58 protein-coding genes (2 of these 58 running past the window's edge) are annotated in these 57,671 nt (G+C 43.0%); 50 read left to right on the plus strand and 8 right to left on the minus strand.

The window, feature by feature from the left end; all coding sequences use genetic code 11:
* The 3 genes from alaS to cls form a co-directional block, all read left to right on the plus strand.
* Positions 1 to 1,275, plus strand: the 3' end of a protein-coding gene (alaS, locus tag IGJ15_RS07740) for an alanine--tRNA ligase (protein ID WP_074535779.1). It extends 1,368 nt beyond the left edge of the window; the window shows 1,275 of its 2,643 coding nt (coding positions 1,369-2,643); its start codon lies off the left edge, out of view; its stop codon occupies positions 1,273 to 1,275.
* Positions 1,276 to 1,551: 276 nt separating this feature from the next.
* Complete coding sequence (locus tag IGJ15_RS07745) at positions 1,552 to 2,694, plus strand: cation diffusion facilitator family transporter (protein WP_333719174.1); 1,143 nt, start codon at positions 1,552 to 1,554, stop codon at positions 2,692 to 2,694.
* 24 nt (positions 2,695 to 2,718) lie between these two features.
* Entirely contained in the window at positions 2,719 to 4,185 is a 1,467-nt protein-coding gene (gene cls / locus IGJ15_RS07750; RefSeq protein WP_015509734.1) for a cardiolipin synthase, read from the plus strand.
* Here the strand turns inward: cls and IGJ15_RS07755 are convergent.
* Entirely contained in the window at positions 4,165 to 4,581 is a 417-nt protein-coding gene (locus IGJ15_RS07755) for a ribonuclease HI family protein (RefSeq protein ID WP_201689140.1), read from the minus strand. The two genes, cls and IGJ15_RS07755, sit on opposite strands and share 21 nt — an antisense overlap.
* 65 nt (positions 4,582 to 4,646) lie before the next feature.
* On the opposite strand from IGJ15_RS07755, the gene IGJ15_RS07760 reads away from it, so the two are divergent.
* From IGJ15_RS07760 to IGJ15_RS07840, 17 genes are all read left to right on the plus strand, one after another.
* On the plus strand, positions 4,647 to 5,057 hold the full coding sequence (locus tag IGJ15_RS07760; RefSeq protein WP_005231379.1) for an EbsA family protein: 411 nt from the start codon (positions 4,647 to 4,649) through the stop codon (positions 5,055 to 5,057).
* 209 nt (positions 5,058 to 5,266) lie between these two features.
* Entirely contained in the window at positions 5,267 to 6,937 is a 1,671-nt protein-coding gene (locus tag IGJ15_RS07765; protein WP_333719173.1) for a formate--tetrahydrofolate ligase, read from the plus strand.
* A 228-nt stretch (positions 6,938 to 7,165) separates the two neighbouring features.
* Positions 7,166 to 7,573, plus strand: a complete 408-nt coding sequence (locus tag IGJ15_RS07770; protein WP_074535785.1) for a hypothetical protein — start codon at positions 7,166 to 7,168, stop codon at positions 7,571 to 7,573.
* Positions 7,566 to 8,273: a CBS domain-containing protein gene (locus IGJ15_RS07775; protein WP_005226123.1), complete on the plus strand. Its 708-nt coding sequence runs from the start codon at positions 7,566 to 7,568 to the stop codon at positions 8,271 to 8,273. The genes IGJ15_RS07770 and IGJ15_RS07775 overlap by 8 nt, the downstream gene beginning before the upstream one ends.
* The gene (gene lspA, locus IGJ15_RS07780; RefSeq protein WP_005226122.1) at positions 8,270 to 8,755 is read left to right on the plus strand and encodes a signal peptidase II; all 486 of its coding nucleotides are present in this window, start codon (positions 8,270 to 8,272) and stop codon (positions 8,753 to 8,755) included. The genes IGJ15_RS07775 and lspA overlap by 4 nt, the downstream gene beginning before the upstream one ends.
* Positions 8,739 to 9,647 carry an RluA family pseudouridine synthase gene (locus IGJ15_RS07785; RefSeq protein WP_074535788.1) on the plus strand — a complete coding sequence of 303 codons (909 nt, stop codon included), beginning with the start codon at positions 8,739 to 8,741 and terminating at the stop codon, positions 9,645 to 9,647. The genes lspA and IGJ15_RS07785 overlap by 17 nt, the downstream gene beginning before the upstream one ends.
* Positions 9,648 to 9,890: 243 nt before the next feature.
* The gene (gene pyrR / locus IGJ15_RS07790; protein WP_005231374.1) at positions 9,891 to 10,427 is read left to right on the plus strand and encodes a bifunctional pyr operon transcriptional regulator/uracil phosphoribosyltransferase PyrR; all 537 of its coding nucleotides are present in this window, start codon (positions 9,891 to 9,893) and stop codon (positions 10,425 to 10,427) included.
* Between the two features lie 19 nt (positions 10,428 to 10,446).
* Complete coding sequence (locus tag IGJ15_RS07795; RefSeq protein WP_005235990.1) at positions 10,447 to 11,727, plus strand: solute carrier family 23 protein; 1,281 nt, start codon at positions 10,447 to 10,449, stop codon at positions 11,725 to 11,727.
* A 47-nt stretch (positions 11,728 to 11,774) separates the two neighbouring features.
* Entirely contained in the window at positions 11,775 to 12,701 is a 927-nt protein-coding gene (locus IGJ15_RS07800; protein WP_005235988.1) for an aspartate carbamoyltransferase catalytic subunit, read from the plus strand.
* 36 nt (positions 12,702 to 12,737) lie between these two features.
* A complete protein-coding gene (locus tag IGJ15_RS07805) occupies positions 12,738 to 14,021 on the plus strand; it encodes a dihydroorotase (RefSeq protein ID WP_074535789.1) in 1,284 nt (427 codons plus the stop codon).
* A gap of 1 nt (position 14,022) precedes the next feature.
* Positions 14,023 to 15,102, plus strand: coding sequence for a carbamoyl phosphate synthase small subunit (locus tag IGJ15_RS07810; RefSeq protein ID WP_005235984.1), 1,080 nt, complete (start codon positions 14,023 to 14,025; stop codon positions 15,100 to 15,102).
* Position 15,103: 1 nt separating this feature from the next.
* Positions 15,104 to 18,289 carry a carbamoyl-phosphate synthase large subunit gene (gene carB, locus IGJ15_RS07815; protein ID WP_333719171.1) on the plus strand — a complete coding sequence of 1,062 codons (3,186 nt, stop codon included), beginning with the start codon at positions 15,104 to 15,106 and terminating at the stop codon, positions 18,287 to 18,289.
* 21 nt (positions 18,290 to 18,310) lie between these two features.
* Positions 18,311 to 19,087, plus strand: coding sequence for a dihydroorotate dehydrogenase electron transfer subunit (locus IGJ15_RS07820; RefSeq protein ID WP_005226114.1), 777 nt, complete (start codon positions 18,311 to 18,313; stop codon positions 19,085 to 19,087).
* Positions 19,087 to 20,010, plus strand: a complete 924-nt coding sequence (locus IGJ15_RS07825) for a dihydroorotate dehydrogenase (protein WP_005226113.1) — start codon at positions 19,087 to 19,089, stop codon at positions 20,008 to 20,010. Before IGJ15_RS07820 ends, IGJ15_RS07825 begins: the two co-directional genes overlap by 1 nt.
* Positions 20,010 to 20,729 (plus strand): orotidine-5'-phosphate decarboxylase, encoded by a 720-nt coding sequence (gene pyrF / locus IGJ15_RS07830; protein ID WP_142968443.1) that lies wholly within the window; start codon positions 20,010 to 20,012, stop codon positions 20,727 to 20,729. Before IGJ15_RS07825 ends, pyrF begins: the two co-directional genes overlap by 1 nt.
* On the plus strand, positions 20,726 to 21,361 hold the full coding sequence (gene pyrE, locus IGJ15_RS07835) for an orotate phosphoribosyltransferase (RefSeq protein ID WP_074535794.1): 636 nt from the start codon (positions 20,726 to 20,728) through the stop codon (positions 21,359 to 21,361). Before pyrF ends, pyrE begins: the two co-directional genes overlap by 4 nt.
* 157 nt (positions 21,362 to 21,518) lie before the next feature.
* Entirely contained in the window at positions 21,519 to 22,196 is a 678-nt protein-coding gene (locus IGJ15_RS07840) for a carbonic anhydrase family protein (RefSeq protein ID WP_074535795.1), read from the plus strand.
* A 202-nt stretch (positions 22,197 to 22,398) separates the two neighbouring features.
* Here IGJ15_RS07840 and IGJ15_RS07845 read toward each other — a convergent pair whose 3' ends face one another.
* Entirely contained in the window at positions 22,399 to 23,286 is an 888-nt protein-coding gene (locus IGJ15_RS07845; RefSeq protein WP_317756472.1) for an IS3 family transposase, read from the minus strand.
* Positions 23,244 to 23,810: a transposase gene (locus IGJ15_RS07850; protein ID WP_430599436.1), complete on the minus strand. Its 567-nt coding sequence runs from the start codon at positions 23,808 to 23,810 to the stop codon at positions 23,244 to 23,246. Before IGJ15_RS07850 ends, IGJ15_RS07845 begins: the two co-directional genes overlap by 43 nt.
* Positions 23,811 to 24,049: 239 nt before the next feature.
* Here IGJ15_RS07850 and IGJ15_RS07855 point away from each other — a divergent pair, with 239 nt between their 5' ends.
* Together IGJ15_RS07855 and IGJ15_RS07860 are read left to right on the plus strand one after the other, a co-directional pair.
* The gene (locus IGJ15_RS07855) at positions 24,050 to 24,952 is read left to right on the plus strand and encodes an AraC family transcriptional regulator (protein WP_142968441.1); all 903 of its coding nucleotides are present in this window, start codon (positions 24,050 to 24,052) and stop codon (positions 24,950 to 24,952) included.
* 14 nt (positions 24,953 to 24,966) lie between these two features.
* Positions 24,967 to 25,455, plus strand: a complete 489-nt coding sequence (locus IGJ15_RS07860) for a pyridoxamine 5'-phosphate oxidase family protein (RefSeq protein WP_142968440.1) — start codon at positions 24,967 to 24,969, stop codon at positions 25,453 to 25,455.
* A gap of 254 nt (positions 25,456 to 25,709) precedes the next feature.
* On the opposite strand, the gene efbA is transcribed toward IGJ15_RS07860, so the two are convergent.
* Together efbA and IGJ15_RS07870 are read right to left on the minus strand one after the other, a co-directional pair.
* Positions 25,710 to 27,410 (minus strand): fibronectin-binding protein EfbA, encoded by a 1,701-nt coding sequence (gene efbA, locus IGJ15_RS07865; protein ID WP_156236187.1) that lies wholly within the window; start codon positions 27,408 to 27,410, stop codon positions 25,710 to 25,712.
* Positions 27,411 to 27,518: 108 nt separating this feature from the next.
* A complete protein-coding gene (locus IGJ15_RS07870; RefSeq protein WP_010748365.1) occupies positions 27,519 to 27,917 on the minus strand; it encodes a DUF1622 domain-containing protein in 399 nt (132 codons plus the stop codon).
* 126 nt (positions 27,918 to 28,043) lie between these two features.
* Between IGJ15_RS07870 and IGJ15_RS07875 the strand changes: the two genes are divergently transcribed.
* The 23 genes from IGJ15_RS07875 (at position 28,044) to IGJ15_RS07985 (ending at position 51,535) form a co-directional block, all read left to right on the plus strand.
* The gene (locus IGJ15_RS07875; RefSeq protein WP_142968438.1) at positions 28,044 to 28,622 is read left to right on the plus strand and encodes a hypothetical protein; all 579 of its coding nucleotides are present in this window, start codon (positions 28,044 to 28,046) and stop codon (positions 28,620 to 28,622) included.
* A 374-nt stretch (positions 28,623 to 28,996) separates the two neighbouring features.
* Entirely contained in the window at positions 28,997 to 30,049 is a 1,053-nt protein-coding gene (trpX, locus tag IGJ15_RS07880; RefSeq protein ID WP_010748363.1) for a tryptophan ABC transporter substrate-binding protein, read from the plus strand.
* Between the two features lie 78 nt (positions 30,050 to 30,127).
* Positions 30,128 to 31,012 (plus strand): ABC transporter permease, encoded by an 885-nt coding sequence (locus IGJ15_RS07885; protein ID WP_010748362.1) that lies wholly within the window; start codon positions 30,128 to 30,130, stop codon positions 31,010 to 31,012.
* Positions 31,012 to 31,770, plus strand: coding sequence for an ABC transporter ATP-binding protein (locus IGJ15_RS07890; protein ID WP_005226102.1), 759 nt, complete (start codon positions 31,012 to 31,014; stop codon positions 31,768 to 31,770). Before IGJ15_RS07885 ends, IGJ15_RS07890 begins: the two co-directional genes overlap by 1 nt.
* A 413-nt stretch (positions 31,771 to 32,183) precedes the next feature.
* Positions 32,184 to 33,053, plus strand: a complete 870-nt coding sequence (locus IGJ15_RS07895) for a shikimate dehydrogenase (RefSeq protein ID WP_430599437.1) — start codon at positions 32,184 to 32,186, stop codon at positions 33,051 to 33,053.
* A gap of 39 nt (positions 33,054 to 33,092) precedes the next feature.
* Positions 33,093 to 34,118, plus strand: a complete 1,026-nt coding sequence (gene aroF, locus IGJ15_RS07900; protein WP_005226100.1) for a 3-deoxy-7-phosphoheptulonate synthase — start codon at positions 33,093 to 33,095, stop codon at positions 34,116 to 34,118.
* 36 nt (positions 34,119 to 34,154) lie between these two features.
* On the plus strand, positions 34,155 to 35,210 hold the full coding sequence (aroB, locus tag IGJ15_RS07905; RefSeq protein ID WP_015509713.1) for a 3-dehydroquinate synthase: 1,056 nt from the start codon (positions 34,155 to 34,157) through the stop codon (positions 35,208 to 35,210).
* A 19-nt stretch (positions 35,211 to 35,229) separates the two neighbouring features.
* Positions 35,230 to 36,396, plus strand: a complete 1,167-nt coding sequence (gene aroC / locus IGJ15_RS07910) for a chorismate synthase (RefSeq protein ID WP_077453377.1) — start codon at positions 35,230 to 35,232, stop codon at positions 36,394 to 36,396.
* 44 nt (positions 36,397 to 36,440) lie between these two features.
* Positions 36,441 to 37,523 (plus strand): prephenate dehydrogenase, encoded by a 1,083-nt coding sequence (locus IGJ15_RS07915; protein WP_430599438.1) that lies wholly within the window; start codon positions 36,441 to 36,443, stop codon positions 37,521 to 37,523.
* A 9-nt stretch (positions 37,524 to 37,532) separates the two neighbouring features.
* Positions 37,533 to 38,822 (plus strand): 3-phosphoshikimate 1-carboxyvinyltransferase, encoded by a 1,290-nt coding sequence (gene aroA / locus IGJ15_RS07920; protein WP_086295405.1) that lies wholly within the window; start codon positions 37,533 to 37,535, stop codon positions 38,820 to 38,822.
* On the plus strand, positions 38,819 to 39,325 hold the full coding sequence (locus IGJ15_RS07925) for a shikimate kinase (RefSeq protein WP_008379901.1): 507 nt from the start codon (positions 38,819 to 38,821) through the stop codon (positions 39,323 to 39,325). Before aroA ends, IGJ15_RS07925 begins: the two co-directional genes overlap by 4 nt.
* 1 nt (position 39,326) lies before the next feature.
* Complete coding sequence (pheA, locus tag IGJ15_RS07930; protein WP_086295403.1) at positions 39,327 to 40,208, plus strand: prephenate dehydratase; 882 nt, start codon at positions 39,327 to 39,329, stop codon at positions 40,206 to 40,208.
* The gene (locus IGJ15_RS07935; protein WP_086295401.1) at positions 40,183 to 40,653 is read left to right on the plus strand and encodes a GNAT family N-acetyltransferase; all 471 of its coding nucleotides are present in this window, start codon (positions 40,183 to 40,185) and stop codon (positions 40,651 to 40,653) included. The genes pheA and IGJ15_RS07935 overlap by 26 nt, the downstream gene beginning before the upstream one ends.
* Before the next feature lie 116 nt (positions 40,654 to 40,769).
* Positions 40,770 to 42,044: an LCP family protein gene (locus IGJ15_RS07940; protein ID WP_086295399.1), complete on the plus strand. Its 1,275-nt coding sequence runs from the start codon at positions 40,770 to 40,772 to the stop codon at positions 42,042 to 42,044.
* Between the two features lie 93 nt (positions 42,045 to 42,137).
* The gene (locus IGJ15_RS07945) at positions 42,138 to 42,986 is read left to right on the plus strand and encodes a DegV family protein (protein WP_005235946.1); all 849 of its coding nucleotides are present in this window, start codon (positions 42,138 to 42,140) and stop codon (positions 42,984 to 42,986) included.
* A gap of 177 nt (positions 42,987 to 43,163) precedes the next feature.
* On the plus strand, positions 43,164 to 43,706 hold the full coding sequence (locus IGJ15_RS07950) for a GNAT family N-acetyltransferase (RefSeq protein WP_194192792.1): 543 nt from the start codon (positions 43,164 to 43,166) through the stop codon (positions 43,704 to 43,706).
* Complete coding sequence (locus IGJ15_RS07955) at positions 43,699 to 43,956, plus strand: TfoX/Sxy family DNA transformation protein (RefSeq protein WP_430599439.1); 258 nt, start codon at positions 43,699 to 43,701, stop codon at positions 43,954 to 43,956. The genes IGJ15_RS07950 and IGJ15_RS07955 overlap by 8 nt, the downstream gene beginning before the upstream one ends.
* A gap of 289 nt (positions 43,957 to 44,245) precedes the next feature.
* Positions 44,246 to 44,725 carry a DUF6530 family protein gene (locus IGJ15_RS07960; protein WP_005235941.1) on the plus strand — a complete coding sequence of 160 codons (480 nt, stop codon included), beginning with the start codon at positions 44,246 to 44,248 and terminating at the stop codon, positions 44,723 to 44,725.
* An 18-nt stretch (positions 44,726 to 44,743) separates the two neighbouring features.
* A complete protein-coding gene (locus IGJ15_RS07965) occupies positions 44,744 to 47,011 on the plus strand; it encodes an AAA family ATPase (RefSeq protein ID WP_430599440.1) in 2,268 nt (755 codons plus the stop codon).
* Between the two features lie 137 nt (positions 47,012 to 47,148).
* On the plus strand, positions 47,149 to 47,787 hold the full coding sequence (locus tag IGJ15_RS07970; protein ID WP_333719166.1) for a hypothetical protein: 639 nt from the start codon (positions 47,149 to 47,151) through the stop codon (positions 47,785 to 47,787).
* 87 nt (positions 47,788 to 47,874) lie between these two features.
* Positions 47,875 to 48,543 (plus strand): hypothetical protein, encoded by a 669-nt coding sequence (locus IGJ15_RS07975; RefSeq protein WP_159161339.1) that lies wholly within the window; start codon positions 47,875 to 47,877, stop codon positions 48,541 to 48,543.
* A gap of 15 nt (positions 48,544 to 48,558) precedes the next feature.
* Positions 48,559 to 49,407, plus strand: a complete 849-nt coding sequence (locus IGJ15_RS07980) for a sce7725 family protein (protein WP_333719165.1) — start codon at positions 48,559 to 48,561, stop codon at positions 49,405 to 49,407.
* A 1,717-nt stretch (positions 49,408 to 51,124) separates the two neighbouring features.
* The gene (locus IGJ15_RS07985) at positions 51,125 to 51,535 is read left to right on the plus strand and encodes a hypothetical protein (RefSeq protein ID WP_074535832.1); all 411 of its coding nucleotides are present in this window, start codon (positions 51,125 to 51,127) and stop codon (positions 51,533 to 51,535) included.
* A 159-nt stretch (positions 51,536 to 51,694) separates the two neighbouring features.
* On the opposite strand, the gene IGJ15_RS07990 is transcribed toward IGJ15_RS07985, so the two are convergent.
* On the minus strand, positions 51,695 to 52,081 hold the full coding sequence (locus tag IGJ15_RS07990) for a hypothetical protein (protein ID WP_074535834.1): 387 nt from the start codon (positions 52,079 to 52,081) through the stop codon (positions 51,695 to 51,697).
* 213 nt (positions 52,082 to 52,294) lie between these two features.
* Between IGJ15_RS07990 and IGJ15_RS07995 the strand changes: the two genes are divergently transcribed.
* The 4 genes from IGJ15_RS07995 (at position 52,295) to IGJ15_RS08010 (ending at position 53,711) form a co-directional block, all read left to right on the plus strand.
* Positions 52,295 to 52,663, plus strand: coding sequence for a hypothetical protein (locus IGJ15_RS07995; protein WP_074535836.1), 369 nt, complete (start codon positions 52,295 to 52,297; stop codon positions 52,661 to 52,663).
* 36 nt (positions 52,664 to 52,699) lie between these two features.
* A complete protein-coding gene (locus IGJ15_RS08000; protein ID WP_010748343.1) occupies positions 52,700 to 52,978 on the plus strand; it encodes a hypothetical protein in 279 nt (92 codons plus the stop codon).
* Positions 52,975 to 53,262: a hypothetical protein gene (locus IGJ15_RS08005; RefSeq protein WP_005226077.1), complete on the plus strand. Its 288-nt coding sequence runs from the start codon at positions 52,975 to 52,977 to the stop codon at positions 53,260 to 53,262. The genes IGJ15_RS08000 and IGJ15_RS08005 overlap by 4 nt, the downstream gene beginning before the upstream one ends.
* Positions 53,263 to 53,357: 95 nt before the next feature.
* Positions 53,358 to 53,711, plus strand: coding sequence for a DUF2200 domain-containing protein (locus IGJ15_RS08010; protein ID WP_015509694.1), 354 nt, complete (start codon positions 53,358 to 53,360; stop codon positions 53,709 to 53,711).
* Positions 53,712 to 54,026: 315 nt separating this feature from the next.
* On the opposite strand, the gene rsgA is transcribed toward IGJ15_RS08010, so the two are convergent.
* Both rsgA and mgtE read right to left on the minus strand, forming a co-directional pair.
* Entirely contained in the window at positions 54,027 to 54,968 is a 942-nt protein-coding gene (rsgA, locus tag IGJ15_RS08015; protein WP_128489699.1) for a ribosome small subunit-dependent GTPase A, read from the minus strand.
* A gap of 152 nt (positions 54,969 to 55,120) precedes the next feature.
* Entirely contained in the window at positions 55,121 to 56,485 is a 1,365-nt protein-coding gene (gene mgtE / locus IGJ15_RS08020; protein WP_074535841.1) for a magnesium transporter, read from the minus strand.
* Between the two features lie 410 nt (positions 56,486 to 56,895).
* On the opposite strand from mgtE, the gene IGJ15_RS08025 reads away from it, so the two are divergent.
* Positions 56,896 to 57,671, plus strand: the 5' portion of a protein-coding gene (locus IGJ15_RS08025) for a DNA/RNA non-specific endonuclease (protein ID WP_008379949.1). Its footprint extends 211 nt past the window's final position; the window shows 776 of its 987 coding nt (coding positions 1-776); the start codon lies at positions 56,896 to 56,898; the stop codon falls past the right edge of the window.

A 57,671-nucleotide genomic window follows, 5' to 3' on the forward strand; every position in this document is an offset into this window, starting at 1 on the left:
GTAGACAGCCGTTTCGTTGGCTATGATTCACTTGAAGCAAACAGCGAATTATTAGTGATCATCCAAGACGAAGCGTTACATGATTCTGTTTCGACAGGTGAAGCAAAACTGATTTTTGCCGAAACACCATTTTACGCAGAAATGGGTGGACAAGTTGCGGACACAGGCACGATCGTAGCAGAAGATGGTACGATCGTAGCGGAAGTGACGGATGTCAAAAAAGCACCGAACGGTCAGTTCTTGCATACTGCTACAATCAAAGCGCCACTACAAGAAGGCATGAACTATTTCTTACAAGTGGATCAGCATCGTCGCAATAAGATCATTAAAAATCATACAGCGACTCACTTATTGCATAAAGCCTTAAAAGAAGTATTGGGCAGCCATGCGAACCAAGCAGGTTCATTAGTTGCTCCAGGACATTTGCGCTTTGACTTTAGTCATTTTGGGCAAGTGACCAGCGAAGAGCTGAGCCAAATGGAACAAATCGTAAACCAGAAAATTTGGGAAGCTCTTCCTGTTGTGACGATCGAAACGGATATCGATACCGCAAAAGGCATGGGAGCGATGGCACTCTTTGGTGAAAAATATGGGCATGACGTTCGCGTCGTCAATGTTGCCGATTGGTCGATCGAATTATGTGGGGGAACCCATGTAGCAAATACGGAGGATATCGGTATTTTCAAAATCGTTTCTGAATCAGGGATCGGTGCTGGTGTTCGTCGGATTGAAGCAGTGACTAGTCAAGAAGCTTATACGTTATTGCATGAAGAAGAAGCGCAATTAAAAGCAATTGCAGGGATCGTTAAATCCGCCCAATTAAAAGAAGTCGTTGCCAAAACAGAACAACTGCAAGCGCAGCTGCGTGAATTGCAAAAAGAAAACGAAGCTCTTGCCAGCAAGTTAGCAAACCAGCAAGCAGGGGATGTTTTCAAGGATGTCAAAGAAGTAAATGGTCTGCGTCTGATCACAGCAAAAGTGACTGTAAAGGACATGAACCAATTACGTCAACTAGCTGACCAATGGAAACAAAAAGACCATTCTGATATTTTAGTGTTAGCTACCGCGAATGATGGCAAAGTGAATCTTTTAGCTGCCATGAAGAAAGCAGCCAACGAAAAAGGATTGAAAGCGGGCGATTTGATCAAAGAGATCGCACCTAAAGTTGGCGGCGGCGGTGGCGGCCGTCCTGATATGGCACAAGCCGGCGGGAAGAATCCAGAAGGAATCGCAGCAGCACTTGAGACAGCAGCAGCGTGGTTAGCTGCCAAGTAAGCACACTATGGTTGAATCTATACCCGCGAGTTCCTTTCCTTTAAGAAGATAGGTGAAAGAGGAGCGTAGGTCTTTAACACATTCCTTTTTTGAACGAAGATGACGGAGGGGGAGACCCTTCCGTTATCTTTTTCCTTTTTTCCTACGTGTTATCTGAAAATGCGTTTGATAATTGAAGGGAATTCGCTTTTTTTTCGAAAAAACGATACGAATAGTTGTTTAATTGAATTCCTTCGGGGTAAAATAAGAAAGATGGTTTTTTGAGAGGGTGATGATTTGCTAAACTTTTTTTTAGATCGTAGCAAAAAAAATGGTGTCTACGAACGTACAGCCATCGGGAAATTAGCAGGTAGCCTCGGGTTGCTTTCCAACCTACTATTATTTGCTGGGAAATTTATCATTGGCTTATCTGCCCAGTCTGTTTCGATTATGGCAGATGCCATCAACAGTCTTTCAGATACCGCTTCGTCTATTTTAACATTGATCGGTTTTCGGATCTCTGCGAAACCAGCCGACAGTGAACATCCATATGGTCATGAGCGATTTGAAGCCATCAGTGGGTTTGTAGTATCTTTGATCATCACGTTTGTTGGCGGCCAATTTCTCATCAGCTCTGTGCAACGCATCATGGAACCGACGAGTATCCGTCTTTCCCCACTATTGTTTATCGTTTTGGTCTTATCGATTTTGATCAAAATCTGGCAGGGAGCGATGTACCGCAAGCTGGCGAACCTGATCGGCTCTCAAACACTTAAAGCCAGCGGACAAGACAGTCTCAACGATGTGTATACAACGGGGGCAGTTTTGTTTTCAGCGACGATCGAGTGGCTGACTGGCCTACGTATCGATGGCTTTGTCGGCTGTCTGATTGCCTTGTATATTTTGATTAGCGGAATCAAAATGATTCGTTCCTTTATCAACGAATTATTAGGGGCACGCCCAACGCAAGAAGAAGTAGCTGCCATGGAGCAACGCTTGGATCACTATCCGACGATTCTCGGTTACCATGATTTACTGGTTCATAATTATGGACCGAAAAATCGCTTTGCCAGTGTGCATATCGAAGTGGATGAAACATGGACTTTACGAGAAGCGCATGAGGTGATTGATGCCATTGAACAAGATTTTCGCCAATCTTTAAAGGTCGACTTGGTCTGTCATCTTGATCCCGTACCAATTCAAGATCAGCAGTATCGGCATTTAAAAAAAGAAGTGTCAAAGATCATTCGCTTCGTTGACCCACAGTTACGGATGCATGATTTTCAGGTCAAAGGAGATCTGTTGGCTTTTGATTTAGTGATTCCCGCAAAACCGGCGTATAGTGATCATGAAATCGAAGAAATGCTGAAACAAAAAATCAAAGAAACACTAGGGGACTATGAATTGAAGCTTGCTTTCGATCACAGTTACCTATTATAGGGTTACAGGATATAGGAGGAAACTATGATAAAAATGGATATGAGCATGATTTCCACGGTCTTATTGGCACTTTTGTTTATAAATACGATTGCTGCTTTTATTACTGTTTTTCGGAAACCACGCTCGATTGCAAGTGTCTTTGCTTGGATGATGACATTGGTATTCATCCCCGGCATCGGGTTCTTGTTGTACTTGTTTTGTGGTCGGGGGATCGACGGAGAAATTATTTATAAATTTAGTGAGCACCACCAAAGTAGGATCAATGAGTTGAATCAAATCATCAAAGTGCACAATTATTCTTTTCCTGAACATCCTTACTCAGATGACAATCATCTATTAGAGCGCTATTTTAAGAACCTTGATGAATCTCCCTTGACGAAAGGAAACAAAGTAGAATTTTATACAGATGGAAAAGAAAAATTTGCAGCATTGTTTGAGGACATGAAGCAAGCAGAAGATAATCTGCATGTGGAGTATTATTCGTTTTTTAATGATGAGATCGGTGGCCAATTCTTGTCAATCTTGATCGATAAAGCCCGTGAAGGTGTTGAAGTGCGTTTGGTCTATGATCCATGGGGGTCACCGAAGGCCAATCGGAAATTCTTTCAACCGTTGATTGATGCCGGTGGAAAAGTCGTGCCTTTCATCACTTCGAAGAACCTAATCCGCAACACACGATTGAACTACCATCTACATCGAAAAATCGTTGTGATCGACGGTCAAATCGGATGGACTGGCGGCTTTAATGTCGGCGATCAATATTTAGGGAAAAAGGCCAAATTTGGCTATTGGCGAGACACCCATGCGAGAATCGTAGGTACTGCCAGTTTTACACTACAAGAGATTTTTATTCGTGACTGGAACGCATCTGTAAAAAGAGAAGAGGATCAGCTGGAATACGAGGATCGCTACTTTATTCTACCGCCGAAAGAGCGCTCTGGAAATGTTGATTTGCAGATCGTCGCTGATGGGCCTGAAAGTGAGACCCAAATTCTCAAAGGCGGCTTTGTGAAAATGATTTTGGCTGCCAAAGAATCGATTTGGATCCAAACGCCTTATTTGATTCCCGATGACAGTATGATGAATGCATTAGAAATTGCGATTCACTCAGGTGTAGACGTCCGAATCATGATTCCATGTATGCCGGATCACCCATTTATTTACCGGGCAACGCAGCATTATGCCAATTACTTGCATCGTCGTGGTGCAAAAATCTACATCTATAACAACGGTTTCCTCCATGCGAAGACGGTCATGATGGATGATACCATTAGTTCCTTTGGGACGACGAATCAAGACATTCGGAGTTATGCCTTGAATTTTGAAGTCAATGCCTTCGCCTACGATCACGATGTCACGCAAACGTTGAAAGGCTTCTTTGAAGAGGATATGGCACAATCAACATTACTGACGGATGAAATTTTGGCGAAGCAATCTTACTGGTTGCGCTTCAAACAAAACTTCTCTCGGTTATTGTCTCCGATCCTTTAATTTCATCGCTTTTGCTAATCCTTGGCGTGCCAAATGGTCGGCACCTTTGTTTTGACTCTCAGGGACCCATTGGATGATTGCTAAAGAGAACTGTTTCAACAAGTATTGAATTTCTGTTAAATAATCAGAAAAAGCAGGGTTTTTGGTATAATTCTTGTCGATGGTCTGCGCAACGACTTTGCTGTCGGTATAGAGCATAATTGTCTGTTCCTGTAAACCTTTGTCAATCAGCAGCTGCAACGCGTTGACCATCACAGCGAACTCTGCTTGGTGGTTGGTTGAATCAGGTAGCGGAAACGCAATTTGTTCATGCAGATCAGTACCGACAATGACGATTCCACCGCCACTAGGGCCGGGGTTGCCTTTCGTGGAAGCATCAAGATAAACTTTTAACATTGTCTCACCCTTTTTTGATATGATAAAGATAGTATACTAGAAATTTTATGTTGTGAGGAACTTTTATGAAGCGTAAATTGTATTGGCAACCGGAAGCTGCTACAGCGATCATTTATTGGTCGTTTACTATGATGATATTATTTATCAGTTTGATTCTTTCGTTAGAAAATACCAGACCTTATTGGAAAAGCAACCTCGTATTAGCCGTCTTTTTCTTTTTTGTATGGTTAGGGATTCACCGAAGCATGCTCATCAGGAATGATTTGCTCCTGATTCGCTATGCGCGCTTATGGAAGAAAAGCCTTATTTCTTTACCTGAGATAGAAAAATGGCAAATTATAAACCGTTTAATAAGCATTACCGATCATCAAAAAACGTATACCTTCACGTTGCGTAAAAAAGATGTGGCATGGTTAGAAACTTTTTTTCAAGAAAAAATCCCTGAAAAAAGGGTGCAGGTCAAAACCAACGAGTAATTCATAGAAATCTAGAAAGCAGCGATCACTCCTTTTGGCGTTACAGCCTTAGGAGGGACGTTGTTTTTTGTTTACATAAAGGATTCGTGAAACTTCTTGTAAAAGTGTGAAAAATCACTCTTTCTTTCTGAATAAAATCAAGTATAATAAGAGCATAGCAAACAAAATACATTTTAAAGTGCTAAATAGTTCGTGAATTGAGGGTAAAAATGAAATCAGATATCGAAATTGCACAAGAATCAATGCCTAAACCGATTATTGAAATTGCTGAACCACTTGGTTTGACAGGCGATGACCTGGAACTTTATGGCAAATATAAAGCAAAAATCGAATGGTCGGCAATCAACGAAAAAGCAAACAATCCGCTGGGTAAACTCATTTTAGTCACAGCGATCAGTCCGACACCCGCTGGAGAAGGCAAGTCAACCGTGACCATTGGACTTGCAGATGCGTTAAATCAAATCGGCAAGCAAACCGTCATCGCCTTACGTGAGCCATCTTTAGGACCAGTAATGGGCATCAAAGGCGGCGCCACCGGCGGCGGCAAAGCACAAGTGTTGCCGATGGAGGACATCAACTTACACTTCACTGGCGATATGCATGCGATCACAGCAGCAAACAATGCCTTGTCTGCATTGATCGACAATCATATCCAGCAAGGCAATGAGCTGGGGATCGACGGACGTCGGGTCACATGGAAACGGGTTGTCGATTTGAATGATCGAGCGTTACGACAAGTGATCGTCGGTCTAGGGGGACCGTTACAAGGCGTTCCCCGAGAAGACGGTTTTGACATCACCGTTGCTAGTGAAATCATGGCGATTTTGTGCTTGGCAACAAGCATTGATAATTTAAAAGAGCGATTAGGAAAGATTTTAATTGGTTATTCTTTTGAGAAACAACCGATTTACGTAAAAGATCTGGCGGTCAAAGGTGCTTTAGCCTTACTTTTAAAAGATGCCCTCAAACCGAATCTTGTTCAAACGATTGAAGGAACCCCTGCGCTGATCCATGGCGGACCTTTTGCAAATATCGCTCATGGGTGTAATAGTGTCATCGCAACCGAGACGGCTTTGCACTTAGGCGAATACACGGTGACCGAAGCTGGGTTTGGTGCTGACTTAGGGGCAGAGAAATTTCTTGATATCAAAACACCGAACTTATCAAAGGCACCAGATGCGATCGTAGTAGTAGCGACGATCAGAGCACTGAAGATGCATGGTGGGGTCGCTGTGGCTGATTTAGGGACAGAAAACTTAAAAGCATTAGAGTTAGGCTTCAGTAATTTAAAGCGACATGTTGAAAACATGCGTAAATACGGGATTCCAGTTGTCGTTGCGCTTAATGAGTTCTCACAAGACACCGAAGCGGAGCGAACATTAGTCGAAACCATGTGCCAGAAAATCGACGTCACCATCGCACGGACAGCCGTTTGGGCAGACGGTGGTGCAGGTGGAACGGATTTAGCAAAAGCAGTGGTTCAAGTAATCGAGGAAAAACCTGCCAACTATCAACGCTTGTATACCGACGATTTGCCTTTAGCGGATAAAGCTTCTTTGATCGTGCGGGAAATCTATGGCGGGGCAGAGGTTGAGTTTGCGCCGAAAGCCAAGGCACAGTTGCAAAGCTTCAAAGAACAAGGCTGGGATCAGCTGCCGATCTGTATGGCAAAAACCCAGTATTCCTTTAGTGATGATCCAAAGCGATTGGGCGCACCAGATGACTTTACAGTAATGATTCGCGAATTCGTGCCAAAATTAGGGGCTGGCTTTATCGTAGCCTTGACTGGTGCCGTGATGACGATGCCAGGATTACCGAAGAAACCTGCCGCCATCAATATGGACGTGACTTCTGATGGCCAAGCGATCGGTCTTTTTTAAAAGAGCTATCACAAACAAAGAAGGCATTCGCGGCATTTGAAACGGAAAAACGGAAAGAGATGACTTGAAAGGACGGGTGCAAGCGGCATTCGTCTTTTTCTCGTTCATTAGACGTGATGGAAGATAAAAGTAGGGATTCTTGTTATAATAATCAAGGAAGCAAGCAAAAGTCTATTTTCTTTCTTTTGATAATCAAGTATACTTAACCAATTGAGGTGATCTTTGTCAATGGAGCTACAACTAACTAGGAGGACTGGTTTTTATGGAATGGGCAGTCCCTTGGAGGTCATGCAAGGAAAAAAAAGAATCGCTGCCATCAATCATCAGCAAACGATTTTTTTGGCGCTGGCTGAGCAGACGCCGATTCGTGTGCGCATGTTTTTTTTAGAAAGTCAGCCTTTTCATTTACCAAAAGACCAATCAGCGCTCAAGCTGGAGGTCGTGATGAATCCTGCGCTTAAAAGAATATATATCGGCTTTTATTTAAGCCTTTTTCTCATGATGGGGGTATTGGGCTTATTATCCATCTCCCTTTACTCGTTGCTTTTTGTCGGTGTGTATTTAGTGGCATATTTTGTCTTTGTTTTGATTTATTTAAAAAAAGCGTATCTTATCAAGGAGGTTCCTCATGGCTAGTGGTGCAGATCAATTTTTGAGCAGTTTTAATCGAATCGAAAAGCGGCTTCGTGACGAATTGGATAATCCGCGGAATATGGGTTTTTCTGAAATGGTTCGTCGCTTGTCAAAAAGCAAAAATATCAATGTCAGAAGAGCAGAAGATGATCTATTACAAATGGCTCAGCTGCGCAATGCCATCGTACATGAAAAAATCGGAGAAAACTTTGTCATTGCAGAACCGAATGAATGGGTTGTCAATCGCATCCAAGAAATTGAACGCTCCTTACTGGCACCTGAAAAAGTCATGCCGCGTTTTGCGAAACGAGTGACTGGTTTTGAAAAGCACCTGCCATTACCAGAGTTATTGAAAATCGTTGCCCAAAAGCGCTATTCACAATTTCCGATCTATGATAATGGTCGATTTTTGGGATTGATCACCTTGCGGATGCTGGGATACTGGTTAGCGAAAGAAAGCCTCCATGGTGAAATCAAGTTGGCAGGCAGAACGGCAGATGAATTATTAGCAGGAGATGGGAAACGATCGAATTATTGTTTCGTGTCGGCTGAAACGACCATCGTAGAAGTGGAAGAATTGTTTCAAAAAAATGCCCTGCTTGAGGCGGTTTTGATCACCAAGGATAAAAATCCGAATGGAAATCTCTTGGGCATCATCCGTCCGCGAGATATTTTTAAAGAAGAAAGAGTGGAAAATTTATGATCGCGTTGTTTTTTTTGTTAAGTGCTGTTGTCATTGGCTTGGATCAATGGCTGAAAATTTGGATCGTTGCCAATTATCAACTGGGTGAAACACATTCTCTGATCGACAATGTGTTGTCCCTGACCTATCTTCAGAATACGGGCGCAGCTTGGAGTATTCTAGAAGGAAAAATCACCTTTTTTGCGATCATCACCGTTATCGCGGTTGCTGTTGTTGTTTACCTATTGTTTCGCTACCAAAAAAGCAGTCTATGGTTTCGTTTCGGACTTGCGTTTGTTCTAGGTGGGGCGATCGGTAATTTTATCGATCGGTTGCAGCATGGCTTTGTGGTCGATATGTTCCAGCTTGATTTTATCAATTTCCCAATTTTCAATATCGCTGATATGTCATTAGTGTTCGGGGTGATCTTGATTTTTATTTATGCACTGGTAGATGACGAAGCAAAAGGGAAACAAGGAGAATCAAATGGAAAAGCAAATTGAAGTAATCATTAAAGAAGAAAAAGGGCGGGTCGACAAAGTGTTGGCTGAACGCTTGCCAAATCATAGTCGGTCACAAATCCAGCAGTGGCTAAAAGAAGATGCGGTCACATTGAAGGGCGAAACGGTTCGGGCAAATTATAAGGTAAAAGCAGGTGATCACTTGATCATCCAAGTACCAGAACCTGAAGTTGTAGACTTACAACCAGAAAATATTCCTTTGACGATCGTCTATCAAGATGCTGATGTGGCAGTCATCAACAAGCCGCAAGGGATGGTGGTTCATCCATCCGCTGGGCATCCCAATGGCACCTTGGTCAATGCGTTATTGTACCATATGGATGATTTATCCACGATCAATGATGTTGTTCGGCCAGGAATCGTTCATCGAATCGACAAAGATACGTCGGGTCTGTTAATGATCGCCAAAAATGATCAGGCACATGAGTCGTTAGCGAAACAATTGAAAGACAAAACATCGTTACGCAAGTACGTAGCATTGGTCCATGGCAATATCAGCCACGAAAAAGGCACCATCAATGCACCGATCGGCCGCTCGAAAGTTAATCGGAAAATGCAAGCCGTGATCGAGAATGGCAAACCCGCAGTGACTCATTTCACCGTGTTGGAACGCTTTGATCAATTTACCTTGGTGGAATTGCAATTGGAAACTGGAAGAACCCATCAAATAAGAGTCCACATGCAGTACATCGGTTTTCCGCTAGCTGGCGATCCGCTATATGGACCTAAGCGCACGCTAAAAGGCAATGGGCAGTTTTTACATGCCAAGCTTCTAGGCTTCACCCACCCAACAACAGGCGAGTCGCTGGTCTTTGAAGCGCCATTACCAGAGCTGTTCGCGGACACGTTAAAAAAATTGCGAAAAAATGATTGATTTTTTTGTGTGAGAACTGTATAGTAATTGTAACAACTAAATAGCTCCTTTAAATGTAGTCCCGTGAGGCTAAGAAGGAATGAGTAAGCAGACGACTCCCGCGTTGGAGATTCGAACCCTTACTAGATGATAACGTGTACCCAAAATCCACAGAATGGGATTTTAGGCAACGATCGGAAAACATGACTCCTACCTCAAGCAGGTAGGAGTTTTTTTATGTTCAAAATTAGGAGGGAATAACATATGGCAGCGAAAGAAGTAGTAGATGCAGTAACAATGAAACGAGCGTTAACGCGGATCACCTATGAAATTATTGAAAGAAATCGAGGCATTGATAACTTGGTGCTGGTAGGGATCAAAACCCGCGGCATCTATATCGCGCAACGAATAGCAGAACGTTTAAAACAACTAGAAGGCGTAGAAGTACCTGTCGGTGAATTGGACATCACCTTGTACCGAGATGACAAAAAGACAGAAGATGATCCAGAGATCCATTCATCAGACATCCCGACTGCCATTGATGGCAAAGAAGTCATCTTGATCGATGATGTCTTGTTTACAGGACGGACGATTCGGGCAGCTTTGGATGCCATCATGGATATTGGTCGACCAAAAAGAATCTCACTCGCCGTTTTAGTTGACCGCGGTCATCGTGAATTGCCGATTCGGGCAGATTTTGTTGGAAAAAATATTCCAACTGCTTTAAGTGAAGAAATTATCGTGGAGATGGAAGAATCCGATGGTTCTGACCGGATCATGATCAATAAAGAAAACGACTAGGAAGAAGAGTGACAGCAACATGCAGAAGCAAGAATTTCGTAATCCAGACGCAGTTTTAGACATCAAAGATCGGCCCAAAGCACTGCCTTGGTTAGGCCTAAGCTTACAACATCTTTTCACGATGTTTGGGGCAACCGTTTTAGTTCCGATCCTCGTTGGGATCAACCCCAGCATCGCTCTAGTTAGTTCAGGTATTGGAACATTGGTTTACTTGGTTACGACGAAAGGGAAGATTCCAGCGTATCTAGGCAGCAGCTTTGCGTTTATCGCAGCGATGCAGATGCTGATGAAATCTGACGGCTACCCAGCTATCGCACAAGGCGCCATCACGACTGGGTTGGTCTACGTGATCGTTTCGATGATCATTAAACGTGCGGGTGCTGCTTGGTTGGATAAGATCTTACCACCGATCATTGTCGGTCCTGTGATTATGGTGATTGGATTAGGGTTAGCCGCTAACGCAGCTCAGAATGCGATGTACAATGACTCAGTCTACGATTTCAAGTACATTCTGGTAGCCTTGGCTACCTTAGGATTAACGATTTTCTTCAATATGTTTCTGCGAGGGTTCTTAGGACTGATTCCGATCCTTCTGGGGATCGTGGGCGGATACTTGATCGCCTTAGCAGCGGGAATCGTCGATGTACAGCCCATCATTGACGCCAACTGGTTTGGCATGCCGAGCTTCGAGATTCCCTTCATTAACTATGAACCAAAACTGTATCTGAATGCAATCACTACGATGGCGCCGATCGCTTTTGTTACCATGACCGAACACATCGGTCATCTGATGGTCTTGAACAAATTAACGAAGCGGAACTTTTTTGAAGAGCCAGGCTTGAACCGAACACTATTGGGAGATGGGTTTGCTCAAATTGCAGCCGGTCTCGTTGGGGGCCCCCCAGTGACAAGTTACGGAGAAAACATTGGGGTTTTAGCAATTACACGCGTCCACAGTGTGTTCGTTATCGGTGGTGCAGCAGTTCTAGCCATCGTACTAGGCTTCGTTGGAAAACTAAGCGCATTGATCTTAAGTATTCCTGGTCCAGTCATCTCAGGGATCAGCTTCCTGCTCTTTGGCGTCATCGCTGCCAGCGGGTTGAAAATTTTGATCGACAACAAAATCGATTTTGATCGTAAGAAGAATTTGATCATTGCGTCAGTGATCCTTGTGGTAGGAATCGGCGGTCTTGTCTTCACGGTCGGTACCTTCACATTATCCGCAATGGCGTTAGCAACTGTCCTAGGGATCTTCTTGAATCTTATTTTACCTGACAGCTCTCGCAGCGAAGAAAAATAACTTGTGCCAACTCATCGTTTAAACAGAATCAAAGGAGGAATTCATTCATGATTATTCAATCCGAAAGAATCAGCTTAAAGCATCTTTTGACGGTAGAAGCATTGACGGACCGTGAAGTGATGGGACTCATCCGCAGAGGACAAGAATTCAAAAGAGGGGCGAAATGGATGCCCCAAAAAGAACAATATTTCGCAACAAATCTCTTTTTTGAGAACAGTACCAGAACCCACAAAAGCTTCGATGTTGCTGAGAAAAAACTAGGGATCGAAGTCATCGAATTTGAAGCCTCCACCAGTTCTGTTCAAAAAGGCGAGACCTTGTATGACACGGTCTTGACGATGTCGGCTTTAGGTGTAGACGTTGCGGTCATTCGCCACGGCGATGAAAATTACTACGACGCTTTGATCCAAAGCAAAACGATCCAGTGCAGTATCATCAATGGCGGGGACGGCAGCGGCCAACACCCAACTCAATGCTTGCTAGATCTGATGACGATCTATGAAGAGTTTGGGCATTTTGACGACTTGAAAGTCGCAATCGTAGGTGACATCACCCACTCACGGGTCGCAAAATCAAACATGCAAATGTTGAAGCGTCTCGGAGCGAAAGTCTTCTTCTCAGGTCCAAAGGAATGGTATGACGAAGAATTTGAAGTATACGGTCATTGGCTACCATTAGACGAATTGGTCGCAGAAGTCGATGTTATGATGATGCTTCGTGTCCAGCACGAGCGCCATGATGGAACGGAAAGCTTTTCAAAAGAAGAATACTTAAAAAATCACGGGTTGACCGTCGAACGCGCCGCAAGAATGAAAGAGCATGCGATCATAATGCACCCAGCGCCGGTCAATCGCGATGTGGAATTGGCTGATGCCTTAGTTGAAAGCTTACGCTCACGAATCATCACACAGATGTCCAATGGCGTCTTTGTTCGAATGGCGATTCTTGAAGCGGTGTTGAACGGTAAGGCCTAACAGGCAAAAAGGAAAGAATTAGAGGAGGAAGTTTACATGAAAACACTCATTAAAAACGGTAAAATCATCAAAAAAGACAATCACTGTGTTCCTGCAGCAATTTGGATCGAAGAAGGAATCATTCGCGGGATCGGTACAGCATTTCCCGAAACAGATTTTGACGAAGTCATCGATGCCAAAGAGCAATTGATCACGCCAGGTTTAGTGGATGTTCATGTACACTTCAGAGAACCAGGCTTTGAATACAAAGAAACAATTGAAACGGGCAGCATGGCAGCAGCTCGCGGTGGGTTCACGACAGTTTGCGCAATGCCAAACCTTGACCCAGTTCCCGATACACCGGAAAAATTAGCAGCTGTTTACGAAAAAATCAACGCAGATGCGTCAATCAATGTCTTACAATACGCCCCGATCACCGAAAACTTGCGCAGCGAAACGTTGACGGATGCAGCTGGAATGAAAGCCGCGGGGGCATTTGCCTTAACAAATGACGGTGTCGGGGTTCAGACTGCTGGCACAATGTATTTGGCAATGAAGCAAGCCGCCGAAAATGACTTGGCCTTGGTTGCCCATACAGAAGATGATTCCTTACTCTTTGGCGGCGTGATGCATGCTGGTAAAAAAGCAGAAGAACTTGGACTACCGGGGATCTTGAGTGTAACGGAAGCTTCTCAAATCGCTCGTGATGTACTTTTGGCGGAAGCAACGGGTGCTCATTACCATGTCTGCCATGTCTCGACCAAAGAAAGTGTTCGAGTGATCCGAGATGCCAAAAAAGCTGGTATCCATGTGACAGCCGAAGTTTCTCCTCATCATTTACTTCTAATCGATGAAGATATTCCTGCCGATGAAGGCTTTTGGAAAATGAACCCACCGTTACGTGGGCAAGAAGACCGTGAAGCGTTGATCGAAGGTCTGCTGGATGGCACGATCGATTGTATCGCGACGGATCATGCCCCACATGGCTATGAAGAAAAAATGCAAAGCTTTTTAAAAGCACCATTTGGCATCGTCGGATCAGAATATGCCTTCCAATTGTTGTACACTCATTTTGTCAAAACAGGACGCTTTACCTTGCAACAACTAGTGGATTGGATGACCGTGAAACCAGCATCAATCTTTGGTCTAAGCGCCGGAACGATGATGGTCGGAGACAAAGCCGATCTCGCGATTTTTGACTTAGAATCAGCTTATAACGTGGATCCTAAGCAATTTCTATCAAAAGGAGTCAATACGCCTTTCGGTGGATGGACGTTATATGGGGATACAAGTTATACATTTGTAAATGGAAAATTAGTATGGCAAAAAGGTGGGCAATAATATGAAACGTTGGCTTATTTTAGAAGATGGAACATACTTTGAAGGCGAAGGCTTTGGTGCCAGTATCAATGTTTTTGGTGAGATTGTTTTTACCACCAGCATGACGGGCTATCAAGAAGCCATTACGGATCAAAGCTTTAACGGACAAATCATTACGTTTACGTATCCGATGGTTGGAAATTACGGCGTCAACCGAGACGACTACGAATCAATTTCACCGACTTGTAAAGGGGTCGTTGTGAAAGAACACGCGCGTCTAGCGAGCAATTGGCGGAAACAGCTGACGTTAGATGAATTTTTAAAACGCAAAAATATTCCAGGGATCGCAGGAATCGATACACGCGCGCTGACAAGAAAGATCCGTCAACATGGGACCATGAAAGCGAGTATCGTTGATGCAGGAGATGTCTTTGACCATGCCTTTGATCAATTAAAAGCGGCGGTTTTACCAACCAATCAAGTGGCACAAGTTTCTACCTCAAAACCTTATCCAAGTCCTGGAACGGGTCGCAATATCGTGGTCATCGACTTCGGCTTGAAGCACAGTATTTTACGGGAGTTGTCACGCCGCAACTGCAATTTAACGATTTTGCCATACAATACGACAGCGCAAGAAATTTTAGACCTCGCACCAGATGGTGTAATGCTGACAAATGGACCGGGTGATCCTAAAAGCTTGCCAGAAGCAATTAAAATGATACAAGGGATTCAAGGCAAGGTACCGATCTTCGGGATTTGTTTAGGCCATCAGCTCTTCTCATTAGCGAATGGGGCAGATACCTATAAAATGAAATTCGGTCACCGCGGATTAAACCATCCGGTAAGAGAGATCGCCACTGGTCGGATCGATTTTACCTCACAAAACCATGGCTTTGCTGTGGATGAAGCATCCATCGATCCAGAAAAACTAATGGTAACCCACGTCGAAGTGAACGATGGCACGATCGAAGGGGTTCGTCATCGCCGCTACCCAGCATTCAGTGTCCAATACCACCCAGATGCGGCACCGGGCCCGCATGATGCAGTCCACTTATTTGACGAATTTTTAGAGATGATCGATGCATGGAAGGAGCAGAACTAATATGCCAAAACGTACAGATATCAAGAAAATCATGGTTATCGGTTCTGGACCGATTATTATAGGACAAGCGGCAGAGTTTGATTATGCTGGTACACAAGCTTGTTTAGCATTACGAGAAGAAGGCTACGAAGTGGTGTTAGTCAATTCGAATCCCGCAACGATCATGACGGACAAAGAAATTGCTGACAAAGTCTACATTGAACCAATCACATTTGAGTTTGTCTCACGGATTTTACGTAAAGAACAACCTGATGCAATTTTACCGACATTAGGTGGACAAACGGGCTTGAACATGGCGATGGAATTAGCCAACTCAGGTATTTTGGATGAATTAGGAATTGAGTTGCTAGGAACCAAATTAGCAGCAATCGACCAGGCAGAAGACAGAGATCTATTCAAACAATTAATGGAAGAATTGGATCAACCGATCCCAGAATCCGAAATCGTGTCAACGGTGGAAGCAGCAGTTGATTTTGCGAAAAAAATCGGCTTTCCAATCATTGTTCGTCCAGCATTTACGCTAGGGGGAACGGGCGGCGGCATGTGTAACAATGAAGAAGAACTTCGCCAAATCGCTGAAAACGGCTTGAAGCTCTCGCCAGTGACCCAATGCTTGATTGAACGGAGTATTGCTGGATATAAAGAGATCGAATATGAAGTGATGCGAGATTCTGCTGACAACGCGATCGTCGTTTGTAATATGGAAAACTTCGATCCAGTCGGTATCCACACCGGCGATTCCATCGTCTTTGCGCCGAGCCAAACTTTGTCAGACCATGAATACCAAATGTTACGGGATGCCTCATTAAAAATCATCCGCGCGTTAAAAATCGAAGGTGGCTGTAACGTTCAATTGGCGCTTGATCCTAATAGCTTCAACTACTATGTCATTGAAGTAAATCCACGGGTCTCACGTTCCTCTGCGTTAGCAAGTAAAGCTACAGGGTACCCGATTGCCAAACTGGCAGCGAAAATTGCCGTCGGTTTAACATTGGATGAAATGAAAAATCCAGTCACAGAAACGACGTATGCAGAATTTGAACCCGCCCTTGACTATGTCGTCGCAAAAATTCCTCGCTGGCCGTTTGACAAGTTTGAAACTGGGGAACGTCGATTAGGAACACAAATGAAAGCGACTGGTGAAGTGATGGCGATCGGTCGTAATATTGAAGAGTCATTATTAAAAGCCGTTCGTTCATTGGAGATCGGCACACACCATATCGAAATGAAAGAATTAGAAGCTCTTTCTGACAATGATCTGATGGAAAAAGTCATCAAGGCGCAGGATGATCGCCTATTCTACGTCATGGAAGCCATCCGAAGAGGGTACACCATCGAAGATTTGAACGAAATGACGAAAATCGACTTGTTCTTCTTGGATAAGATGCTTCACATCTTTGAGATCGAACGAGCATTAGCAAACGAACCACAATCCCTTGATGTGTTGAAAAAAGCCAAGCAAAATGGCTTTACGGATAAAAAGATTGCTGAGCTGTGGGAAACCACGGAAGCTGAGATCCGTACGCTGCGTCATGAGCAAAAGATTTTGCCCGTCTACAAAATGGTAGATACATGTGCCGCCGAATTTGAATCTGCAACACCTTATTTCTACAGCACCTATGAGTTTGAGAATGAAAGCAAGCGCAGTGAAAAAGAATCTGTTCTTGTCCTAGGTTCTGGACCGATCCGAATCGGACAAGGGGTGGAGTTCGATTATGCGACAGTGCACTCGGTGAAAGCGATCCAAGCTGCTGGCTATGAAGCGATCATCATGAACAGTAATCCTGAAACGGTTTCGACTGACTTTTCTATCTCCGACAAGCTGTACTTTGAACCATTGACCTTAGAGGATGTCTTACACGTCATCGATTTGGAACAACCCATTGGGGTCATCGTCCAATTTGGCGGGCAAACGGCGATCAACTTAGCAGAGCCTTTAGTAAAAGCTGGGGTCAAAATCTTAGGCACCAGCATTGAAGATCTTGATCGTGCCGAAAATCGTGATCTCTTTGAGCAAGCATTACAAGCGCTAGATATTCCGCAACCACCAGGGGATACAGCGACGAACGAACAAGAAGCGATCGCCATCGCTCAAGAAATCGGCTATCCTGTTTTAGTCCGCCCAAGTTATGTCTTAGGGGGACGTGCGATGGAAATCGTGGAAAACCAAGCCGATTTAGAAGATTATATGCGTCATGCAGTGAAAGCATCACCAGAACATCCTGTCTTGGTCGATCGTTACTTGGTCGGTAAAGAATGTGAAGTCGATGCTATCTGTGACGGCAAAACTGTTTTGATTCCTGGAATCATGGAACATATCGAGCGTGCAGGGGTCCATTCAGGAGATTCAATGGCGGTCTATCCACCGCAAAATCTTTCGGATGAATTAATTGCAACGATCGAAGAATATACCAAACGCTTGGCATTAGGTTTAAATTGTATCGGTATGATGAATATCCAATTTGTCATCCATGAGAACAAAGTGTATGTCATTGAAGTAAACCCTCGTGCTAGCCGAACCGTACCATTTTTAAGCAAGGTAACAGAGATCCCAATGGCACAAATTGCCACGAAGGCGATTCTCGGAGATGAGATCACAGCGTTAGGTTATCAAGACGGACTTGCGCCAACACCAAATGAAGTACACATCAAAGCACCTGTCTTCTCCTTTACAAAACTTTTAAAAGTCGATACTTACTTAGGCCCTGAAATGAAATCAACGGGTGAAGTAATGGGATCAGACAAAGATTTGGCAAAAGCACTTTATAAAGCTTTTGAGGCATCAGGCCTGCATATTCCTGAATTTGGAAAAGCACTTTTCACCGTTGCAGACGAAAGCAAAGAAGAGGCCGCAGCGCTGGCAGCGCGTTTCGTAGAGGTCGGCTTTACCTTATTGGCTACCAATGGAACCGCCGATTACTTTGAAGAAAAAGGACTACAAGTGACTCGGGTTGCCAAGATTTCCGAACAGCAAGCAGAAGAAACGGTTGTTGATTTGATCCGTAAAGGAACGACCCAAGTAGTAGTCAATACCATGGACAAAGATCGCCAAAATGCAACGGAAGACGGATTTATCATCCGCCGAGAAGCGGTGGAACATGGTGTACCGACCTTTACTTCTCTTGATACAGCGGATGCGATTCTAAAAGTGATGGAATCCCGCAGTTTTTCAACAAAAGCAATTTAACGCAGATAAAGGAGTTTTTTGATGAAGCAAGAAATCATGACCATCAGCAAACAGCGTCAACTGGCACCGCGGATTTTTGAAATGACATTGACGGGTGAATTAGTCAATGAGATGAGGACCCCAGGGCAATTTCTACACCTGCGGGTTCCTCAAAATGCCTTTCTTCTTCGCCGACCGATCAGTATCAATCATATTGATGCTGAGAAAAAAGAATGCCGAATCATTTATCGGGTCGAAGGAGATGGCACAAGAATTTTTTCAGAAATGACTGTTGGTGATCCAATCGATGTGATGGGGCCGTTAGGAAATGGGTTTCGCTATCATCATTTAAACCAGGGGGACACTGCATTTATCGTCGGTGGCGGGATCGGTGTACCGCCGCTCTATGAATTATCGAAACGCCTGACGCAACAAGGCGTCCACGTCATTCACTTTTTGGGCTTTGCCAGCAAAGACGTCATGTATTATGAAGAGGAATTTCGCGCACTGGGAGATACGAGGATCGCTACCGATGATGGCAGCGCGGGTTTACAAGGAAATGTTGGCAACCTGTTATTAGCTGCAGAGCAAACACCTGCGGCGGTCTTTGCTTGCGGAAATAACGGTCTTTTAAAAACCACCGCCCAGCTTTTCGAAGACCTTCCAGATGTTCAATTATCAATGGAGGCGCGAATGGCTTGCGGGATGGGTGCCTGTTATGCCTGTGTTTGCCATACGAAAGATGATGAACAAGGCACAAAAAGTGTCAAAGTTTGTGACGAAGGGCCTGTATTTCAGGCGAGAAAGGTGGTCATTTAATGTCGATCAATGTCGAGCTACCCGGATTGAGCCTGAAAAATCCGATCATGCCTGCCAGCGGCTGTTTTGGGTTTGGTGCAGAATATGATAAATATTATGACATCAGTCAATTAGGTGCGGTGATGATCAAAGCGACCACACCTGAACCGCGTTTCGGCAATCCGACCCCAAGGGTAGCAGAAACGCCTAGCGGTATGTTGAATGCCATCGGGTTGCAAAATCCTGGGTTAGAAGCGGTCATGAATCAAATTTTACCCGACTTAGCTCAAAAACACCCCGATTTGCCAATCATCGCGAATGTTGCTGGTTCGACCGTCGAAGATTATGTTCTTGTGTGTCAGGAAATCAGTCAGGCAGAAAATGTCAAAGCGATCGAATTGAATATCTCTTGCCCGAACGTCAAGCATGGCGGCATCACGTTCGGAACCGATCCTGCGGTTGCTGGTGCATTGACTGAAGCGGTCAAAAAAGTCTCGCAAGTGCCGATCTATGTCAAACTTTCGCCGAATGTGACGGATATCGTCCCAATTGCGCAAGCGATCGAAGCAGGCGGCGCCGACGGGTTTACGATGATCAATACACTTTTAGGCATGCGGATCGATCTAAAAACACGGAAACCAATTTTAGCTAACCAAACGGGGGGCTTGTCTGGTCCGTCAATCAAACCAGTGGCGATTCGCCTGATCAAACAAGTGGCGCAAGTTTCTCAATTACCAATTATTGGCATGGGGGGCGTGATGTCAGTGGATGATGTCCTTGAAATGTATCTGGCAGGTGCTAGTGCTGTTGCAGTCGGAACCGCAAACTTTACCGATCCTTACATTTGCCCAAAGTTGATTGAAGAATTGCCTATCCGAATGGCAGAATTAGGGATCCCTTCTTTGGAACAGCTGATAAAAGAAGTGAGAGAGGAGCACATGTGATGAGTGAACGGCCAATTATTGCCTTAGATTTTCCTAACAAACAGGCTATTGAAACTTTTTTAGCGCAATTTCCTATAGAGGAAAAGTTGTTTGTGAAAGTGGGAATGGAGATTTTCTACCAAGAAGGACCAGCGATCGTTACTTGGTTAAAAGACTGTGGCCATGATATCTTTTTAGATTTAAAACTACATGATATTCCCAATACAGTAGGACGAGCAATGGAACGCTTAGCTTCGTTAGGAGTTGCTTTGACGAATGTTCATGCAGCCGGCGGGATCGAAATGATGACTGCTGCAAAAATAGGCCTACAAAAAGGAACCCCCGCAGGACACAAAGTTCCTGATTTGATTGCAGTTACCCAATTGACCTCCACTAGTGAGGCACAAATGCATCATGATCAGCAGATCATGACGTCACTGCAAGAAAGTGTCATCCATTACGCCACTTGTGCCCAAAAAGCTGGGTTAGACGGTGTTGTTTGCTCCGCTCACGAAGCAAAGCAGATCAAACAAAGGACAACGGATGCCTTCATCCGCTTGACGCCTGGTATCCGACCAGCTGGCAGTGAAGTTGGTGATCAAAAACGGATCATGACACCTGCACAAGCTCGTAAAGCAGGGGCTACCATGATCGTTGTGGGACGTCCAATCACCCAATCTAAGGCACCGTATGAAAGTTATCTGCAAATAAAACAAGAATGGAAGGAAGCTAGCCAATGAAAGAACAATCCAATCAAATTGCCAAAGATCTTTTAGACATCGAGGCGATTTTCTTACGACCGAATGAACCATTTACTTGGGCAAGCGGCATCAAAAGCCCTATTTACTGCGACAATCGAATCACTATGAGTTATCCACATGTACGTCGCGCCATTGCGAAAGGCTTAGCTGCAGTCATCAAAACGACTTACCCAGAAGCAGAAGTGATTGCAGGGACCGCAACAGCTGGGATTCCCCATGCTGCATGGGTCGCTGAATTGTTAGATTTGCCAATGGTTTATATTCGCAGCAAAGCAAAAGAACACGGTAAAGGCAATCAAATTGAAGGGCGTATTAAACCAAATCAAAAAATGGTCGTCATTGAAGATTTATTGTCAACAGGTGGCAGTGTCTTAGAAGCTTGTGAAGCAGCCAAAAGAGAAGGAGCCGATGTATTAGGCGTCGCTGCGATCTTTACTTACGAGCTGCCTCAAGTCCAAGAAAATTTTGATCAAGCAGGTTTATCCTATGTGACTTTGACAAACTATACAGCGTTGATCGAGTCGGCTTTAGAAACGGGTGCTATTCAAGAGTCTGATGTTGCCCTGTTACAAGAGTGGCGTAAAGATCCTGCTGCCTGGTTGAGTGAATAAGGAATTGAAATAAGAAACGGATATGTGAGGGAATGACCAAGCATATTCGTTTTATTTTTACCTATTTTCTGATAGCATTGGGAGAAAGTTTTTTGATAGGAAGGGCTATACCTTGCTGTCAACTTGAATTAGGAGGCTGTTTTTTTTGAAAAGAAATATGGACGTTCCCTGGAGTTATTCTGGAGACAATGGACCTGAACATTGGCACACTTTGTGCGACTGGTATGCACAAGGTGCCGAATTTCCTTACCAATCCCCAATCGCTTTAGTCCACGATGAGACCGAAGAACCCATCGATCAGGACTTGGCTTTTCACTATAAACGAGAGCGGTTCACGGAAAAAGAATTCAAAAATACGATTCACTTCGTTCCTTATAACAAAGAAAGCTATGTCACATTTAAAGGGATCAACTACTATTTGACGGATATTCATTTTCACATGCCGTCTGAACACATTATCGATGACGAGCAGCAAGAGTTAGAGTTTCACCTCGTTCATATGAATGAGGACGGAGAAAACTTGGTGGTGGGTATCTTATTCAAACTGACGGATAAACTCAACTGGATCTGCAATCAGCAAGACGACAGCATCTGGGACTTTGAGAACCATACCCAATGGTTTGATCCGAGCATGTTCTTGCCAGAGCGCACTCATCATTTTCATTATGTGGGTTCCTTGACGACCCCGCCAACGAAAGGGCCAATCAACTGGTTTGTCTTTGACTGGATTGGTGAGATGAGTCGTCGCTTCATTTTAGAATTCCGCGAAGAAGTATTAGAAAATAATAATCGCCCATTACAAGACCGCAAAGATCGGCCTATTTATTTCTATTGATTTATAAAAATGGTCCCTTTTGCGTAGTTTTTCTCGGACTTCTCTTCTGATTATCCTATAAAACCCGACGTAGTGGGAACCTTCTAACAATACAATCGTTTAAAAACGAACGAAAAAAAGACGAAAATTGTAGTGACCCCAAAAAGTTAGACTTTTATGGAGTGGAGAAATCCACTCCTTTTTTGTACGATAAAATTAACAGTTAGACAGCTGTTTTTACAGCTTCTCGAAACTGAACCGGACTTCGCCAATTTAATTTCTTTTTGATGCGTTTATGGTTGTAATAATAGATATATTGGTCAATTTTTGTTTTCAATTCATCTAAACTCCGATAGACTTCTCCATGAAAAATCTCTTGCTTTAATAAACCAAAGAAGTTTTCCATAGGTGAGTTATCTAAACAATTCCCTTTACGAGACATACTCTGGAAGATTTTATGCTGCTTCAATTTATTCTTATAAGCATTCATTTGATAGGCCCATCCTTGATCTGAATGGAAGGTTCTACGAAATGGACAATCATTTGTCATCTGGATTGCTTCTTCTAATCCTTCCATTATGGCTAGTGCGTTTGGTTTTTCAGAAATCCGATAAGATAGAATTTCACTATTGTAGAAATCCATGAAAGGATCTAAATACAGCTTTTTCTGACGAACGACACCTGTGGTGTCTACTTCATAATACTTAAACTCTGTGGTATCAGTTGTAATTTTTTGGTGACAGATATTTGTATAAAACCGACGATGAATACGATTTTTGGCGACAGTGCCAACCTTCCCACGATAAGAATTGTACCGTCGAGATTTTCGAGTGTAAGACTTTACTTCGATACCTAGTTTTTTTATCAGACGTTGAATCTTCTTTTTATTGACATGAATCCCTTGATTCTCTAATTCTTTTTTTAGTCGCAGACAGCCATAATCTTTATGCTCTTTGCGAATTTCAAGCATTTTTTCTTCAATTTCTTGGTCTGGGTTTGGTCTGTCAAACCGTTTCTGCCAATACATATAGGTTGCTTTAGGAAATTTCAATGTTTCAAGAAGCTCAACTAGTTTGAATGATCCTCGGAGGCTGGCGATGATTCGTGCGATTGATTCTTGCGTCTTTGCTGGGCTTCCTGTTTTCGCAGCTTCCTCAACTCTTTTAAAAAGGCATTCTCAATTTGAAGGGATCGGACTTGCTTTTCTAATGCCTTGATACGCTCGCGTTCTTCAGTTGTTGTATTTTCTTTTTTGTTTTCTTTTTTTCTAGTCAAAGTAAGTGGTCGCCCTTTCTCTTTTGAGAGCCCCTCAATACCTGCTTCTCTGAAATTACGCATCCAATTGGCAATAAGCGCAGGGTTGTTCATTTCTAAAGTGCTAGCAACTTTTCGATAGGACATCTCACTTGTTTGATATAACTCTAGCGCATTTAACTTAAATTGAACAGAATATTTCTGATTTTGATGTTTTCTCAATAGACCTTCCTCTCCGTATTCACGATAGGCATTCACCCAATTACTTACTTGAGACTTGCTTGAAATACCGTATTTGTTGGCAAGATACCGATATCCGCCCACGCCACTAAGATATTCTTTAACGATTTTTAGTTTTAATTCAAAAGGATATTTTGCCATACAAATAACGACCCCCAAAAGTTAGATTTTCTGGTCTAACTTTTGGGGGTCGCTTCAAATCCTCGTCTTTTTTTATTTTCATAGCCATCGAGCACAAAGGCTATGCTAAACTAATCAATAAGCAGGTTCTAAGCATTCGTTTTCCTGTGAAATAAAACACAATTAAATCAATTGAAAAAGAGCAGACACGGTAAAGCTTTTTTAGCGAATTATTTTATAGTAAAAGAAAGGAAATTCATATGCATGCATGGGAGGCAATCCAAAAATCAATCGATTATATTGAAGACAATCTTACCGAGCCATTAGAGATCGATACGTTGGCGCAAGTTGCATCATTGTCCGTTTTTTATTATCAGCGCTTATTCACTCGTTTGGTTAAAATTTCTGTTAGGGAATATATAAAACTGCGTCGTTTGGCAAGAGGTGCGCTTTTATTGAAAAACCAAAAGAAGCGAGTCATTGATGTCGCTTTTGAAGTCGGCTTTAGCAGTCATGCCGTTTTTTCAAGAACGTTTAAAACGGTCTATAGAATTTCACCCTCACTTTATCAGAAAAAGCCCATTGGCTTACAAAACTTTGATAAGCCAGATCTTTCATTAGGCTATATTGTGACGGAAGAGGGTATCCCATTGATCAGTGAAGGGGTTGTTTTAGAAATCCAGAAAAAAAGCAATCCGCATCCGCTGGTCTTCTATGGGATCGTCGGTTACTACCCATTCAACTATGGGAAAATGCTAGGGCAACGAACAGGGATCGACCCGATTGAAGAAATTTGGCATGAATTTCTTCAAAAGATTGCCCATCAACCGGGAAAAGCCAACTACCAGATCGGTGTTTCGTTTCCAGGAGATGCGCCAGAAGGCTATTCGAGTTACTTTGTTGGCCAAGTAGGTGATGACTCACAGGGATCGACCTTCAGTGAATGGACGCTACCGGCTCGGGATTACGTTGTTTGCAGTTTTGATACGATTTCAGAGCAACTGATCATCAATATGGGGAAAGCGATGCGCTATACCCGTTTCTGGTTAAAGAAGAATGGGTGGATTGCTGAGGATTTTTTCCCTGAGCTTTATCAAAAAAAAGAAAATCAGGTCGTTCATGTTGAATTATGGATTCCTTTTAAAAAAAGAAGTGAGATGTAAGGAGGAACAGTACAATGACTCAGTTTGAAGAAGGAGTAAAGCTACTTGAAGAAAAATTCGGACATTTTAAAGACAATGTGATCGCCCTTGCCACGACTGCTTGTAACGAGAATGACAAGGGAGGAACACAGCCAGTCGTCCGAGAAGTAGATGCTTTTTATGAAGACGGCGTTTTTTACGTGTCAACTCATGAGCAATCAAACAAAATGAAGCAAATCAGTAAGAATTCAGCAGTTGCGATTGCTGTCAGTGGTGAATGGTTTACTGCGATCGGTCAAGGAGAGAATTTAGGGTGGGTGCTAGACCCTAAAAATGCAGAATTAAGAAGCAAAATTCGCAAAGCCTTTGTCTGGTACGACGAAGTTAACAATGAGGATGATAAAGGCTGTTGTTTTCTAGCGATCCGTTTGACCAAAGGAACGTTGAATATCAATCACTGGGAAAAGCTGTATCATTTTGATTTTGAGAAGAAAGTCACTATGGAGGATGGCGGGATTTATTAGCCAGCAGAACCTATTGGCTGCAGGAGATTTTCATTTGCCATTCTAGCGGATCTAGCAGATACGTCGATGGCTGAATTCTGAGAAGGCTTGCCTTTTGTGGTTCAAGCTAAGGAAAATTGTTGCTGAAAGAGCAGTAGATAGAACGAAAAAGCATAAAAACCGATCACAAGCGCGTGTAGCTTCGCTGCGCTTTTGTGGTCGGTTCTTTGATTGATTACTTTATGATTTTTTGATCCGAATAGACTTAGGAACAGCTAGGACTGTTTTAATCTCAAAATTCCCTCATCAGGTGTCACAAAAAGTGTTTTTTGATTCTCATAAATGACGAATCCAGGCTTGGCACCATTCGGTTTCCGAATATGTTTGACTTGCACGTAGTCCACTGGTACTTGGGCAGATTGACGATATTTTGAGAAATATGCGGCAAGCTCTGCAGCTTCCATTAAGGTTGTCTCACTAGGATCATCCGAACGAATGATGACATGAGAGCCAGGAATATTTTTGGTATGCAGCCAGATATCACTCTTACGAGCTGTTTTTAAGGTCAGTTGGTCATTTTGTAAATTGTTTTTTCCGACGAAAATTTCAGTTCCGTCTGAAGAAAGAAATCGTTCTGGTTGCGAAGGAGCAGCTTTTTTACGCTGTTTCGCCCGATTTTTGACATAGCCTTGTGCGATCAGTTCTTCCCGAATAACCGCCAGATCCATGGGAGAGGCAATTTCTAATTGGGCTAACACGGATTCGAGATACGCGATTTCTTCTTTCGTTTCGGCAATCTGCTGATGGATCAGTTTGACTGCATTTTTTAATTTCTGGTAACGTTGAAAATATTTCTGAGCATTTTGATTGGGAGAAAGAGCAGGATCGAGTTTGATCGTCAAAAGCCGATTCTCATCATAGTAATTTTCCAAATCAACTGATGCAGCACCACGGGGGACTTGATTCATAAAGGTCGTCAAAAGCTCACCTTTTTGACGGAATTCTTCGGCGTTTTCTGAATCGATCAACGTTTGTTGGCGTTTCTTTAACTTCAATTGGTTCCGTTTCAGTTCATTCTCAATCTTCTTTAGTAATTCGCCACCTTGTTGTTTGACCCGATCTCTTTCCGCCTTGTCGTGATAAAACGCATCTAAAAGCTCGCTCAGACTCTGATAATGGGTGACAGTGGTGGTCGCATCGATTAATGATGGATAGGGAATTGGTGTAAAATATTCCTTTTTCTCTGACTGGAGATAACTTGGTGCTAGCTCCTGGGTAAGCTCTGTAAAGAAAGCTTCCCACTGACGCAGTTTTTCATTGGGATTGGCATTGATTCGAGCGATCAATTCTTCTGCTGTATCGCGGCCTAAGCCTTGGAATCGTTGTTGAAGTTCTTTTGCCGTCAATGGATCAAGAGTAGATAATTCTTCAAAAATCTTGGTGCGAGAGGCTGTGAAAGGATTAAGCGTCGATTGCTTTGGTGGTGCAACATAGACAGCACCTGGCAATAAGGTACGATACGTATTTTGTGAATGACCAATGTGTTTGATCGTATCGACGATTTTTCCGCTCGTCTTATTCATTAATAAAATCGTACTGTGACGGCCCATTAGTTCGACGATCAAGACGAGGGCTTGCAAATCACCTAATTCATCTCGTCGCGTGAAATGAAAATGGATCACACGGTCATTGTCGATTTGTTCGATTGATTCTAAGATCGCCCCTTCTAAATATTTCCGTAGCATCATCAAGAAATTCGGTGGGGTTTCTGGATTGCTATAGGCGATCGTTGTGCATTGTACACGAGCATAGGTGGGGTGTGCGGATAGCAAAAGTTTGTGATTTTTCCCTTGGGAACGAATCACAAATACGACCTCATTTTCATAAGGTTGATGAATTTTGTTTACACGTCCACTGGTTAATTGATTTTGTAATTCTTGGACCATTAAATGGGTAAAGACACCATCAAAAGACATATTGTTTCCCTCTTTTCTTTTAAGAATAGTTTGACTGAGGGATTGATCCTTCCAATGTCAAATATTCCTATCTATTATACCGAAGAATCCAAAGAAAAGCCATGGCAGCTAGCTTTCCTTTTTCTTGGTAGGTTGGTGATCGGTGGTTTGCAGTGCACGCTCGATTTCCTTATTCAAGAAATAAGAGATGACTGTCCGAATAATAACGACGGCAGCTAGACGTACGATGTCTTCGAAAGTAGGGTGGATGATCGTCTCAATAATATCTGCTGCAATCAAGATCTCCAGACCTAATAAGACATAGCTCCCTAAATAATTGCGGATAAAATTATTCTCTCTGGCTGCCACCAATCGATCCTTTTCTGTTAATTCGTAGCGCACAAAGTCAATGCCTGCGATCAATACACCCCAAACGATGACAAAAATGGAGAGAAAGTTCAAACAGACAACGATGAAATCGAAGATGGGATTGGCTCCAGACATCAATGAATCAGCTAGATTATGCATAATGACTCCTTTACCGTTTTCTTTTATCTTACCGAATTATCGAAGAAATGTGAAGTTTCTTGACGTTCTAGGAGGGAATTGATAGTATGAATTAATAGTAGGATTTTTAAAAAAGGTGGGCAAATTATGGAACAAGTTAGGAACTTTGTTCATTACACGAAAGAAAAAATAGTTGAAAGCTGGCAAGCTTTTTTAGATGATCTTTATCGAGATCAGAAAAAAACGATTTTCACGCTGATCGGGGGAATTCTTTTCGCACTGGTCTTCGCAGGTTTGATCGTCTTTTCTCAAAATAGTATCAATGCTTCTTTAGTGGATCGGATCGCTTTTGACAAGCTGCCGTCAGAAAAAGTACAGCCATTGCCTTATCTGACTGCAGACAAGACGATTCGTGAAACACGAGCGATCTCAGTGATGTTTAGTAAGCCCAACGGACCTCAACTCGATCAAGTATTTGATCTGATCCAAGCGCAAGAAGATGAGCTGAATCGGACATTTTTTTATTATCCAATCGTCTATGATGCGGCTTTTTTCTCCAATGAATACAGCGTTGATCCTGATAAAGTGACGTTTATTTTTTATGAAGAAGGGATTGAGAAAAATCGCTTTACCTTTGATTCATTTGAGCAGCCAACGACGGAATTCATCCCAGAATTGAATCGTTTACCGATGTGGACGATTCGTTCTTCGGCCAATGATCGATAAAAAAATCTGACAATTTGACAGAAAATTGTTGACGTTTTTTTATCAATAAGCTAAACTGAATTCAATCAAGAAAGAAAACAAGTTGAGAAGGAGGAACAATCATGAAACTATTTATTCCATTGCAAGTGAAATCATGGCAAAACTGGCGTAGATAGTTGTATTGATGGGACCTCATTCCATAGATACAACTTTTTAGAGAACCTTCTAAAGTGCTGTATCTATGCTGGTAGTTGAATTTATCGCCGCATAGGACAAGCTTCTATGCGGCTTTTGCTTACTTGCAATTGCCGTCACATAGGCAGTTGCTTTTTTTGTTCTCAAAAACCATAAAATGAAAAACACGAAAAACGTAAGCAGAAAAAGGAGAATGAAAAATGAAAAACAAGGGATTAATTGCATCGGTTGCCGTTATTTTATTATTTTTAGGAGCGACATTTGTCTATCAGTTAGGAATGAGAAGTGGGACCAATCAAGCTAGTGAGACTTCGGAACCAGTAGAAAAAGCTGAAAAAACAGTCGGGATCCTACAATTTGTCAGTCATGAAGCACTGGATGCGATCACCGAGGGGATCAAAGAAGGCCTTAAAGAATCAGGCTATACCGAAGGGGACAACTTGACGATCGAATTCCAGAACGGTCAAGCGGATCAAAGCAAATTGGCAACGATGAGTCAGCAGCTGCTAAATAAAGATGCCGACGTTTTGGTTGGGGTAGCAACACCCGCAGCACAAGCGTTGGCGAATGTCACTCAGGATGTACCGATCGTTTTAGGAGCGGTCACTGATCCAGTTGGGGCAAATCTGGTGGCAGATATGGATCAACCCGGCGGCAATATCACTGGTGTTTCCGATAAAGCACCAGTTGCTGCACAAATCAAACTAGCAAAAGATTTGCTGCCAGAGGCAAAAACAGTCGGTATTTTGTATTCTTCGACCGAAGACAATTCGAAATACCAAGTGGCAGAAGCAGAAGCTGCTGCCGAAGAAAATGGCTTGACCAGCAAATCGTATGCCGTTCCTTCAAGTAATGAAATTGCGCAAATGGTCCAAGTGATGGCACGGGAAGTCGATTTTATCTATATTCCGTTAGACAATACGATCGCAAATGCTATGCAGACCGTAGTTCAAGAAGCCAATAAATCAAAAACACCAATCATTACTTCCGTAGACACGATGGTGGAACAAGGCGGTTTGGCAACGGTCGGACAAGATCAATTTACGATAGGCGTGGAAACTGGGAAGATGGTGGCAGCAATTCTTGATGGGACAGCAGAACCTGCGACAACACCGATCTATACATTCAGCGATGGCGAAACGATCATCAATGAAACTCAGGCGCAGTTATTGGGCATCACTATCCCAGAAAACCTCAAAGACGAGGCGAAACTGATTACAACGACGCCAGAAAGCGAAGCAAGTGACGAGTAACAACCAAGAACAGCGACCACCTGCGATCATCGAGAGGGTCTTGAAAGAGAAAACTTGTAAGAATATGGAGGAAGAATGATGATTGTTTCAGCAATAGGGCAAGGACTACTTTGGGGAATCCTGGGATTAGGGATTTTTATGACCTATCGAATTTTAAATTTCCCGGATATGACGACGGAAGGGTCCTTTCCGTTAGGCGGTGCTGTCTGTGTGACAGCGATCACCCATGGGGTGTCGCCCGTCTTAGCGACTTGTTTAGGAGTATTGGCTGGGATGTGTGCGGGCTGTGTGACAGGACTTCTTTATACAAAAGGCAAAATTCCCGTGATTTTAGCTGGAATCTTGGTGATGTCTTCATTGAACTCGGTCATGCTGTTTGTGATGCGCTCACCCAACCTCTCTTTATTAAACCAACCGAAAATTCAAGATTTTTTTACTAGAATGAATTTACCGAATTATTATGATACGGTGATCATTGGATTGATCATGGTCTTGTTGATCGGGGGCGTCTTGGTTTACTTTTTCCATACAAATTTGGGTCAAGCTTACATCGCTACAGGTGATAATGAGCATATGGCAAAATCGATGGGGATCAATACCGATCGAATGAAAATCATTGGATTGATCGTCTCCAATGGCGTGATCGCACTCTCAGGCGCATTGATTGCGCAAAATGACGGCTATGCCGACATAAGCAAAGGTATCGGTGTGATCGTTATCGGACTGGCGTCAATCATCATTGGTGAAGTGTTATACGGGGAACTGACCTTGCTGGAACGTTTGATCGCTATTGTGATTGGCAGCATTATTTACCAATTATTGATCCTATTTGTGATCAAAGCTGGATTTGATACGACCTACTTGAAGATCTTCTCTGCAATCGTCTTGACGATCTGCTTGTTGATCCCTCAATTTAAACAAGCCTTGCATCTACGCACTGGTTTTGAAACGGAGGACGAATAATGTTAGCCTTAAAAAAAGCCTTTAAAGTTGTCGGCAACGGACCAAATGAGAAAAAAGTACTCTTGAATAAAATCGATCTTTCTTTAAAGCCAGGAGAATTTGTCACGGTCGTTGGAGGAAACGGCGCCGGCAAAAGCACGTTATTCAACTGCATCTCAGGCACCATGCCCTTGACGAGTGGGCAAGTGATGATCGATGATCAAAATGTGACTACACTTTCGGAAGAAAAACGCGCACGCTTTTTGGCGCGGGTTTTCCAAGATCCGAAAATGGGCACTGCTCCCCGTATGACAGTGGCAGAAAATCTGCTGTTAGCCCAAAAAAGAGGGCAAAAACGGTCACTTGGTCTTCGACAACTCCAAGGACAAAGGGAAATGTTCTTTGCACTTTGTAAAGAAATCGGCAACGGGTTGGAAAATCATTTGGATACGCCAACGGGCAGTTTATCTGGTGGTCAACGACAGGCACTAAGTTTATTGATGGCAACGATCCAAACTCCAAAACTGTTGTTGCTAGATGAACATACGGCTGCGTTAGATCCAAAGACCTCCAAACAGCTGATGCAAATCACTGCAAAACGCGTGGAAGAACAAAACCTGACCTGTCTAATGATCACCCATCGGATGGAAGATGCATTAAAATACGGAGACCGCTTGATCCTGCTCAGAAAAGGGGAGATCGTCAAAGATCTTTCAGCAGAGGAAAAAGCGCAATTAAGCTTACCTGAACTATTATTGTTCTTTGAGGATGACTTATAAACCCTTGATAGAACAGTGTTTTCAAAAAAAACAATCAAATAAATGAAAAAAATAAGAAAAAATCATTGACATCTTTCAAAGTTAAACCTATACTTAGGTCAATCTTACATCAGTTTGGAGCGAACGACTATGCAAAAATTATTGCTAACGAACCCCACACAACTGAATAAATATTACTTTAGCTATTTTAGATAGGTTTGTATTCATGAAGGCATGGGTACAAACGCTAAGTTTGTATCTATGATGGCTAGAGCATTTCGTAATGAATTCGCAGCCACGTAGATCGTAAAATCTATAGTGGCTATTTTTTATATTCACATATCGGCTCTGTCGTTATGTAATGTTTGAAGGTGTTCACTGTAGATTCTTAAATTTACGGTGGACATCTTTTTTTGTTGAAAGGAATGAACCAGATGAAACAAATGATAACCGGACACACACGGTTGGCGGCACTATTTGCCAAACCAGCCAAACACAGCATCTCTCCAGCGATGCACAATCTTTCTTTTGAAGAACAAGGGATCGACGCCGTGTATCTGGCCTTTGATGTTGAGCCGGATGATTTAGCCGCTAGTATCCAAAGCATCCGTCAGTTGGACCTCTTAGGTGTCAATTTATCGATGCCTCATAAAATGGCGGCTGTAGCGCTGATGGATGAATGTTCACCAGCAGCCGAGTTGATCGGCGCAATCAATACGATCGTCAATCAAGAAGGACGCTTGATTGGGCACAATACAGACGGCATCGGCTTTATGCGAGCTCTTGAGGACATTCAAGTATCCATCCTTGGCGACACCATGACGGTGATTGGAGCTGGTGGAGCGGCGACAGCGATCAGTAGCCAAGCCGCACTAGACGGCGTCAAAACGATCCATGTCTTTAACCGCAAGGATGAGTTTTATCCAATCATCCAAGAAAAATTAACACAGATTGCACAAAAAACAGCTTGTGAAATTACCTTAACCGACTTAGAAGATCAGATGGCTTTAAAAACAGCCATCGATCAAAGCAGCTTATTGGTAAATGCCACGGGCGTGGGAATGAAACCAAATGATACCGAAAGTCCTCTGAAAGATAAAACACTCCTGCGGGAATCATTAGCTGTCTATGATGTCATCTATAATCCAAGAGAAACGCAGCTTTTGAAAGATGCGAAAGCAGTCGGCGCCAAAACTGCAAACGGCTTAAGCATGCTACTCTATCAAGGTGCAGCCGCATTTGAACTTTGGACTGGCAAAGCGATGCCTGTTGAAAAAGTCAAAGCACTCATCGAATCCATGTAAAAAATAAAAAACAGAAAAAAACGAAAGTAGGAAGAAAAAATGATCGTAATTATGAAACCAGGCGCTACGCCAGAACAAGTTGAAGTTGTTGTAACAAGAATCAAAAAAGAAGGCTTAGATGTTCAAGTCAACCAAGGAAAAGAACAGGTCGTTATCGGCTTAAAAGGGGATACCCGCCGCATCCAAGATGTTGCTTTTCGCAGCTACGAGGGTGTCGAAGATGCCATTCGGATCTCAAACACCTACAAATTGACCTCTCGTGAGTTCCATCCGCAAGATACGGTTGTGGATGTAGATGGCGTGAAAATCGGTGACGGCAACTTTGTTACGATGGCTGGTCCATGTTCGATTGAAGGCTTAGACCAAATTCGTGAATGTGCCCGAATCGCTAAAGCTGGTGGTGCACAAATCTTACGTGGTGGTGCCTTCAAACCACGCACGTCGCCATACGCATTCCAAGGGCTGGAAGAAGAAGGGCTAAAATACATTCGTCAAGCAGCGGATGAAACGGGCATGAAAGTCATCACAGAAGTCATGGACGAAGGACATATCGATATGGTTGCGGAATACAGTGACATTTTGCAGATTGGTGCTCGGAACATGCAAAACTTCAAATTGCTAGCTGCCGTTGGGAAAACTGGGAAACCAATTGGCCTTAAACGAGGCATCTCTGGCACGATCGACGAATGGTTGAATGCAGCGGAATACATCGCCGTTCAAGATAAAAGTGAAGTGATTTTCATTGAACGTGGGATCCGAACTTACGAAACAGCAACCCGTAATACCTTTGATCTAAGTGCGGTACCAATCATCAAAAAACTGAGCCACTTCCCAATCATCGTTGATCCTAGTCATGGAACAGGTATCTGGGATCTCGTACCGCCTATGGCTAGAGCGGGTGTTGCTGCTGGCGCCGATGGGATGATCGTTGAGATCCATCCAGATCCAGCCAATGCTTGGTCTGATGGTCCTCAATCACTTAATGAAAAAACGTACATGAACATGATGAAAGAAGTCCATATCATGGAAAAAGCGATGAAAGAAATCAAAGCGTTGCAAGACTAAGCGTCAAGACAACCAATAAAAGAGGTGCAAAAATCAATGTTACACATTCATTTAGAAGAACATTCCTATGATATCCTCATCAAACGAGGGGCGTTTCAAAAAGTCGGAACCTGGGTGCAACAGTTGTGGGACAAACAGCGTATTGCCGTCATTACAGACAGCAACGTCGCACCCCTGTATGGCGGACAAATCGTCGATTCCTTAACCGCTGCAGGGTTTGAGGCAACACTGTTAGTCGTACCAGCTGGCGAAAAAAGCAAATCACTAGAGCAAGCAGCTAATTTATATGATGGTCTTGCCCAACTCGGAATGACCAGAAGCGATGGGATCATTGCCCTTGGTGGCGGTGTGATTGGTGATCTTGGAGGATTTGTTGCTTCTACTTATATGCGCGGCATTGATTTCTTGCAGATTCCAACGACGTTATTGGCACAGGTCGATTCAAGTATCGGCGGAAAAACAGCTGTAAATACTGGCAGTGCCAAGAATCTCGTCGGGACATTTGCACAACCAGCCGGTGTGATGATCGATCCAGATTTACTTACAAGTTTGCCCCTCAAACGCGTCCAAGAAGGCATTGCTGAAATCATCAAGTCAGCCGCTATTGCAGATCCTGAGCTTTGGCAAACGTTAGCAGGTTTGAAAGATGAAGTCGATCTTTTGGCACATGCTGAGAAAGTAATCACTGCTTCTTTAAAGGTAAAACAAAAAGTAGTAGAAGAAGATCCTTTTGATCATGGCAGTCGTCTGACACTGAACTTCGGTCATACGATCGGGCATGGCTTAGAAAGAACAGCCGCGTTTGACACCAGTCATGGCGAAGGGGTTGCAATGGGGATGATCATGATCACCCGTCATGCAGAAGCCATCGGATTAACACCAAAAGGTACGACCCAGCAGCTTACAGAAATGGTTGAGAAGTTTCATTTGCCGATCACACCAAGTGAAATAGATAAAGAGCAATTATACCAAGCAATCACTCATGATAAAAAAGCCCGCGGGCAACAATTGAAGATTATTCTATTAGAAGCGATCGGACAGGCGAAAATCGTGACGATCCCGACTGAAAAAATCAAAGACTACCTATTATAAGAAAGGAAGGTAACGGATCATGCGTTATATTACAGCAGGCGAATCACATGGACCAGAGTTGACCGCCATTATCGAAGGTTTACCGGCAGGATTGCCATTAACAGCAGAAGACATTAATTTTGAATTAGCGAGACGACAAACCGGCTATGGCCGTGGGGGACGGATGCTGATTGAAAAAGACCAAGTCCGTATCACTTCGGGTATCCGTCATGGAAAAACACTAGGCTCTCCTGTGACTTTAGTGGTTGAGAACAAAGATTGGAAAAACTGGACCAAGGTCATGGCGATCGAAGAGGTACCAGAAAAAGACCGCAAACTAAGACGAGTGGCACGACCAAGACCTGGTCATGCTGACTTAGTCGGCGGCATGAAATACCATCATCAAGATTTACGAAACGTCTTGGAACGTTCATCTGCCCGGGAAACGACTATGCGGGTAGCCATCGGAGCAATCGCGAAGAAAATTTTAAAGGAGCTTGGCATCGATGTGGCAGGTCATGTAACAATGTTAGGCGGCATCAAAGCGGAAATTCCTGAAGGGTTGACCGTCAAAGAAATCGCAGAACGCTCTGAAGCTTCAGAAGTAAGGGTGTTAGATCCGTCAGTCGAAGAAGAAATCAAGCAGCTGATCGATCAAACGAAGAAAAATGGCGATACGATCGGCGGTGTAGTGGAAGTACTTGTTGGCGGCGTTCCTGCTGGTTTAGGTAGTTACGTGCAATGGGACAAAAAACTTGATGCGAAAATCGCCCAAGCCGTGGTCAGCATCAATGCCTTTAAAGGTGCTGAGTTCGGCGTTGGCTTTGAGGCTGGTGTTTTGCCAGGTTCCAAAGTCATGGATGAGATTTTATGGGACGAACAACGAGGCTATACCCGTCGCAGCAACAACCTTGGCGGGTTTGAAGGCGGCATGACGAACGGTGAACCAATCGTGGTTCGTGGTGTTATGAAGCCGATCCCGACCTTGTACAAGCCGTTGCAAAGTGTGGATATCGACAGCAAAGAACCGTATAAAGCAAGCGTCGAACGCTCAGATAGCACCGCTGTACCAGCAGCCAGTGTTGTTTGTGAGAGTGTGGTGGCGACAGTGGTGGCCAATGAACTATTAGAAAAGTTCCCAAGTGATTCATTCGAAGAATTGACTGCATCTGTTCAGGCGTATCGAGAATACTTGTTAACCTACTGATTAAAGAACCAGCAAAAATTCCAGTAGAAATGAGGATTCTTTTCATGAACCAAAATATCTTTGTCGCCGGTCTAGGATTGATCGGCGCTTCCTTAGCAAAATGTATCAAAAAGGCACATCCGCAAGTGCATTTGATGGGCTGGGATTGTCAGGAAACCAATGAGATCGCATTAGCGACAAGTTTAGTAGACGAAGTGCCCCCTTCATTTTCAGAAGGTGCTGTCCGTGCCGACGTGATTTTGTTGGCATTGCCGGTAGAGATCACCAAAAAATATCTTGCCGAACTGGGGACACTTTCATTAAAGTCTTCGGTGCTAGTAACAGACACCGGCAGTACCAAAGCGGAAATCACCCAATTCGCCGAGTCCTTTTCCTTTGATTTTATTGGGGGCCATCCGATGGCTGGCTCTCATAAATCAGGGATCACAGCAGCCGATGAGAACCTTTTCGAGAATGCTTACTATATCTTCACACCGACGAAAAGTCAGCGGATGGAAGAGCTGCAAGAGCTTTTTCGCGGCACTAGAGCCAAATATGTGGCGCTTGCGCCAAAAGAGCATGATCAAATCACAGGGATGTTGAGCCATTTGCCCCATATTATTGCTTCTGGATTAGTCAATCAGGCAGACGCTTTCAACCAAGCCCACCCCAGAGCGCAACAACTTGCAGCAGGCGGTTTTCGCGATATCACTCGCATCGCTTCTTCAGATCCTCGCATGTGGACCGATATCTTATTGAGTAATCGACAGGAACTGCTGCAGCTGATCGATGAGTGGCAAAAACAAATGACGACCATGGCTCACTGGTTGCAAGAAAAAGACGAACGGGCGATCTTTCGGTTCTTTGAATCCGCGAAGGAAACACGGGATCAATTGCCGGTTCATCAAAATGGCGCGATCCCGGCATTTTATGATCTATTCATCGATGTACCGGATCATCCTGGTGTTGTCGCTGAAGTGACGGGGCTATTGAGCGAACATCAGCTCTCTTTGATCAACTTAAAAATTCTTGAAACTCGAGAAGACATCATTGGTGTTTTACAGATTTCATTTAAAACGCAAAATGATTTGCTGCAAGCAGAGCAGCTGATCCAAAACAAGACGACCTATTCGTGTCGAAAAAAATAGGAGGCTGGGATGAAACTAAAAAAAGCAACACATTTAAAAGGGACGATAGCGGTCCCTGCTGACAAATCGATCTCGCATCGCAGTATCATGTTCGGGGCGTTAGCTGAAGGAACAACGACTGTCCGAAATTTCTTACGTGGAGAAGACTGCTATAGCACCCTTCATGCATTTCAATCATTAGGGGTTCCGATCCATGATGACGGTCAGACGATCACGATTGAAGGACAGGGCTTCAATGGCCTTAAGCCTGCCCACGAACCAATCGATATCGGTAATTCTGGTACAACGATTCGTCTAATGATGGGGATTTTGGCTGGACAGCCATTTACAACTACCTTATTCGGTGATGACTCATTGAATAGACGACCAATGAATCGCGTGATGCTGCCATTAAGAGAAATGGGTGCCAATGTGAGAGGGCATGAGCAGACGGAGTTCCCACCGATCACCGTTAATGGTACTGCTTCTTTACAGCCCATCAATTATCAGATGCCCGTAGCAAGTGCCCAAGTAAAATCGGCGCTGATTTTTGCGGCATTGCAAGCACAAGGTACCTCGACGATTATTGAAAAAGAGGCGAGCCGTAACCATACTGAAGAAATGATCCGTCAATTCGGTGGCGTCATCACAACACAAGGCAAAACGATCACTGTGACGGGACCTCAAACACTCCAAGGACAAGAAGTAATTGTTCCTGGTGATATTTCCTCCGCTGCTTTTTTCCTAACAGCCGGCGCGATTATGCCAGAAAGTGAGATCGTTTTAAAAAATGTCGGGATCAACCCCACTCGTACAGGAATTCTTGACGTGCTAGAGGAGATGGGTGCTTCGATTGCTTGTTCCAATCAAGACGATCAGAATCAATCAGCTGACCTTACCGTTCGAAGTTCTACCTTGCAGGCAGTAACCATCGCTGGCGATATTATCCCACGCTTGATCGATGAATTGCCGATCATTGCGTTGTTAGCCACGCAGGCTCATGGCAAAACGGTGATCAAAGATGCGGAAGAACTGAAAGTAAAAGAAACCAACCGAATTGATGCAACTGCCGAAGAGTTGACAAAACTTGGGGCGGACATCACTCCCACCGAGGACGGGTTGATCATCAACGGTCCAACCCCTTTGCATGGCGGACGTGTGTCAAGTCGGGGGGACCATCGCATCGGCATGATGCTGCAAATTGCCGCCTTATTGACAGATGAAGAGGTAGAATTAGAAAAAGCCGAAGCCGTAGCAGTTTCTTATCCTGATTTTTTTGAGGATGTCGCACGTTTGGCTAAAGGAGGAAACAGCGAGTGAAAAAAGTGATATTAATTGGATTTATGGGTGCTGGAAAAACCACGATTGGTCGTCTTTTGGCTGAAGAAACGAAACAGTCTCATGTGGATTTTGATGACTTGATCGTTGCTGAGATCGGCATGACCATTCAAGAATTTTTCGACCAACACGGTGAGGAAGCCTTTCGCAAAATCGAAACGGATATTTTAGCTAAAACTTTGGCAAAGGAACAAATTATTTCCACTGGTGGGGGCATCGTATTAAAAGAAGAAAATCGTCAACTTTTAAAAGAGATGCCGCTCGTCGTGTATTTAAAAACAGATCCCGAGGAGCTGATTCATCGCTTAAAGGCGGATAATGGCAGCATTCGTCCCTTAGTCGTCTCAAAATCACCAGAAGAAATATTGGCTGTTTACCGTCCTCGGATCCCTCTTTATGAAGAAACTGCTTCATTGATCGTTGAAACGACGAACAAAGCACCAGAAGAAATCGTACAGGAAATTTTGATCAAAGCGGGTGCATAAAATGAAGATTGGTTATTTAGGACCGAAAAGTTCCTTTACGCATTTAGCTGCGCAAGAAGCTTATCCGGAAAATACCTGTATCCCCTATGGATCGATTCCGCTTTGTATTCAAGCGCTAGCTAACGGCGTGATCGATCGCGCGGTCGTTCCGAACGAGAACTCATTAGAAGGATCTGTTCATGCCACGATTGATACGCTCTTTCGTCAAAATCAGTTGAGCATCGAACAGGAAGTTATTTTACCGATCAATCATCAATTGTTAGTTTCTCAGCAATCAGCAAAAGACAACCGTCCCATCACTAAGATAATTTCTCATCCGCAAGCCTTAGCGCAATGTGCCGACTTCATCGAAGCCCGATTTGCTGGAGCTACTGTTGAGGCGGTTGCTTCCACAACGACTGCAGCAGCCTACGTAGCAAAACATCCAGAAGAAGCAGTTGCGGCGATTGCTTCCAAAGAAGCGGCATTGGCCTATCAATTAACGATCAAAAAAACCAATATTCAAGATGTTGCCTTTAATCAAACCCGTTTTTGGGTTTTGACGAAGAAAGCAGCAAACACCCAATTACCAGAGCAGACTGCTGAGAAAGCAACGATTTTTGTGACGCTCCCAGCAAATCGACCGGGGATCTTGCACAAAATCTTAGCAACCTTTGGCTGGCGAGAAATTGATTTAAGCAAAATTGAATCGCGGCCTTCAAAAACCACCTTAGGGGAATACTTTTTCGTGATCGATCTGGTGATGGACAAGCCGTGGCAACTGATTGTAAATGCCTTTGAAGAGATTCAGTTGTTGGGTGGTCAAGTCCATCTTCTCGGCGTGTATTCCGTAAATGTTGTTGAGGAAGTGACAAAAAATGACTCAAGTCAAAATAAAATTTAGCCATGATGAAACCCTTTTAGCAACGTTTCATAAAGAGATCCAAACACAGCACCATCAATGGTACCCAACGATTTTTAAGCCCTTTGATCAGTCAAGATTTGAACAAGCAATCACACAGCAGCTGCAAGAGCCAAGCCACCACTTTTTTATCGCTTGGTTGGCGGACCAGCCTTGTGGCTTTGTGCATCTTCAAGAGGTCTGTTTGCCACAAAATGCGATGATGCATGAACGAAAGTGGCTGGAAATTGCAGCGATCGCTGTTGACCCTCGGTACCAAGGGATGCATATTGGAAAACAATTGTTGGTATTTGCTGAAAATGTTGCGCTGGAAAAAGGCTTCGATGATCTCTCACTAAACTTTTGGTCGGCAAACCAAGTGAAATCATTTTATGAGCAAGCAGGATTTGTGAGCTTACGACAAGGTGCATCAAAGCATCTAAGGTAAAATATGAAGAAATTTCCTAGAAAAAGGTTAAAATTTCAGAAAATAGCTTTCTTTCTATAAGGTCTAGGGTATCCTTATAGACAGAGAGCTATTTTTTAGTTGGAGGATCAGAAGCAATGAGCAGGATGGAAAAAAATAAAAAACTGCATGAACGGCTAGAAAAGGAATCCAGTCAGGCAGCCAAAGAAAGTATCTTTGCCCGTCGAGAAGCCAAAAGAAGAAACCAGCGCGTCAGACCGAGTGATTCTACTTCTTCTGCTGATGAGCGAGTAGGAGACATTCCTTATCAAAACACCGAGCATCCTAGGGCAAGCGACTCTCGTGCGGCTCAAAGTTCTCGAGAACAGTCACAAGTAGGAGCAATAAAATCTGAGGGACGAAAAAGCGCGATCCCTCCGCTATCTGCTCAGAGGCCTGCGATGCATCAAAGCCAGGAACAAAGCAAACAAAAACCGTCAAAGCTTAAGAAGACCAAGCAACCCAAACAAAAGAAAAAGCGGAAGCACCCAGTTCTGCGTATTGTGGTTCGGGTACTATTGGTGCTTTTTGCCTATTCATTGATTGCGTTTCTTGTCGGTCAGCAAGTCGCAAGAAGTGACGCTGCTTTTGCTACGACTGATGAAGAGTCCTTTAATGGTACGGCCGCTGCAAATGGTGCTCGGAATATATTGCTCATTGGTAGTGATAGTCGTGAAGGAGAAGCTGGACGAGCAGACACTATTATGGTTTTGCAATTAGATGGTCCCAGTAAGCAACCGAAGCTACTTTCCTTTATGCGGGATACTTTAGTTACGATTCCCGGTTATGGCGAAAACAAGATCAATGCGGCTTATGCTTTTGGTGGTGCTGATTTGGTTAGACAAACGTTAGCGGAGAACTTCGGGCTAGAAACCAACTATTATGCAAAAGTTGACTTTCGTTCCTTTGAAAAAGTGATCGACACATTGTTTCCCTCAGGCGTTGCTATCAACGCGGAAAAAGATATGAGTAAAAATCTTGAAGTTGCCATCAAGCAAGGGCAACAACAAATGAATGGGCTTGAGCTGTTGCAATACGCACGCTTTCGGATGGACGAAGAAGGTGACTTCGGTCGTGTAAGACGACAGCAGCAAGTAATGGATGCGATCTTTAGCGAAATGAAAAATCCTTTAGCTATTTTAAAATTGCCTTATGCAGCTGGAAAAGTCTTAGGCTATGCTTCCACCAACCTGCCAATGTCTTTCCTATTAAAAAATACCTTCTCGATTGCTCGAGGGGCGGGAGGAGTCGACAGCTTGACTGTCCCAGTCGCTGACTCTTGGCAATACGGTTCAAGTGCGAGTGCCGGAAGTGTGTTAGTCGTCAATCTTGAAACCAATCAACAAGCGATCAGGAATTTTCTTAATGAGTAAGCAGAATGAAAAGTTCTGAAAACCATTTGAAAGTAAGTAAATTTATGCTATATTATTAATGACGTTTGAAATTTGTTGAAACGAGGAAAAAGAATGAAATTAGCCGTTGTTACTGACAGTACAGCTTATCTGCCGGAACGGATCAAAAACCATGAAGATTTGTTTATCATACCGATTCCTGTTATTTTAGATGGAAAAGTCTACAATGAAGGTATCGACATTGAAGCTGATGAGTATTACGCTTTGCTGAAAAACAGCAAAGAATTCCCAACCACTTCTCAACCGGTATTAGGAGAAGTGTTAGCCTTATATGAGTCATTGAAAGATCGCGGTTACGACACGATCATTAGTATCCACTTATCAAGCGGGATCTCTGGATTTATCGGAACGCTTTATGGAATCACCGATGAAATCGAAGGCGTTCAAATCATTCCTTACGATTCGAAGATCACAAGTATGCCGATGGGCCACATGGTAGAAACCGCTCTTGATCTATCAAGTCAAGGCAAAACCGTAGAAGAGATCATTTCCCATCTGGACACTATCAGAGACAATACCTATGCCTATCTAATCGTGGACGACTTGAATAACTTGGTTCGCGGCGGTCGCTTAACCAATGGGGCAGCCTTGATTGGCGGATTATTAAAAATCAAACCGATCTTGACCTTTGATCAAGGTAAAATTGTGCTTTACGAGCGCATTCGTTCCAGTAAAAAAGCATTCAATCGCGCGGAGGATATCATTGGTCAACGGGAGCAAGAAATCGCATTGCCTGTTAAATTTTATGTAATCCACGCCAACAATTTAGAAGTAGCGAAAGAAGAAAAAGCGAAGCTACAAGCGAAATACCCAAATGCAGAAATTGAGATTGGTCACTTCGGACCAGTTATCGGCACGCATTTAGGAGAAAAAGCCATTGGGATCGCTATTTCAGCGCAATAATTATTATTTTTTCTATGTTCATTCACGCCTTTATCTTTTCAAGACATTGTATGTAAGAACCAATTAGACGTTTGTCTAGCTGGTTCTTTTTTCTGCTTTTTTGAGGTTCGCTTGTAAAAAATCACACAAACTCGTACAATAGGATCAAAATGAAGGACTGACAAAGGAGGAATTGCTATGAAGTGTTCCTTAAGAAGGTGGCAAATGAGCGATGCGCAAGATTTAGCCCATGCGTTAAATAATCAAACCATCCACGATTATTTACAAGATGGGTTGCCATTCCCCTATACGGTCGCAGATGCACAAGCCTATATTCGATCTGTGGAGGAAGCAGAATTTGCCTTTGCGATCACTGTGGATGACCGAGCAGTCGGCAGTATCCGTGCTGTTCGCAAAGAAAATATCCATTATAGAACGGCTGAGATTGGCTACTCTATTGCACAAGAGTATTGGGGAAAAGGCTTGATGACCCAAGCTGTTCAGCAACTATGTGACTATGTATTTACTACATCAACTATTGTTCGTATTTCTGCAGAATCTTTTGCGAAGAATCATTCCTCTTGTCGTGTATTGGAAAAGGCAGGTTTTACGTTAGAAGGCGTCTTGCGAAAGCATGCGGAGAAAAACCAGCAGCTGTTCGATATGAAGCTCTATGCGTTGATTCGTCAAGAGAAAGAGGGGCAGGATGACAACAATCAAAAAGGAGAAACCTATGAATGAACTGCAAAAGTTACCAAATGTAGGTCAGGTTTTAGCGGATCACCTGGTTCGTATCGGCATCAATACCTCTGAACAACTACGCACAAAAACGGCTGAAGAGGTTTTTCTAGCTATCCGCCAGCGATGCGATGCGGGCGCTTGCTTGCATATGTTCTACGGCATTGAAGGGGCGATCCAAGGCATTCCTAAAGCGCAGCTTACATATCAGAGAAAACAAGCGTTGCGCCTTTTTTTCAATCAATTGAGTTAGTGAAGTAATGCGTCATAAAAAAGCACTTTTTAAGAGCGTTTGTTTTTAGATGCTTCTTATCAAGTGCTTTTTTACGGCTTGTTTCCTCATTCAGCGAAGACACATTGGTCACATTGGTATTGGTTCCTGAAATCGCCGCAGTCATGGATAGAATCGTTTGCCACTGAAAATCAACTAGACATCTGTCCCTAGCTACTAGAAAAGACCTTTTGCTTGTTCCAAACCAGCTTCCTCATTATACTTACTCTATCTAGTAAATTACTAATTTACTAAACAAGGAGTGAGAATAATGAAAATACCAGAAAACTTGAAACATAAGCCCGTCATTAAAGTGGAAGACTATGATACTGTTGACGGAAAAAATGCATTACACACAGATGCAAAAGGCCTTTCCCTCGGATTAGCACAATGGAATGATCGCGGAAAAGTCGATATCTCAGGCAAGGTTTGGCGCCATACAGGTGAAAAATGGTCTCGTCAGTCAGAAGAACTACCCCTCACTAGAATCTTAGATTTAGCAATCTTAGTGGCGCAATCTAGTTTGTATTTTCAAGAGGCCTATCGCCATGAAAAGTTTTACGATCCTGAAAACCCGTTGATCGAGATCATTGGCTTACAAGGAAATCGAATGACCGTTGAAGTAGACACCGAAAATCCTAAAATCGATGAAGACATTTTGCTTTTTTATGATTCCTTGCAAAAAGATGGCGAGCTATACGGTGAACGCTTCAAAATCCTAAAGCGGCTTTTAGATGAGCTAGGTTATTAAGAAAAGGAGCAGATTGCCATGACACAACATCAACCGTCTTTTGTCGTAACGAAAGGACGCGCTTTTAGCAAATTAGAACAAACCATGATTTGGAAAAAACCACAAAGTCATCAGACCAGTGCCGAAGAACAGCGAATTGCTTCAGAGATCGCGTTGAATTGGACGGATCCAGAGATGAAGATCTTCAATGTGTTGCTGGAAGGCGATGCTGGGTCTGGTAAGACCCAGTTGGCAAAGGCACTTTCTGCTGACTTGCAACTGCCCTACACCAAAATCACCTGCTTTGCGGATATGGATAAGTCAGATGTATTTGGTGCTTTATTACCAGTGATCAACACCGACCAAGAAGAGGACAAGGACTTGCTGGATGCGATTTATCAAAGTGATTGTTTTGAAGATGTCTTAGGGTTGATCCAGCGGCATTTTTCCCTGACTCGTGAGCGGGCACGGGCGAAATTTGCGGAACTGATCGAACGGATCGAAACCAGTGATCAGCAACCGACGATTCAATACAAATTTTATCCCTCCGAAATCGTACGGGCGCTGGAAAAAGGCTACTTGCTTGAGATTCAAGAGCCAACGGTCATTCGTGATGCTTCGGTACTAGTGGCACTAAACTCGGCCCTTGAACAAAACGGGATGCTGAATATCCCGACTGGCTTTGTCCGACGACACCCTGACTGTGTGGTGATCATCACAACGAATCGGAATTACCAAGGCAACCGCCCCTTGAACGAATCCTTGCGAGATCGGATGCAGCATGCTGAAAAAATGGATTTACCTGAGCTAGCAGTCATGGTGCAGCGAGGCATTGCCAAAACCAATTATCCGGACAAAACGACTGCAGAGAAAATGGCTGAAATCATACGCTTACTAGACGTGACCGCCAAAGCCAACGCCATCAAAGGAGTGGCGGGCATGCGTTCCTATTTTTATTGGTTAAATGCAGTCAAACAAGGACAAGATCCCTTTACAGCAATTGATAGCAAAGTGCTCTACAAAATCACTACCGATCCAAATGAGCTTTCTCTGTTACAACAGGCGTTAGAAGCTTCAGGGTTATTGGCGCAATTGCGGCTTTTGTTTTCTGGACAACCGCTAAATGCCTTTAAAGAACAAATCAAAGGACGCAGAATCAGCAGCGAAGAGGCTGACCAACGCAATGTAGTGGAAGAAGGCACGCCCATCCTAAAAAATGAGCAAGTCCTTGAGACCGCCAATCAAGAAACTGAGGCGGGAACGATGGAAACCAGTGATTCTGACAAACAAGAAGCGAAAAGCGCAGCAACTGAGGCGACGTTTTCAGAAGAACTAGAACGCAATAGTCATGATGGCCAAGCAAAAGCTGGGAGTGAGACACAAGAGGCAACTCCTGCTTCTCATTCTTTGTCCATCGAAGCGTATGAAGCCCATGAGAAAGAAAAGAAAACCACGGCATCAAAGGCAGCACGACAAGCATTGAAAGAATCGATCCATGCCAAAGAAGGGCTGATCGTTCATCGACCACCCGTCGATTTAGAAAAAGCGACTGAAGCCCAACAGCGTTTGCAGCCGTTGCTGCCAATCGTAGAGTCATTGATCAAGCAAACCCAAGAAGTATTGGAAAACGAACAAGCTTCGGCATACAGTAGAGGTAAATACAGTGGTACACGCTTTGATGCCAGCAAGGTTGCGTATCAGGATTTTCGGACCTTTGACAAGAAGAATCCACCTCAAGAACAGCCTTCCTTAGCTCTTGCTTTGCGCATCGATGAATCAGGTTCGATGATTCGAGAAGATCGGATATTGTATGCCCAACAGACGGTCTTAGCGGTGAATGCTTTTGCCGAACGTTTATCTTTGCCATTGATGATCTATGGCGATACAGCGGACGTGACCGCTCGTGAAAAAACCTCGCTTTTTGCATACAAAGAATTCAATGAAGGCTTTGAATTTGTGCCAGAGAAACTCATGACAATGAAGCCTCGGCAAAATAACCGTGATGGAGCTGTCTTGCGCGTGCTAGCTGAAAAGCTCGCTCATCAGCCGGCAACCACTAAATTACTCTTGAATATCAGTGATGGCCAGCCAAAAGCTCTTCCTGATTATACAGGGGTAAAAGCCAAAGAAGATATTCAGCAGGTGATCGCTGACTATGAACGACAAGGGGTGCTGTTTCTTGCAGCTGCTATTGGGCAAGACAAAGAGGTGATCAAAGCGATTTATGGGGAAGAACGCTTTATTGATCTTTCCAATCTAACAGAATTTCCGCAGCGTTTGTTGCAGCTGCTGACAAGGTATTTGTAAACGTCGATAGCTAAAGGGAAAAGAGTGTGGGCTGTGTGCCGCACTCTTTTTTTGATTATAATTATATTATGTAAACAAGATGATGTTTGTCTAAATTTGGAAAGTTCTGTAAAATAGACGCCAAAAGGAGGGATATCATGAACAAATGGCGGTACTTCTACTATCCTTGCCAATTCGGCTGGCACGCAGCACTTCGTAGGCGCAATTTGCTGATGAGTGGTGTATTGGCGATTCTTCTACTGATCATCGCCATCTTTGCAGAGCATTGGCTAGTGCTTTTTCATCGATGGCTACAATATGAAACAAATAGCAGTGAAAATCAGATGGATCTCACGTATGCCAGTTGGCTTTTCTTTTTGCAGTTGCTTCGCTTCGTACTAGGCGTTCTAACTGTAGGCTTGATCGCTGCCTTTTTATGGCACTGCAATCACATGTATCGTTTTCATTTGATGGGGGAGGAGCAGCAATCCCTGAGTATTCGGTTGTTGTTAGGACAGTCTCCGTTGTTAATCACCTTAGAAGAGCTTTTCTTTGTAGGCATTCAAAGCATTGTTATTAGTTTGATAGGGCTTGTCAGCGGTTTGTGGCTTAGTCAAAAAGCACTGCAGGATTTTTTTCATTTCTTTCATTTTCCCGCAGGCTTTACTTTTGAATTTCCCTTTAAAGGTCTATTAATCGCTCAACTTGGTGTGCTCTTGCTGCTTTTTTTGTTACGATTCCGCGGTAAAAAGAGGACGGTTGAAGAGATTCTCGTTAACGGATGCCCGAATAGGTGAGGGGATGATAGGTTGCTTTTATTTCCCTCTTCCAAAATGCGAACGTATGTTTTATAATAGGTGAAACAAGACAAAGGTCGTGAATTTGTGAAGACATCCTTAACTTTAGAAATGGAAGAGGCACTTTATTATTATTGTCGGGAAAACAGTGATATTGTGGTAGAAGAGGTAGTCATGCCAGATGATCACGGCATCGTGGATACTTTGAGTTGTCGCTTGACGACTGAAAATACCTTTGAATGGCGTTGCTACGAACTCAAAGTTAGTTTGGCAGATTTTCGCTCAAAAGCAAAACTATCCTTTATTGGGAATTATAATTATTTTGTCTTACCCAAGGCATTGTATGAGAAAGTCAAAGATCAGATTGCACCTACAATTGGTGTTTTGGTCTATCATGCATTTCTTGAAAAAGAAACGGGCAGCAAAGGGTATTTCAGCGTCGAAAAGAAACCCCAACGGCAAGAGCTGCAGGTTCCAGAAAACGCCTTATTGTTTCGGTTGATTTCGGCACAAGCGCGAGAAGTCGGCAAAGCAAAACAGACTGCTCGAGGATTGCGGGTATTTTCAACAGAACGTTTGTACCAAGAACTGAAGAAACGTCAGCCTGAGTATGACTTGTTCGGTGGTGGAGTCAATTACTATGATCGATTTATTGAAGATACTCAGCTGCAAGCGATCGAAGCCTTGAAAGAAGAATTGGCCGCTACGAGAGCAGCCTATGAAGCGCTGGAAAAACGTTTTTTATCAGGCGAGTAAGAAGGAGAGAAGAAGATGTACTTCCCGTATATTCGTGGAAAACAATTTGATTTATTGGCGTTGAAAGCACTGTTGGAACAAGATTGTTTGTCAGAAGCGATCCAGCCGATCATTGAACCGGTCAAGCAATCAAAAACGTTTTGGACGACTATTGACCTGTTTCAAAAAAAGCAGCATCCTTTTTATCTGGTTCGCAATCCACAGGCGGGGGCTTTTCTGACTGCAGAGGGGTTAGCAGAGTTGCAAAATGTTGCTGCCCCTAAAGCAATGATCGTAGATCGGCCCATTGAAACAGTGGAAGAAAAGCCTGATCTTTGGATCATTCATCAAGCGGACCAAGCACTCGCTAGTGATTGGCGGGAAAATACGCTGCCGGTGCTGGTAAGCAAAGAGTTTCGTTTGTTAAATAAAATCAACGGCCCGAAACTACTGATGGAAGATCCCTTTACCCGTTTACCTAAAAATAGTTTTTATACAGAATGTCCGGAGGAAGGATTTTCAAAAACCCATCATTTTTATCATAAATTGGGCTATGCGGGATTTAGTGATTTTTCTGTCGATAGCAAAATTTATTATGAGCATAGTTATCCCTCAAAACGGTTGGTTTTGCATTGGATCTATCCGACAGCAGAGCAAGACTTGCGAATCGTTCACTTATTTTCTGAGGAAGAATTACCAAATCAGAAAGAAAAGTTTTTCGAAGTCATGGAAGCTTTGTTACAGCATGAAGAAGAGTATCCTACACAAACAGCTGGGCTGCAGCTATTAGTTGCTGCTTATCAGCAAAGGTCGTTTCCTGGTATGGGCGTTATTCGGAAAGCTGCCGTTATGAATCACGTGGAACTCGTCAGTCGTCTTATTTAGTCGCTATACGCATACGATTGTAGGCTCTAACAAAATACTGCCATTTATTGTACAAAACACCTTGATTGCACCCATTGTTTTCAGGATAGTGATAAAATCAGGGAAAAGGAGTTGGCGCTCGTGGGAACAAAAGATAGAGAATATTATCGAAATGAAGGAAAAGAATTTGAAAAAAATAAGAAAAACCTGCTTATTCGACGTTTAAATCAACTAATCGTTGTCTTGGTCATTTTGATCATTGTCTTTTCGGCGATCCTGTATTACATAGTTTGAAACTTTTGTTGCTGTCATTGCTTTATTGGCAGCAATAAAACGAAAATTGTACTTAGATGACTGTGAACCCTTGATTAGGACTCGCTATGGGAATCTGATCCGTTTAGGTGAAAACTGAACGCAACGAAACGTTTCTTGTTTATCGCTGCTGGTTTGCCTGTGATCAAGATTCCCATTAGGCTATTAGTTACTGGGTTAAGTACGAATCATTACTGATAAGATCGTGAACAACAATACTTGACTGATTCATTGAGTTTGGCCAGCAGCTGCAAACCAAAGCTTGAATTCAAAGATTCAAGAATCAACAAAATCAAATACAGACAAAGGTACAGAGATAATTTGTCAGTTGATTTTCTTGTCAGTCGTAAAATAAACAAAAATCCTAAACTATCGCTCAAATAACCGTTTTTTTGGATTATGCTGCCAATTAGGTGAATTTGAAGGAAATAATCCTAAATAAGAGGGAGGAGAGCCGTAAAATTACCAGTTAAATACGGTGTTCGAAAAATTTTATATTTTAGTTTACATAATATATATTATACAAAGTTATATTCGAAAAAGAGTTCGTGATATTTTAGACAGTTCAAGTCAATTTTGCATCATTTTACCTCCCTCCGAATGACTTTTATCAGAAAATTGTCTCTAATTCATCTAAAATTTAACTAAAGCTAAGAATTTCTTATTTTACAAGTTTCTTCAGATTCTTTTTGGATTTACTAATCAACAGATTGTTAACGGTCTTGTAGCAAGTTACATACGGATTCGTCTTTTTTATCTCAGCAAATACAGAATCAAGCTATCAGCCTTGATTCACGAACCAATCGGTTTGATTGTATGCTATAATCATGTTGAAAATCTTTGAGCTTTTACCTAGAACTTTATTCATATATAGCCAATCCATTTCAAAGTTCTTACACAAGTAGTTAGACGTTGCAAATGCCAGCAAATATCTATTACATGATTCGATAAAAAAGAACCCTAAAATCATGTAGATAATTTAGGGTATTTCGTTATTTAATATAATTGTAATGTTCATAGGTCGACATAAACGTCCATATTTTGCTAAAAAAGTCTGAATAAAGCGCCGTTGATCATTCCTTGGAATACTAGAATCATGGCAAGTAAAATCAAACCAGCAGCTACCCATAAGCTTATTTTTCCTTTTCGTCGACTGCTGAACGGGTTTTGCTTCAAGTTGCCACTCGTCAGGATGAAATACATAATCATGCTGAATGATATGAGCAAAATAATTTCTATCCCTATACCTAACCATAATCGCTGATTGTTTATTATTGTCATTTTATCACCTCAACTCATTTTACCATTAATGAGTTGCAGACTACTGATTTGCCTGGTTTGCAGCTTGTTTTTTCCACTGTGTAATTAACACCCGATAAAAGCAATTCCATCCGTATAAGCTGACAATTTTAAAAGGAGAATAATAATGAAAAAGAAGAAGCAATTAAAGCTAGTCTTTTTACCAAAAATCTGGGCGTCACTCCTCTACTTGCTTTTCGTGTTCACAGCCCTCTTCCTCTACTTATCAAAGTACTTGGACGTTTCTTTCTTTACTTCGATGTATCCTGACTTTTATCTTCATATCTCCAATTTTTCGATTAGTTTGATTATTGGCTTACTGGGGTACTTTTGGCTTCTCGTAGGTGCGCCATTTAAAGCCGTCACGCTATTGACCCTGCTCTTACTCATTGCCAATCTATTGAGCGAGACTGTCTTGGGCTTTATGAACACCCCTGATCGAATCGATTTACTTTTTGGGATTGCAGGAACGCTCGTCGCATATTTTACTTTGGCAATGATCAAAAGACACGGTTTAGTCAAGAATCAATCGGTTTGATTCAAACAGTCGTGACTTCTCCTTATATGATCCCCCTTGCTACTTAGGTTCAACCCATTTTTTGGGAAAAGAAACATCTTGCTGCAGTGATTTAGCCGAAAAAAGCACTCAATAAAGGGAGTGCTTTTTTTCGTTTCCATTGGCGATACTTTCGTATGGCTAGTCACTTGGTAGCCAATACAATGGACTTAGCTGTAGATTTTCCCAATACGGGTTGTGAAACCCTATCAAATAGTGCATAGCTAAATACCCAAAAATCATAAAGCCAAATGACAAAGTCACGATCCGTCCCCACCGTGGTATTTCTTTGATAAATAGACCTAGCATACCTATCAATAAGGGGAACGAATAATTAAACAGTAAATCACTTCTAATATTTTGGTTCCGAGGATCCTTCATTATTTTGTCATTTAAGCCCCAACTTATGCCGACGATCACAAACATAAGCGCCAGAATAGTCAATCGTTTGGGATCAAAAAGCCACTGTTCTTTATCTTTCCTACTTGCAAAGTAGATCGTAAGCAGGACCACGATTAATCCAGACATACTATTCTCCTTTTTCGCCAGCTATTTTCTAAAACGTTCATGATTACTTCAGGATAAATTATAACATATATAGTATAAAAAAACGATACCCGCCACTATCCCCTTGTTTGATGCACTTTTTAGATGTTTCATAGAAGAATCAGAAATTTAAAAATCTGTTCGCTTTACAAAAGAGAACGTATGTTTGTATTATATAGATAAGAGGTGATTGCTATGGGTATGCTGCAACCATATGAAGATCGGAAAAAGCTAAAGTGGCAAGGATTCTTTTTATCTGAGCATACAACTGAAATTGAAGAAGAGCCGACACGCACGTTTGATTGTCCGCCTAAGCCGTCACTCACAACGGAAGAAATCAATCAATGCTTATTCGAAGCGATGAAAAAGAATCTAACTGTGGCGATCCAACGAGAAGAAGTCAATGAAGAAGGTGGCTATCCCCCAGATATTGTCGGAAAAATCAACGGATACGACACATTGGGCATTTATTTGACGGGAGAAACCACAGAAAAAATTCATTATGATGAGATTCGTCATGTTGCTTTTTATGAAGAGAAAAAATGGTTTGATCTCAACGAATGATCCGCTTTTTACTACTTACTAAAGGAGGAATACCTGATGCAAACACAAAAAGGCGCTGTCTCAAAAATAAGGATCGTCTCCTTTGCCCCCTCCCCTTTGGTCCGCTTTACACTAGGCACCACCAACTGTTTGATTGCGAAGCACAGTTTGAATTTTTTAGGCGATGTTGATGAGGGCATGTTTCTAACTGTGGGTGGCTATTGGAATAAGCGCCACCAATTCGTGGTGCAAAAGTATACGGTATACGGCAAAACAAAAATCATGTTGGATATCGATGCCTATCGACAAAAAACAGTAAAGGCGGGTTCATTATGAGAGCAAGAGACCTCTTGACAGCACTGACAACGTCGTCGAGTGCAGCAGATTACCAAGGAATTTATTTAACTTACAAAGAAAACCTGATTCCTTTTACGACGATCGCACAAGATAGTCATAACCAATTGATTTTATTTTTCGAACCCAAAAAGCCTGCTTTGACTCTGAAAGAATTATATACACAGCTAATGCTGCATAAGAATTTGGACTTGCTCTATTGGGATGGCGAGTCACGACAAAAGGTATTGGGGTTTCGTGAACAAGAAGAAAAAATCATCCTTTAGTCCCCTCGCCTATTTTGGCACACAACAAACGTTGAAAATCTCGGCAAAAAGAAAAAAATGAAGTATACTTTGTGTAAAGACTAAAGGAGTTTATCATGAAAAATCAAAAGATTACCCAAATGAGTTTTGCGAAAGTCTATCCTCTGTATATTGCCAAAGCAGAACGGAAAAATCGGACAAAAGAAGAAGTAGATCAGATTATTACCTGGCTGACTGGGTATGACCAAGAAACACTCCAACAGATGGCTGATGATGTTTCTTTTGAACGCTTTTTTAAGCAAGCCCCTCAGCTCAATCCTGCACGAAAACAGATTACTGGTGTGATTTGCGGGATTCGGGTAGAAGAGATCGAAGAGCCAATAGTTCAAGAAATTCGTTACCTAGATAAACTGATCGATGAATTGGCGAAAGGAAAAGCCATGACGAAAATTCTGCGCTCTGCTGAATGAGGCGTTTTTTTCGAGTTGCTATTTAAGAATCAACGCTTTATACTAGAAATACCTTGGCAGGGGCAAATCATTGCTCAAAACACAGTGGGACAACACCCCACTGTGTTTTTTTATCCTGCTTTTCTTGACGACAGCTTGTAACCAGGCAGGCGATCTTAGTTTAGTTCAACCACTTAGCATGTAGTGCCCTTTGGAATTGGCCGCCTTTTCGTGAAAACACAAGAACGTTGGCTGCGGCTCTCCTCTTCTTTACTCAACAAGGCGCTCTTGACACGTACAAAAAAGCACTCCTCTTATAGAAAGGAGTGCTAACTATTACTTTTTCATTTCTTTGATCTGTTCTTTTCGTTTCAAATACGCCAGCTCTTTTTCCATTTTGCGATAGCGAGCGAAGGCTGCTTCTGAAAGCTCACCGGCAGCAATAGCTGCTTTGACCGCACATTTCGGTTCTGTTTCATGCTGACAGTCTCTGAAGAAACAACCTTCAGCATATTGACTGATCGCTTCAAAGGATTGCTCGATCGAAGCTGACCGAACGGTACTGATGCCAACTTCCCGCATGCCAGGAGTATCGATGATCATTGCGCCAGAGGGCAGTGTGAACAACTGGCGACTCGTCGTCGTGTGTCGTCCTCGACTATCCTCTCGTATGTCATTGGTTTTTTGAACGGCTTGCTCCATGAGCTGATTTAATAAGCTGGACTTCCCAACGCCTGACGAACCGATAAATGCACTGATTTTTCCGTCTGAAAAGTAGGCTTCTGTCAGCAATTCGTTCGGTTCATAAATAGAAGTAGCGAATGCTTTCACACCAAAAGCATCGTTTAATGCTTGCAACAGCTCTGCTTTTTCATCAGCTGTGACTTGATCGGCTTTGGTCAAGAGAATCACTGGGTTAGCGCCACTGTCCCAAGCGATCGTGACAAAGCGCTCTAACCGAGCGAAATTGAATTCTTCATTGGCGCTGGTTGCAATAAAAACCGTGTCGATGTTCGCAGCGATCCCTTGTTCATCCGTCCGATTTCCAGCTACTTTTCGTTGTAAAAAACTCTTTCGTGGGAGCAAAGCATCAATCAAGAAATGATCTTGATCATACACCTGCCCTTGGACAAAATCACCAACAATAGGATAATCCTTTGGCACTCGTGCCTGTTGACGAAATTTTCCTGAAACGGTTGCTAAACATTCTTCTCCTGTGGTCAGGCGGACTTTTGCGATATCCTTAGCCTGAAAGACCACGATTCCTTGTTTTTCCATGATTTCCCTCCAGTTAATTAGGAGGCCGCACTTAAAAAGAGAAACCTCCGAGTTGATGTTGCTTCATTTGATTTGTCATAGGACATTTCCCCTTTCTATGTTGTGCTCATCATGCGATGTCGCTTTATTATACCACTGGAACGGACAGTATGCTAAAGCAAATGACCCAAAAGAACATTTACTGAAACGAAGTAGATAAACAAGCCAGCAATATCTTTGATCGAGGTGATGATCGGTGCCGAACCGGCTGCTTGGTCGATGTTTAGTTTAATAAGTACAAACGGGACTAAAAAGCCAAGTGCTGCGGCTAAGGTCATAGCAAAAACTAATGAAATCCCAACAGCGACCCCTAACATCGGGATCCCTTGCCAAAGTGAAGCAGCGGTTCCAGAGATGATCCCGACGATCAAGCCTAGACTCAAACCGATCCAAACTTCTTTAAAGAAATGGCGGGTGAAGGTTGAAAGATCAATATGCCCTAACGACATTCCCCGAACAAATACAGTAGAGGATTGTGTACCAACGTTTCCACCCATATCCATGATCAAAGGAATAAAAATCGCAACGGCTGCCACCGACTCCAACGTTTGTTCAAATTCATCAATGACGACCCCAGCTAAAAGCCCAGCAACAAGCGTGATCACTAAGAATGGCAAGCGGACTTTCCAGATTTGCCACAGGCTGCCATTGATCAAAACATTACTACGGTCTGCTTCATTAGAAGCAACATCGACTAAACCAGCGGCATTAAACATGTCTTCCGTTGTTTCTTGCTCGATGACATCGATCGCGTCATCGACGGTAATGATCCCAACGATTCGTGATTCCTTGTCTACGACTGGCAGCGCAATGATATCTAGTTCATTTAGCAAACGGGCTGCTTCTTCCTGGTCGGTGTCCGTGGTCACATAAATAACTTTTTGGGACATGATCTCACTGATGCGTTGCTCCCCTTGTGCCATTAAGAGATCTTTCAGCGACAAAACACCTTCTAACGTTTTCGTTTGATCAGTAACATAAAGCGTATAGATCGTTTCTTTTTCTTTGGCTTGCATTCGCACTTTTTCTAACGCTTGATTGACCGTCATATCTTTTTTCAATGTGATGAATTCCGGTGTCATCAAACGACCCGCAGTTTCGGCTTCATACCCTAGTAAGAGGTTTGTTGCAGCACGTTCATCCGGTGCCATTGATTGTAAAAGTTTTTGTGTTACGGTCGCTGGCAACTCATCCAAGAGTCTTACTCGGACATCTGGTGCCATTTCGTTCACAAACTCGGTTGCCCGTTCATCGGTGAAAGAGCGTAATAAGTGTTGTTGTGTAGCTGGTGTCAAATCTTCAAACAGGATAAGTGCTTTATCTTTCGGTAATAGTCGGAAAACGATCACTTTTTCATCCGCGGATAAATTGCTGAACAATTGTAACAACGGCAGCTCTTCCATTCCTGATACGAGTTCTTTTAATTTTTCAGAGTCTTTCTGATTTAAATAATGTAAGATGGTTTCTTGCTGGTTCATGGGATACACTCCTTCTCCTGTAATTTTGCTCAAAGAAAGAAAGGAAATCGTTCAGAAAATTGTCCAGATTTCTTTCGTTTGAAGGTTGCGTGCTATACAGCTGAAATTTCGTTCCGCAGCTGGAGATGCCTGTTATTAAAACAAGCATCAAAGGGAAATAGCAACAACTTTATTCATTATATCACATAGTTTTTTTAAAACATGAAAAATTTGACTTGCAAATAAAAAAAAACCATTCAGGCATGTTCCCTTGGTAAAGAAAGTGGGTTAAGAACATTTGAGATCAAAAAGCAAAAGAAACCTGAAAGTTCTGTAAAACGCTCCATGCAAATGGTATGATGAATGGGTTGCAGTTTTTTTACTCCCCGTTTATGCTAACTATACATCAATGAAAAGAGAGGCAAAAAAAGATGGCAAAGAAAAAAACATTTATCGGATCGGTCACTGCGCTTCTCGCACTCGCAGCAGTCGGATTTAGTTTCCTACACAGTAATGATCTATTCCCAAATCACAAAACACCATCATCAGAAGTGGCAGTCACTTCTGCTAAGGATATTCGTGCAGATGAGCTGGCACAGTTAACTTACCAAGGCACCCAAACGATTGAAGTCAATCAGAACATTCCTGAGTTTTCAGAAGATGATCTTTCCCTTGAAAATGGCGCCTGGGAAGCATACGGCGACCTCGATCACCTCAATCGTGCGACATCTGCTGAAGCAATGTTGAATCAATCCTTGATGCCCACGGAAAAGCGTGGCGATATTTCCAGTGTGAAACCGACAGGTTGGCGTAATAAACAGCTCCCCAATGGGAAATATTTATATAATCGAACCCACTTGATTGGCTTTGCTTTAGCTGGCGAAAATGCAAACTGGAAGAATCTGATCACAGGGACAAGTCAGTTGAACAATCCCGAGATGTTGCGCTTAGAAATGGATATCAACTATTATCTCAAGCAAGATAAAAATCATTATGTCCGATATTCCGTCACCCCGATCTATCGCGATGACGAGCTGGTTGCCCGTGGGGTACAGATGCAAGCCCAATCTATTGGCGAGGATACGATCCAATTCAACTATTATATCTTCAACATCCAAGATGGTGTCACAATCAACTATGCGGATGGTAGCAGCGAGATTTCCAACGAAGATATGACGCAGCCGGAGAATGCTACAAGTAGTGAAAA

Source organism: Enterococcus sp. AZ079 (genome assembly GCF_050547255.1).
Taxonomy (GTDB): domain Bacteria; phylum Bacillota; class Bacilli; order Lactobacillales; family Enterococcaceae; genus Enterococcus_D; species Enterococcus_D casseliflavus.

Coding starts and splice junctions, on each gene's coding strand:
- cls (WP_015509734.1), top strand. CDS start 2,719: ATGATAAAAATGGATATGAGCATGATTTCCACGGTCTTATTGGCACTT.
- IGJ15_RS07755 (WP_201689140.1), bottom strand. CDS start 4,581: ATGTTAAAAGTTTATCTTGATGCTTCCACGAAAGGCAACCCCGGCCCT.
- IGJ15_RS07760 (WP_005231379.1), top strand. CDS start 4,647: ATGAAGCGTAAATTGTATTGGCAACCGGAAGCTGCTACAGCGATCATT.
- IGJ15_RS07765 (WP_333719173.1), top strand. CDS start 5,267: ATGAAATCAGATATCGAAATTGCACAAGAATCAATGCCTAAACCGATT.
- IGJ15_RS07770 (WP_074535785.1), top strand. CDS start 7,166: ATGGAGCTACAACTAACTAGGAGGACTGGTTTTTATGGAATGGGCAGT.
- IGJ15_RS07775 (WP_005226123.1), top strand. CDS start 7,566: ATGGCTAGTGGTGCAGATCAATTTTTGAGCAGTTTTAATCGAATCGAA.
- lspA (WP_005226122.1), top strand. CDS start 8,270: ATGATCGCGTTGTTTTTTTTGTTAAGTGCTGTTGTCATTGGCTTGGAT.
- IGJ15_RS07785 (WP_074535788.1), top strand. CDS start 8,739: ATGGAAAAGCAAATTGAAGTAATCATTAAAGAAGAAAAAGGGCGGGTC.
- pyrR (WP_005231374.1), top strand. CDS start 9,891: ATGGCAGCGAAAGAAGTAGTAGATGCAGTAACAATGAAACGAGCGTTA.
- IGJ15_RS07795 (WP_005235990.1), top strand. CDS start 10,447: ATGCAGAAGCAAGAATTTCGTAATCCAGACGCAGTTTTAGACATCAAA.
- IGJ15_RS07800 (WP_005235988.1), top strand. CDS start 11,775: ATGATTATTCAATCCGAAAGAATCAGCTTAAAGCATCTTTTGACGGTA.
- IGJ15_RS07805 (WP_074535789.1), top strand. CDS start 12,738: ATGAAAACACTCATTAAAAACGGTAAAATCATCAAAAAAGACAATCAC.
- IGJ15_RS07810 (WP_005235984.1), top strand. CDS start 14,023: ATGAAACGTTGGCTTATTTTAGAAGATGGAACATACTTTGAAGGCGAA.
- carB (WP_333719171.1), top strand. CDS start 15,104: ATGCCAAAACGTACAGATATCAAGAAAATCATGGTTATCGGTTCTGGA.
- IGJ15_RS07820 (WP_005226114.1), top strand. CDS start 18,311: ATGAAGCAAGAAATCATGACCATCAGCAAACAGCGTCAACTGGCACCG.
- IGJ15_RS07825 (WP_005226113.1), top strand. CDS start 19,087: ATGTCGATCAATGTCGAGCTACCCGGATTGAGCCTGAAAAATCCGATC.
- pyrF (WP_142968443.1), top strand. CDS start 20,010: ATGAGTGAACGGCCAATTATTGCCTTAGATTTTCCTAACAAACAGGCT.
- pyrE (WP_074535794.1), top strand. CDS start 20,726: ATGAAAGAACAATCCAATCAAATTGCCAAAGATCTTTTAGACATCGAG.
- IGJ15_RS07840 (WP_074535795.1), top strand. CDS start 21,519: ATGGACGTTCCCTGGAGTTATTCTGGAGACAATGGACCTGAACATTGG.
- IGJ15_RS07850 (WP_430599436.1), bottom strand. CDS start 23,810: ATGGCAAAATATCCTTTTGAATTAAAACTAAAAATCGTTAAAGAATAT.
- IGJ15_RS07855 (WP_142968441.1), top strand. CDS start 24,050: ATGCATGCATGGGAGGCAATCCAAAAATCAATCGATTATATTGAAGAC.
- IGJ15_RS07860 (WP_142968440.1), top strand. CDS start 24,967: ATGACTCAGTTTGAAGAAGGAGTAAAGCTACTTGAAGAAAAATTCGGA.
- efbA (WP_156236187.1), bottom strand. CDS start 27,410: ATGTCTTTTGATGGTGTCTTTACCCATTTAATGGTCCAAGAATTACAA.
- IGJ15_RS07870 (WP_010748365.1), bottom strand. CDS start 27,917: ATGCATAATCTAGCTGATTCATTGATGTCTGGAGCCAATCCCATCTTC.
- IGJ15_RS07875 (WP_142968438.1), top strand. CDS start 28,044: ATGGAACAAGTTAGGAACTTTGTTCATTACACGAAAGAAAAAATAGTT.
- trpX (WP_010748363.1), top strand. CDS start 28,997: ATGAAAAACAAGGGATTAATTGCATCGGTTGCCGTTATTTTATTATTT.
- IGJ15_RS07885 (WP_010748362.1), top strand. CDS start 30,128: ATGATTGTTTCAGCAATAGGGCAAGGACTACTTTGGGGAATCCTGGGA.
- IGJ15_RS07890 (WP_005226102.1), top strand. CDS start 31,012: ATGTTAGCCTTAAAAAAAGCCTTTAAAGTTGTCGGCAACGGACCAAAT.
- IGJ15_RS07895 (WP_430599437.1), top strand. CDS start 32,184: ATGAAACAAATGATAACCGGACACACACGGTTGGCGGCACTATTTGCC.
- aroF (WP_005226100.1), top strand. CDS start 33,093: ATGATCGTAATTATGAAACCAGGCGCTACGCCAGAACAAGTTGAAGTT.
- aroB (WP_015509713.1), top strand. CDS start 34,155: ATGTTACACATTCATTTAGAAGAACATTCCTATGATATCCTCATCAAA.
- aroC (WP_077453377.1), top strand. CDS start 35,230: ATGCGTTATATTACAGCAGGCGAATCACATGGACCAGAGTTGACCGCC.
- IGJ15_RS07915 (WP_430599438.1), top strand. CDS start 36,441: ATGAACCAAAATATCTTTGTCGCCGGTCTAGGATTGATCGGCGCTTCC.
- aroA (WP_086295405.1), top strand. CDS start 37,533: ATGAAACTAAAAAAAGCAACACATTTAAAAGGGACGATAGCGGTCCCT.
- pheA (WP_086295403.1), top strand. CDS start 39,327: ATGAAGATTGGTTATTTAGGACCGAAAAGTTCCTTTACGCATTTAGCT.
- IGJ15_RS07935 (WP_086295401.1), top strand. CDS start 40,183: ATGACTCAAGTCAAAATAAAATTTAGCCATGATGAAACCCTTTTAGCA.
- IGJ15_RS07940 (WP_086295399.1), top strand. CDS start 40,770: ATGAGCAGGATGGAAAAAAATAAAAAACTGCATGAACGGCTAGAAAAG.
- IGJ15_RS07945 (WP_005235946.1), top strand. CDS start 42,138: ATGAAATTAGCCGTTGTTACTGACAGTACAGCTTATCTGCCGGAACGG.
- IGJ15_RS07950 (WP_194192792.1), top strand. CDS start 43,164: ATGAAGTGTTCCTTAAGAAGGTGGCAAATGAGCGATGCGCAAGATTTA.
- IGJ15_RS07955 (WP_430599439.1), top strand. CDS start 43,699: ATGAATGAACTGCAAAAGTTACCAAATGTAGGTCAGGTTTTAGCGGAT.
- IGJ15_RS07960 (WP_005235941.1), top strand. CDS start 44,246: ATGAAAATACCAGAAAACTTGAAACATAAGCCCGTCATTAAAGTGGAA.
- IGJ15_RS07965 (WP_430599440.1), top strand. CDS start 44,744: ATGACACAACATCAACCGTCTTTTGTCGTAACGAAAGGACGCGCTTTT.
- IGJ15_RS07970 (WP_333719166.1), top strand. CDS start 47,149: ATGAACAAATGGCGGTACTTCTACTATCCTTGCCAATTCGGCTGGCAC.
- IGJ15_RS07980 (WP_333719165.1), top strand. CDS start 48,559: ATGTACTTCCCGTATATTCGTGGAAAACAATTTGATTTATTGGCGTTG.
- IGJ15_RS07985 (WP_074535832.1), top strand. CDS start 51,125: ATGAAAAAGAAGAAGCAATTAAAGCTAGTCTTTTTACCAAAAATCTGG.
- IGJ15_RS07990 (WP_074535834.1), bottom strand. CDS start 52,081: ATGTCTGGATTAATCGTGGTCCTGCTTACGATCTACTTTGCAAGTAGG.
- IGJ15_RS07995 (WP_074535836.1), top strand. CDS start 52,295: ATGGGTATGCTGCAACCATATGAAGATCGGAAAAAGCTAAAGTGGCAA.
- IGJ15_RS08000 (WP_010748343.1), top strand. CDS start 52,700: ATGCAAACACAAAAAGGCGCTGTCTCAAAAATAAGGATCGTCTCCTTT.
- IGJ15_RS08005 (WP_005226077.1), top strand. CDS start 52,975: ATGAGAGCAAGAGACCTCTTGACAGCACTGACAACGTCGTCGAGTGCA.
- IGJ15_RS08010 (WP_015509694.1), top strand. CDS start 53,358: ATGAAAAATCAAAAGATTACCCAAATGAGTTTTGCGAAAGTCTATCCT.
- rsgA (WP_128489699.1), bottom strand. CDS start 54,968: ATGGAAAAACAAGGAATCGTGGTCTTTCAGGCTAAGGATATCGCAAAA.
- mgtE (WP_074535841.1), bottom strand. CDS start 56,485: ATGAACCAGCAAGAAACCATCTTACATTATTTAAATCAGAAAGACTCT.